Source organism: Filifactor alocis ATCC 35896, assembly GCF_000163895.2.
In the GTDB taxonomy this organism is placed as follows: domain Bacteria; phylum Bacillota; class Clostridia; order Peptostreptococcales; family Filifactoraceae; genus Filifactor; species Filifactor alocis.
The window spans coordinates 1,845,491-1,903,161 of the sequence record NC_016630.1; the positions used below are offsets into that span (position 1 = coordinate 1,845,491).

Annotated in this window: 56 protein-coding genes and 1 other RNA gene (2 of these 57 running past the window's edge); 27 read left to right on the forward strand and 30 right to left on the reverse strand. The window is 37.7% G+C overall.

The window, feature by feature from the left end; translation table 11 throughout:
• Nucleotides 1-291: the 5' portion of a DUF4418 family protein gene (locus HMPREF0389_RS08260; RefSeq protein ID WP_014263171.1), read on the reverse strand. It extends 114 nt beyond the left edge of the window; 291 of the gene's 405 nt are visible here — the first part of the coding sequence; its start codon is at nucleotides 289-291; its stop codon lies beyond the left edge, outside the window.
• A gap of 520 nt (nucleotides 292-811) precedes the next feature.
• Here HMPREF0389_RS08260 and HMPREF0389_RS08270 point away from each other — a divergent pair.
• Genes HMPREF0389_RS08270 through HMPREF0389_RS08280 form a run of 3 tightly spaced genes read left to right on the forward strand, consistent with a single transcriptional unit; the run spans nucleotide 812 to nucleotide 3,162 of the window.
• Nucleotides 812-1,825, forward strand: a complete 1,014-nt coding sequence (locus HMPREF0389_RS08270) for an ABC transporter substrate-binding protein (RefSeq protein ID WP_014263172.1) — start codon at nucleotides 812-814, stop codon at nucleotides 1,823-1,825.
• Nucleotides 1,815-2,588, forward strand: coding sequence for an ABC transporter permease (locus HMPREF0389_RS08275; RefSeq protein WP_014263173.1), 774 nt, complete (start codon nucleotides 1,815-1,817; stop codon nucleotides 2,586-2,588). The genes HMPREF0389_RS08270 and HMPREF0389_RS08275 overlap by 11 nt, the downstream gene beginning before the upstream one ends.
• Nucleotides 2,569-3,162, forward strand: a complete 594-nt coding sequence (locus HMPREF0389_RS08280) for an ATP-binding cassette domain-containing protein (protein ID WP_014263174.1) — start codon at nucleotides 2,569-2,571, stop codon at nucleotides 3,160-3,162. The genes HMPREF0389_RS08275 and HMPREF0389_RS08280 overlap by 20 nt, the downstream gene beginning before the upstream one ends.
• A gap of 350 nt (nucleotides 3,163-3,512) precedes the next feature.
• On the opposite strand, the gene HMPREF0389_RS08285 is transcribed toward HMPREF0389_RS08280, so the two are convergent.
• From HMPREF0389_RS08285 to HMPREF0389_RS08340, 13 genes are all read right to left on the reverse strand, one after another.
• Complete coding sequence (locus tag HMPREF0389_RS08285) at nucleotides 3,513-4,043, reverse strand: transcription repressor NadR (RefSeq protein WP_014263175.1); 531 nt, start codon at nucleotides 4,041-4,043, stop codon at nucleotides 3,513-3,515.
• Between the two features lie 22 nt (nucleotides 4,044-4,065).
• Complete coding sequence (gene tsaE, locus HMPREF0389_RS08290; protein WP_041250867.1) at nucleotides 4,066-4,527, reverse strand: tRNA (adenosine(37)-N6)-threonylcarbamoyltransferase complex ATPase subunit type 1 TsaE; 462 nt, start codon at nucleotides 4,525-4,527, stop codon at nucleotides 4,066-4,068.
• A gap of 36 nt (nucleotides 4,528-4,563) precedes the next feature.
• Nucleotides 4,564-7,278 carry a cation-translocating P-type ATPase gene (locus tag HMPREF0389_RS08295; protein WP_014263177.1) on the reverse strand — a complete coding sequence of 905 codons (2,715 nt, stop codon included), beginning with the start codon at nucleotides 7,276-7,278 and terminating at the stop codon, nucleotides 4,564-4,566.
• A 154-nt stretch (nucleotides 7,279-7,432) separates the two neighbouring features.
• Nucleotides 7,433-8,410 (reverse strand): peptidase T, encoded by a 978-nt coding sequence (pepT, locus tag HMPREF0389_RS08300; protein WP_330360496.1) that lies wholly within the window; start codon nucleotides 8,408-8,410, stop codon nucleotides 7,433-7,435.
• Nucleotides 8,367-8,657: a hypothetical protein gene (locus tag HMPREF0389_RS09415; RefSeq protein WP_330360497.1), complete on the reverse strand. Its 291-nt coding sequence runs from the start codon at nucleotides 8,655-8,657 to the stop codon at nucleotides 8,367-8,369. Before HMPREF0389_RS09415 ends, pepT begins: the two co-directional genes overlap by 44 nt.
• Before the next feature lie 16 nt (nucleotides 8,658-8,673).
• Entirely contained in the window at nucleotides 8,674-8,940 is a 267-nt protein-coding gene (locus tag HMPREF0389_RS08305; RefSeq protein ID WP_014263178.1) for an HPr family phosphocarrier protein, read from the reverse strand.
• A 9-nt stretch (nucleotides 8,941-8,949) separates the two neighbouring features.
• Complete coding sequence (whiA, locus tag HMPREF0389_RS08310) at nucleotides 8,950-9,903, reverse strand: DNA-binding protein WhiA (protein WP_014263179.1); 954 nt, start codon at nucleotides 9,901-9,903, stop codon at nucleotides 8,950-8,952.
• A complete protein-coding gene (locus tag HMPREF0389_RS08315; protein WP_041250868.1) occupies nucleotides 9,882-10,325 on the reverse strand; it encodes an NUDIX hydrolase in 444 nt (147 codons plus the stop codon). Before HMPREF0389_RS08315 ends, whiA begins: the two co-directional genes overlap by 22 nt.
• 59 nt (nucleotides 10,326-10,384) lie before the next feature.
• Nucleotides 10,385-11,371, reverse strand: a complete 987-nt coding sequence (locus HMPREF0389_RS08320; RefSeq protein ID WP_014263181.1) for a gluconeogenesis factor YvcK family protein — start codon at nucleotides 11,369-11,371, stop codon at nucleotides 10,385-10,387.
• Between the two features lie 378 nt (nucleotides 11,372-11,749).
• On the reverse strand, nucleotides 11,750-12,610 hold the full coding sequence (rapZ, locus tag HMPREF0389_RS08325; protein ID WP_014263182.1) for an RNase adapter RapZ: 861 nt from the start codon (nucleotides 12,608-12,610) through the stop codon (nucleotides 11,750-11,752).
• A 36-nt stretch (nucleotides 12,611-12,646) separates the two neighbouring features.
• Entirely contained in the window at nucleotides 12,647-13,381 is a 735-nt protein-coding gene (locus tag HMPREF0389_RS08330) for a PHP domain-containing protein (RefSeq protein WP_041250869.1), read from the reverse strand.
• Nucleotides 13,368-14,303 (reverse strand): UDP-N-acetylmuramate dehydrogenase, encoded by a 936-nt coding sequence (murB, locus tag HMPREF0389_RS08335; RefSeq protein WP_014263184.1) that lies wholly within the window; start codon nucleotides 14,301-14,303, stop codon nucleotides 13,368-13,370. The genes HMPREF0389_RS08330 and murB overlap by 14 nt, the downstream gene beginning before the upstream one ends.
• Nucleotides 14,304-14,387: 84 nt before the next feature.
• Complete coding sequence (locus tag HMPREF0389_RS08340; RefSeq protein WP_014263185.1) at nucleotides 14,388-17,174, reverse strand: UPF0182 family membrane protein; 2,787 nt, start codon at nucleotides 17,172-17,174, stop codon at nucleotides 14,388-14,390.
• 913 nt (nucleotides 17,175-18,087) lie between these two features.
• Between HMPREF0389_RS08340 and HMPREF0389_RS08350 the strand changes: the two genes are divergently transcribed.
• Entirely contained in the window at nucleotides 18,088-18,480 is a 393-nt protein-coding gene (locus HMPREF0389_RS08350) for a hypothetical protein (RefSeq protein ID WP_014263186.1), read from the forward strand.
• A gap of 348 nt (nucleotides 18,481-18,828) precedes the next feature.
• On the opposite strand, the gene HMPREF0389_RS08355 is transcribed toward HMPREF0389_RS08350, so the two are convergent.
• A complete protein-coding gene (locus HMPREF0389_RS08355; protein WP_014263187.1) occupies nucleotides 18,829-19,572 on the reverse strand; it encodes a peptidylprolyl isomerase in 744 nt (247 codons plus the stop codon).
• Between the two features lie 497 nt (nucleotides 19,573-20,069).
• Here HMPREF0389_RS08355 and HMPREF0389_RS08360 point away from each other — a divergent pair, with 497 nt between their 5' ends.
• Nucleotides 20,070-20,732: a helix-hairpin-helix domain-containing protein gene (locus tag HMPREF0389_RS08360; protein ID WP_014263188.1), complete on the forward strand. Its 663-nt coding sequence runs from the start codon at nucleotides 20,070-20,072 to the stop codon at nucleotides 20,730-20,732.
• Nucleotides 20,733-20,849: 117 nt separating this feature from the next.
• Nucleotides 20,850-21,203: a transfer-messenger RNA gene (gene ssrA, locus HMPREF0389_RS08975) on the forward strand.
• A gap of 16 nt (nucleotides 21,204-21,219) precedes the next feature.
• Here the strand turns inward: ssrA and HMPREF0389_RS08365 are convergent.
• The 3 genes from HMPREF0389_RS08365 to HMPREF0389_RS08375 form a co-directional block, all read right to left on the reverse strand.
• The gene (locus HMPREF0389_RS08365) at nucleotides 21,220-21,474 is read right to left on the reverse strand and encodes a hypothetical protein (RefSeq protein WP_156775269.1); all 255 of its coding nucleotides are present in this window, start codon (nucleotides 21,472-21,474) and stop codon (nucleotides 21,220-21,222) included.
• Between the two features lie 180 nt (nucleotides 21,475-21,654).
• Nucleotides 21,655-23,394 carry a DUF4026 domain-containing protein gene (locus tag HMPREF0389_RS08370; protein WP_041250872.1) on the reverse strand — a complete coding sequence of 580 codons (1,740 nt, stop codon included), beginning with the start codon at nucleotides 23,392-23,394 and terminating at the stop codon, nucleotides 21,655-21,657.
• 107 nt (nucleotides 23,395-23,501) lie between these two features.
• Nucleotides 23,502-24,068 (reverse strand): DMP19 family protein, encoded by a 567-nt coding sequence (locus HMPREF0389_RS08375; protein WP_014263191.1) that lies wholly within the window; start codon nucleotides 24,066-24,068, stop codon nucleotides 23,502-23,504.
• A 218-nt stretch (nucleotides 24,069-24,286) separates the two neighbouring features.
• On the opposite strand from HMPREF0389_RS08375, the gene rpmH reads away from it, so the two are divergent.
• The 9 genes from rpmH (at nucleotide 24,287) to HMPREF0389_RS08420 (ending at nucleotide 31,147) form a co-directional block, all read left to right on the forward strand.
• Nucleotides 24,287-24,421: a 50S ribosomal protein L34 gene (gene rpmH / locus HMPREF0389_RS08380; RefSeq protein ID WP_041250873.1), complete on the forward strand. Its 135-nt coding sequence runs from the start codon at nucleotides 24,287-24,289 to the stop codon at nucleotides 24,419-24,421.
• A 70-nt stretch (nucleotides 24,422-24,491) separates the two neighbouring features.
• Nucleotides 24,492-24,818, forward strand: coding sequence for a ribonuclease P protein component (rnpA, locus tag HMPREF0389_RS08385; RefSeq protein ID WP_041250874.1), 327 nt, complete (start codon nucleotides 24,492-24,494; stop codon nucleotides 24,816-24,818).
• Complete coding sequence (gene yidD / locus HMPREF0389_RS08390) at nucleotides 24,818-25,054, forward strand: membrane protein insertion efficiency factor YidD (protein WP_014263194.1); 237 nt, start codon at nucleotides 24,818-24,820, stop codon at nucleotides 25,052-25,054. Before rnpA ends, yidD begins: the two co-directional genes overlap by 1 nt.
• Nucleotides 25,055-25,066: 12 nt before the next feature.
• Entirely contained in the window at nucleotides 25,067-25,828 is a 762-nt protein-coding gene (locus HMPREF0389_RS08395) for a YidC/Oxa1 family membrane protein insertase (RefSeq protein ID WP_242821715.1), read from the forward strand.
• Nucleotides 25,829-25,830: 2 nt separating this feature from the next.
• Complete coding sequence (gene jag, locus HMPREF0389_RS08400) at nucleotides 25,831-26,499, forward strand: RNA-binding cell elongation regulator Jag/EloR (protein WP_014263196.1); 669 nt, start codon at nucleotides 25,831-25,833, stop codon at nucleotides 26,497-26,499.
• A 217-nt stretch (nucleotides 26,500-26,716) separates the two neighbouring features.
• Entirely contained in the window at nucleotides 26,717-27,211 is a 495-nt protein-coding gene (locus HMPREF0389_RS08405; protein ID WP_014263197.1) for a methylated-DNA--[protein]-cysteine S-methyltransferase, read from the forward strand.
• Nucleotides 27,198-28,571 (forward strand): tRNA uridine-5-carboxymethylaminomethyl(34) synthesis GTPase MnmE, encoded by a 1,374-nt coding sequence (gene mnmE / locus HMPREF0389_RS08410; RefSeq protein WP_014263198.1) that lies wholly within the window; start codon nucleotides 27,198-27,200, stop codon nucleotides 28,569-28,571. Before HMPREF0389_RS08405 ends, mnmE begins: the two co-directional genes overlap by 14 nt.
• A gap of 29 nt (nucleotides 28,572-28,600) precedes the next feature.
• A complete protein-coding gene (locus HMPREF0389_RS08415) occupies nucleotides 28,601-29,491 on the forward strand; it encodes a DegV family protein (protein WP_014263199.1) in 891 nt (296 codons plus the stop codon).
• A gap of 336 nt (nucleotides 29,492-29,827) precedes the next feature.
• Nucleotides 29,828-31,147 carry an MATE family efflux transporter gene (locus HMPREF0389_RS08420; protein ID WP_014263200.1) on the forward strand — a complete coding sequence of 440 codons (1,320 nt, stop codon included), beginning with the start codon at nucleotides 29,828-29,830 and terminating at the stop codon, nucleotides 31,145-31,147.
• Nucleotides 31,148-31,404: 257 nt separating this feature from the next.
• Here HMPREF0389_RS08420 and HMPREF0389_RS08425 read toward each other — a convergent pair whose 3' ends face one another.
• The 3 genes from HMPREF0389_RS08425 to HMPREF0389_RS08430 form a co-directional block, all read right to left on the reverse strand.
• Complete coding sequence (locus HMPREF0389_RS08425; RefSeq protein WP_014263201.1) at nucleotides 31,405-31,995, reverse strand: ECF transporter S component; 591 nt, start codon at nucleotides 31,993-31,995, stop codon at nucleotides 31,405-31,407.
• A gap of 210 nt (nucleotides 31,996-32,205) precedes the next feature.
• Entirely contained in the window at nucleotides 32,206-32,337 is a 132-nt protein-coding gene (locus HMPREF0389_RS09245) for a hypothetical protein (protein WP_278214556.1), read from the reverse strand.
• 200 nt (nucleotides 32,338-32,537) lie between these two features.
• Nucleotides 32,538-33,980, reverse strand: a complete 1,443-nt coding sequence (locus HMPREF0389_RS08430; RefSeq protein WP_014263202.1) for an alanine/glycine:cation symporter family protein — start codon at nucleotides 33,978-33,980, stop codon at nucleotides 32,538-32,540.
• An 825-nt stretch (nucleotides 33,981-34,805) separates the two neighbouring features.
• Here HMPREF0389_RS08430 and HMPREF0389_RS08435 point away from each other — a divergent pair.
• The 6 genes from HMPREF0389_RS08435 (at nucleotide 34,806) to HMPREF0389_RS08460 (ending at nucleotide 37,990) form a co-directional block, all read left to right on the forward strand.
• Nucleotides 34,806-35,570: a hypothetical protein gene (locus HMPREF0389_RS08435; RefSeq protein WP_041250876.1), complete on the forward strand. Its 765-nt coding sequence runs from the start codon at nucleotides 34,806-34,808 to the stop codon at nucleotides 35,568-35,570.
• 222 nt (nucleotides 35,571-35,792) lie between these two features.
• Entirely contained in the window at nucleotides 35,793-36,080 is a 288-nt protein-coding gene (gene rpsF / locus HMPREF0389_RS08440) for a 30S ribosomal protein S6 (RefSeq protein ID WP_014263204.1), read from the forward strand.
• Nucleotides 36,081-36,107: 27 nt separating this feature from the next.
• Nucleotides 36,108-36,617 carry a single-stranded DNA-binding protein gene (locus HMPREF0389_RS08445; RefSeq protein ID WP_014263205.1) on the forward strand — a complete coding sequence of 170 codons (510 nt, stop codon included), beginning with the start codon at nucleotides 36,108-36,110 and terminating at the stop codon, nucleotides 36,615-36,617.
• A gap of 19 nt (nucleotides 36,618-36,636) precedes the next feature.
• Nucleotides 36,637-36,870: a 30S ribosomal protein S18 gene (gene rpsR, locus HMPREF0389_RS08450; RefSeq protein WP_014263206.1), complete on the forward strand. Its 234-nt coding sequence runs from the start codon at nucleotides 36,637-36,639 to the stop codon at nucleotides 36,868-36,870.
• A gap of 313 nt (nucleotides 36,871-37,183) precedes the next feature.
• Nucleotides 37,184-37,384, forward strand: coding sequence for a PspC domain-containing protein (locus tag HMPREF0389_RS08455; RefSeq protein ID WP_014263207.1), 201 nt, complete (start codon nucleotides 37,184-37,186; stop codon nucleotides 37,382-37,384).
• A 210-nt stretch (nucleotides 37,385-37,594) separates the two neighbouring features.
• On the forward strand, nucleotides 37,595-37,990 hold the full coding sequence (locus HMPREF0389_RS08460; protein ID WP_014263208.1) for a hypothetical protein: 396 nt from the start codon (nucleotides 37,595-37,597) through the stop codon (nucleotides 37,988-37,990).
• Between the two features lie 879 nt (nucleotides 37,991-38,869).
• On the opposite strand, the gene HMPREF0389_RS08465 is transcribed toward HMPREF0389_RS08460, so the two are convergent.
• Nucleotides 38,870-39,343, reverse strand: a complete 474-nt coding sequence (locus HMPREF0389_RS08465; RefSeq protein WP_041250877.1) for a glutathione peroxidase — start codon at nucleotides 39,341-39,343, stop codon at nucleotides 38,870-38,872.
• A 340-nt stretch (nucleotides 39,344-39,683) separates the two neighbouring features.
• On the opposite strand from HMPREF0389_RS08465, the gene HMPREF0389_RS08470 reads away from it, so the two are divergent.
• The 4 genes from HMPREF0389_RS08470 (at nucleotide 39,684) to glmS (ending at nucleotide 45,225) form a co-directional block, all read left to right on the forward strand.
• Nucleotides 39,684-40,991: an NCS2 family permease gene (locus tag HMPREF0389_RS08470; RefSeq protein ID WP_014263210.1), complete on the forward strand. Its 1,308-nt coding sequence runs from the start codon at nucleotides 39,684-39,686 to the stop codon at nucleotides 40,989-40,991.
• Between the two features lie 302 nt (nucleotides 40,992-41,293).
• The gene (locus HMPREF0389_RS08475) at nucleotides 41,294-42,040 is read left to right on the forward strand and encodes an IclR family transcriptional regulator (RefSeq protein ID WP_014263211.1); all 747 of its coding nucleotides are present in this window, start codon (nucleotides 41,294-41,296) and stop codon (nucleotides 42,038-42,040) included.
• A 147-nt stretch (nucleotides 42,041-42,187) separates the two neighbouring features.
• On the forward strand, nucleotides 42,188-42,781 hold the full coding sequence (locus tag HMPREF0389_RS08480) for a leucine-rich repeat domain-containing protein (protein ID WP_014263212.1): 594 nt from the start codon (nucleotides 42,188-42,190) through the stop codon (nucleotides 42,779-42,781).
• A gap of 617 nt (nucleotides 42,782-43,398) precedes the next feature.
• Entirely contained in the window at nucleotides 43,399-45,225 is a 1,827-nt protein-coding gene (gene glmS / locus HMPREF0389_RS08485; protein ID WP_014263213.1) for a glutamine--fructose-6-phosphate transaminase (isomerizing), read from the forward strand.
• Nucleotides 45,226-45,426: 201 nt separating this feature from the next.
• On the opposite strand, the gene HMPREF0389_RS08490 is transcribed toward glmS, so the two are convergent.
• The 4 genes from HMPREF0389_RS08490 to HMPREF0389_RS08505 all read right to left on the reverse strand — a co-directional run bounded on the left by HMPREF0389_RS08490 (nucleotide 45,427) and on the right by HMPREF0389_RS08505 (nucleotide 51,064).
• The gene (locus tag HMPREF0389_RS08490; RefSeq protein WP_014263214.1) at nucleotides 45,427-46,362 is read right to left on the reverse strand and encodes an RloB family protein; all 936 of its coding nucleotides are present in this window, start codon (nucleotides 46,360-46,362) and stop codon (nucleotides 45,427-45,429) included.
• Complete coding sequence (locus HMPREF0389_RS08495) at nucleotides 46,363-47,754, reverse strand: AAA family ATPase (RefSeq protein ID WP_041250878.1); 1,392 nt, start codon at nucleotides 47,752-47,754, stop codon at nucleotides 46,363-46,365. It lies immediately after the preceding gene.
• A gap of 104 nt (nucleotides 47,755-47,858) precedes the next feature.
• A complete protein-coding gene (locus HMPREF0389_RS08500) occupies nucleotides 47,859-48,560 on the reverse strand; it encodes an MmcQ/YjbR family DNA-binding protein (protein WP_049770218.1) in 702 nt (233 codons plus the stop codon).
• Nucleotides 48,561-48,865: 305 nt separating this feature from the next.
• The gene (locus HMPREF0389_RS08505) at nucleotides 48,866-51,064 is read right to left on the reverse strand and encodes a copper amine oxidase N-terminal domain-containing protein (RefSeq protein ID WP_014263217.1); all 2,199 of its coding nucleotides are present in this window, start codon (nucleotides 51,062-51,064) and stop codon (nucleotides 48,866-48,868) included.
• A gap of 266 nt (nucleotides 51,065-51,330) precedes the next feature.
• Between HMPREF0389_RS08505 and HMPREF0389_RS09060 the strand changes: the two genes are divergently transcribed.
• Both HMPREF0389_RS09060 and HMPREF0389_RS08510 read left to right on the forward strand, forming a co-directional pair.
• The gene (locus HMPREF0389_RS09060) at nucleotides 51,331-51,519 is read left to right on the forward strand and encodes a hypothetical protein (RefSeq protein ID WP_156775270.1); all 189 of its coding nucleotides are present in this window, start codon (nucleotides 51,331-51,333) and stop codon (nucleotides 51,517-51,519) included.
• Nucleotides 51,520-52,380: 861 nt separating this feature from the next.
• The gene (locus tag HMPREF0389_RS08510) at nucleotides 52,381-53,658 is read left to right on the forward strand and encodes a hypothetical protein (RefSeq protein WP_014263218.1); all 1,278 of its coding nucleotides are present in this window, start codon (nucleotides 52,381-52,383) and stop codon (nucleotides 53,656-53,658) included.
• 188 nt (nucleotides 53,659-53,846) lie between these two features.
• Here HMPREF0389_RS08510 and HMPREF0389_RS08515 read toward each other — a convergent pair whose 3' ends face one another.
• The 4 genes from HMPREF0389_RS08515 to trkA all read right to left on the reverse strand — a co-directional run.
• Nucleotides 53,847-54,326, reverse strand: a complete 480-nt coding sequence (locus HMPREF0389_RS08515) for a MarR family winged helix-turn-helix transcriptional regulator (protein WP_242821716.1) — start codon at nucleotides 54,324-54,326, stop codon at nucleotides 53,847-53,849.
• Nucleotides 54,327-54,793: 467 nt separating this feature from the next.
• Nucleotides 54,794-55,915 (reverse strand): amidohydrolase family protein, encoded by a 1,122-nt coding sequence (locus tag HMPREF0389_RS08520; RefSeq protein WP_014263220.1) that lies wholly within the window; start codon nucleotides 55,913-55,915, stop codon nucleotides 54,794-54,796.
• Between the two features lie 234 nt (nucleotides 55,916-56,149).
• A complete protein-coding gene (locus HMPREF0389_RS08525; RefSeq protein ID WP_014263221.1) occupies nucleotides 56,150-57,592 on the reverse strand; it encodes a TrkH family potassium uptake protein in 1,443 nt (480 codons plus the stop codon).
• Nucleotides 57,582-57,671: the end of a Trk system potassium transporter TrkA gene (gene trkA, locus HMPREF0389_RS08530; RefSeq protein WP_014263222.1), read on the reverse strand. The gene runs 1,284 nt beyond the window's last position; the window shows 90 of its 1,374 coding nt (coding positions 1,285-1,374); the start codon falls outside the window, past its right edge; it ends in the stop codon at nucleotides 57,582-57,584. Before trkA ends, HMPREF0389_RS08525 begins: the two co-directional genes overlap by 11 nt.

Below are 57,671 nucleotides of genomic sequence, written 5' to 3' on the forward strand. Positions count from 1 at the left end.
TTTCATACATCCGCCAATCAAAACGGTTGTAATCAATATTGCAAGAATTCCCAGCAACACATTTGATATCGCCAAACCTACCTTTGCACTTTTTTTCTTCACAAAAAGCATCATAACGCCAATCCCTGTTTCAACTCCACCAATCCCTATAACAGCCTGTCCCATCCAATGGCATTTCATAAATTTACCATCCGGCATCGGTCCGCAAGTCGGTGCTATCATTGTCGGTGTCAACATCAAAACAACTCCCAAAACCAAAATAATCACTTCAAATATTATATTTTTTTTCATATCACTTCACCTTATTACACCTTTCACATCATATTTTATTTTACATACTACATTCAAAAATAAGTTGTGACTCAATTTGCCATATTTTGTTTTTTTAATTTTTTATCTCAATTACTTTATGTTCACTCAATGTGGTTTTTATAAACTAATTGCATTTAATTCTTTTTATCATTTAGTTAGACAATATTGATTTAATCACAAAATATCATTTCTGTCAATGTAAATCAGACAATGTGGCAACTGAATTTGCAGGTTTATCAAAGATGTGTGAGGCACATGTAATTTATGGGTTTCGAAATCTTGTTATCTCTTGCGAAAATACAAATTATTCGCTATAATCTTAGAGGAAAAAGAGAACTCTTATCGATACAATCGAAGATGTTTTTCTTGGATGTTTTATTAAAAATTCGATTCAAAAGAAATTGTCGGAGCCTTTCTTCCATCGTAGCAGCTACTGTTATAGGAAGAAACTTGAAATGACAATTTTTCACTCAATGATTTTATATGAAGGAGGATTTCTATGAAAAAGAAATTATCGGTATTACTCGCAACTTTGCTTATGGTCGGAGGTTTGACAGCTTGCAACAACACAACTTCAAACGAGGTGCAAACACCGCCTGCAGCGGAACAGGCAACCATTAAAATTGCAGCATTAAAAGGCCCTACTTCTATGGGGATGGCAAAAATGATTCATGACCAAAAAGATTTGGAAACAAAAGCTTACGATATTGAAGTTTTGAATGCAGTCGATGAAGTGATTCCGAAAGTAGCAACAGGAGAGGTTGATATTGCAGCTGTTCCATCCAATGTATCTTCTGCTTTGTATAACAAAACAGAGGGAAAAATCGTGACTCTTGCAATTAACACACTCGGTGTATTGTATGTAGTGGAAAACGGAGATACAGTTCAAAGCGTTGCCGACTTGAAAGGCAAAACAATCTACTCCAGCGGAAAAGGTGCTACTCCGGAATACGCACTGAACTACATCCTAAAAGGAAACGGAATTGATCCGGAAAAAGATGTAACAATAGAATACAAATCCGAACACGCAGAATGTCTTGCAGCGTTAACGAATGACAAAAACGGAATCGCAGTGCTTCCTCAACCTTTTGTAACGGTTGCACAAACAAAGAATGATGCTCTTCGTGTAGCGTTGGATTTGACAAAAGAATGGAATGCCGTAACCGAATTGCGTTCCGACATCAAAAACGGAACTTTGATTACCGGTGTCATCGTAGCACAAAAAGAATTTGTAGAACAAAATCCTGAGTTGGTCAAAACATTCTTAGAAGATTACAAAAACTCAATTGAATTTACCAACAGCAATGTGGATGAAGCTGCCGCTTTTATCGGAGAGGCGGATATTGTACCGGAACCGGTTGCAAAAAAAGCAATTCCTGAGTGCAATATCACTTATATTGATGGTGCGGAAATGAAAGAACTGTTGAGCGGATACTTGAATGTTCTTTTTGAAGCAAATCCTAAATCAATCGGAGGAACATTACCGGGTGAAGAATTCTACTATGCGCAATAACAAAAAACAAACTTATTTGGTCGCTCTTATCTTTTGGCTGATTGTTTGGGAACTCACAAGTAGAATCATTGGACAGGAGATACTTCTGGTATCTCCTGTTTCTGCTTTTCAAAGACTTTTTGTTCTCAGTTTGGAACTTGATTTTTGGAAAACAGTTCTGTTGTCTTCCGCAAAAATCAGCTTTGGATTTTTCTTAGGAATTGTTTTGGGAATGATACTTGCGATTGTGTCATCCTTAAATCGGACTGTTCGCATCCTACTTGAACCAATCATTACGACTGTACAGGCAACCCCTGTCGTCTCTTTTATCATTTTGTGCTTGATTTGGTTATCTTCCAAGAATCTTTCCATCTTCATTTCTTTTTTGATGGTCATTCCGATTATCTATCGCAATGTGTTGAGCGGAATTGACAACATCCCAAAAGGTCTCTTGGAAATGGCTACTGTATTTCGGGTTGATAAAAAAAGATTGGTTCGTATCATCTATGTTTCTGAAGTGTTTCCGTATTTTCGTTCTGCATGCAATATTTCTTGTGCGCTTGCGTGGAAATCCGGAATTGCAGCGGAAGTAATCGGAATCCCGAAATATTCTATCGGCGAACAGCTCTACACTTCCAAGGTCTATTTGCTGACAGCGGATTTGTTTGCTTGGACCATCGTGATTCTGCTACTCAGCGTTATCTTCAAGTATCTTGTGTTAGCAATTTTTGACAGATTGGTTATTTATTTGGAAGGAGGAAACAATGGACATCACGATTCATAACTTATCAAAATCTTACGGGACTTCCTCTGTTTTACAAAATATCAATTTCTGTTTCAAAGAAGGAGAAATTACTTTTTTGCAAGGCGCTTCCGGAATCGGAAAAACAACGCTGATTCGTATTCTGATGCAATTGGAATCTTCTGATACGGGAACTGTCACCGGACTTGAAGATAAAACAATAAGCGCCGTATTTCAAGATAATCTCTTGTGTGAATCGGTGAATGTCAAACAGAATTTACTGTTAATCAATCCGAATCTTTCTTATGACACGATGACAGAATCTATGGATAAAATGCATCTTCACGATTGTCTGAATAAAAAAGTTTCTTCCCTAAGCGGAGGTATGAAACGAAGGGTTGCGATTCTAAGAGCCTTGTTGTATGAATTCGATGTGTTGATTATGGATGAACCGTTCAAGGAACTGGATTTTGCAACAAAAAAACAGGTGATGGACTTTGTGATAGAGTGCACCGGAGACAAGACCGTAATCATTGTCACACACGATACAAGTGAGTATGCGTATTTTGTTTCACAGATTCCTTGTAGAGTGAATCTCTTAAGTCTATCCAAATAAGTCATATCAAAACAAACCTTATCAAAATAAACTGTATCAAGATAAAGCAAAACAATCTTGGATAAAATACTAAAACGAAACAGTATGATTGCATGATTTCCTGAAATAATGTAATCTTTCAGATACTTGAAAAATCAATGAACCAACCCTTGTGAAACGGCAAGTCAATGTTGGAAACAATTAGAGTATCGTTTGTAAAGATTGGATTGATTCAATCGTTTCATTAAGTTTCGGTATCAAAGAAAACCAAACGAATATCAAAACGATATTGAGAGAAAGTACACCAAAAGAAACAATATAGAATACAAAAAAAAACCGGAAACAATATTCCGACTTTTTTTGTATTCTGACTATTCTTCTATCAAATCAACATAGAATCCTCGTTCTTTCAAACTCTCTTCTATTCTGTCCAAATCCTCTTCCGTTTCTGCGGTTACGGTATGAAAGTGCAATCCGTCGGTCAAGGAAGTCAGCAGAACGGATTTTGTTTCATCAAGTTGTTTCATAAATTCTTTTACATCTCGACGATTTTTCAAAAACATTTCTACGGTAATCTGTCCATAAAGATCATGCTCTACGGTTGTATTGAGCACATGACCGCCCTCATCCACAATCAGATTCAATTCGTCAAGCGTCTCTTCTCGTGTATGCTTCACACAAAATGTACGATGCGGTCTGCTCTCCTGTTGTCCGAAGATATAGCCTCTGTTGGTAGAAATAATAGGGTGATTTTCTGCACGCAAGATTGCAATATCCTGAACAATGACTTGTCTGGAAATATCAAATATCTTTGCCAAATCCGTTCCGTTCAACGGTTTGTCCGTTTCTATCAATCTTCTTAGAATATCTTCTCTTCTCTCTTTTCCTTGCAAAACAATCACTCCTTTTATTTCTAAAATTCATTTAGTTTTTTGCCATGGTTTCTACCAATGTTTGTGCAGCTTCTCCAACCGGATTCAAACAAATTTCCCTCATTCCGTCTTCTGTATAATCCAGTCTAATCTCTAATCTATCTTTTGGCAAGATGGATTCGATTTTGTCCGACCATTCGATAATCACAACCGCATTTTTGGAAAGGTAATCGTCAAATCCGATAAAATACAGTTCTTCGGTGTCATCAATGCGATAGACATCGAAGTGATAGAGAGGGAGTCTCCCCTCATATTCTTCTACCAAAATGAAGGTCGGACTGGTAATATCATCCATAATGCCCAACCCTTTTGCAATTCCTTTCGTGATACAGGTTTTTCCTGCACCGAGGTCGCCGTTCAAACAAATCAACAGCTTTTGTGTGATGGCACTTCCAATCTTCTCTCCGAACAATTTTGTTTCGTCTTCATTTTTCAGTAATATCCTATTCTTCATTCCAAACTGTCCTTTCGTCACTTTGCACAACAACTGTTATACCTGTGTTCGGTTTGTTGATTTATGGAATAACTTATAAGTTTCGCCTACAATAAACGGAATCAACGCAAACGGTATGATTCTGCTCCATTCCTCCGCTCCGAGGAATACGGTGTGGAACAAGGTTCTCATAAACGGAATATAGACTACAATCAGTGTCATGAAAAGAGAAAATACTGTTCCAAGTGTCAATGCCCTGTTTGAGAACATTCCGATAGACATTACGGTATGACTCTCACTTCTTGCCGAGTACGATCTCAACAGTTCTGCCAAAATCAAGGTAACAAATGCAATGGTTCTTGCTCCTTCCAAAGAATGTTCCGTGAAGTGATGCAAACCGTATTGATAAGCGCCTATCGTTGCTATCGTGATGGCAATACTTTGTACTGTAATCCGAATGGAAGTTTTCTTGTCCAAAATCGGTTCCTGCGGATCTCGAGGAGGTTGATTCATAATATCTTCGTCACCTTTTTCGACTCCAAGCGCCAATGCAGGGAAACTGTCCGTCACCAAGTTGAGCCACAACAGTTGAATCGGTAACAACGGAACAGGAAGTTTCATCAAAATACTTACCAAGACAATCAAAATTTCTCCAATGTTGCAGGATAATAAGAAGGAAACAAACTTTTTGATATTGGAATAGATGATTCGTCCTTCTTGTACCGCATCGACAATTGATGCAAAATTGTCATCGGTCAAAATCACTTCTGCGGTATTTTTTGCAACATCTGTTCCCGTAATTCCCATCGCAATTCCGATATCCGCTTTTTTGATAGCAAGCGCATCGTTCACACCGTCTCCGGTCATAGCAACAATGTTTCCGTTTTCTTTCAATGCTGTCACAATTTTCACTTTATGTTCAGGAGATACTCTGGCATAGACACGTTTATCTTTTACAATTTCTCTCATCTGTTCTGCGTTGTACTGCTCCAATTCCGTTCCCATCATTGCTTGAGAAATATCCTCTACCATTCCAAGCTGTTGTCCTATTGCAAAGGCTGTTTCTTTATAGTCCCCTGTAATCATCACCGGTATAATTCCGGCATGTTTACAAAGTTTGATGGCTTCTTTCGCTTCTGCACGAGCCGGATCAATCATGCCGACCAATCCGACAAAAATCATTTCTTTCTCAATCTCATCTACGGTAATCTCTTCCGGCATCTTTTCGAACGAATGATATGCCAACGCAAGCACTCTAAGAGCATTTTTAGAAAATTTTTGATTCACTTTCGAAATCTTCTCTCTCAGTTCTTCATTCAATTCAACAATTTCATTGTTTTTTCCCCAGTAGGAACAGCGAGACAACACCACATCCGGTGCTCCTTTTGTAAAGGAAACAACAGGATTTTTTCCGATATTTTCATGGAATGTTGTCATCATCTTTCTATCTGAATCGAACGGAAGTTCATTTTTTCGAGGGTGTGCTTCTTCATAGTCTTTAGAATACATATCCCATTTGTTTGCCAAGGTAATGAGCGCTCCTTCTGTCGGATCACCCATTACTCCTAATTTTCCATTTTCTAATCGTTTCAATTTTGCGTCATTGGCAAGCAGTGTTATTTCAAGCAATCTCTCTAAGGTCGGTACTGTTTCAACATCAACCTCTTCTTTTTCATGACAAATTCTTCCGTCCGCCTCGTACCCTTCTCCTTCTACATCAAGGATATGTTCATCTACAAACACTTTGACTACTGTCATTTCGTTTTGTGTCAAGGTTCCTGTTTTGTCGGAACAGATGACAGTCGTTGTTCCAAGTGTTTCTACTGCCGGTAATTTCTTCACGATGGCGTGTTTGGATGCCATCTTACCCATTCCCAAGGAAAGCACAACCGTAACGATAGCAGGAAGCCCTTCGGGAATTGCTGCAACTGCCAAACTCACAGAGGTCATAAACATATCCAACATAGGAAGATTCTGTAAGATTCCTATCACAAACACCACAACGCAGACTGCCAATACGATAATTCCAAGTTGTTTTCCCAAACGAGCAAGTTTTTTTTGCAAAGGAGTGGACTCTTCTTCATAGCCTTGAATGACCTCTGCAATTTTTCCGATTTCTGTATCATGTCCTGTTGAAACAACGACACCTTTTCCTCTTCCGTAGGTCAAAATGGTGGAGGCGTACGCCATATTCTTTCTATCCGCCAACGAAACATCTTCTTCACAAATATCTTCTGCACGCTTTTCACTTGCAACGGATTCTCCTGTCAAAGAAGCTTCTTCAATTTGAAGGTTATAACTTTCCACCAATCTCAAATCCGCAGGAACAATGTCTCCCGTCTCCAAAACAACTACATCCCCGGGTACCAACTGTTCTGCCGGAACAGAAATCGGCACTCCGTTTCGAATTACATTTGCATTCGGTGCTGCTAATTTCTGTAATGCCTCTATCGCTTTTTCCGCTTTTCCTTCTTGATACAACCCCAACATCGCATTGATGATAACGATGGCAACAATAATCATCGCATCGGTTTTTTCTCCGATACTGAATGATACCACACTGGCTACCAACAATATCAGAATCAAAAAATCTTTGAATTGATCTGCCACTTTCGAAAGGAATGTCTTTTTATTTGCCTCTTTTAACTGATTCCATCCATATTTTTTTTGATTTTCACTTACCTGCTCCGTATTCAATCCCGCATCGAGACTGATTCGAAACTCTTGTAACACATCCTGAACGGAACGCCTGTCCCATCTTATTTTTTCCATCATCATGCCCCCTTTCTTGCTTATATACCCTTAAAATCAGAAAAGGACCTCTATCTAAACGAGAATTGTTTAAACAAAGGTCTCTTTCTTAGAGCAATATCGTAAGCAAATGATTTCTTTATTGTGCAAACTGTTTTTACCCTAAGAAAGCAATTTATTTTACTTTTGAAATCGTTCTGAATTCATCAATAATAGACAGTACAATCTCCTTACATTTTTCCATGGATTCCAACGGAACAAGCTCTAATTTTCCGTGATAATTATGTCCTCCGGTAAAGATATTCGGTGTCGGAAGTCCCATATAAGAGAGCCTTGAACCGTCTGTCCCTCCGCGAATCGGTTGAATTTTAGGTTCTACCTCATTTTTTAAGAATGCTTTTTTTGCAATCTCAATCAACTCCATATGATCTTTGATAATTTCTCCCATGTTATAGTATTGATCTTTGACTTCCAAATCAATCGTTACATTTTTTTCTTTTGCGAAGTTCTCTACTGTTGTTTGAACAAACTGTTTTCTCTCCTCAAAATGTTGTCTGTCAAAATCACGAATGATATATCTCAACGTTGTGCCTTCCACACTTCCTTGAATGTCATTTAAGTGATAAAATCCTTCATATCCTTCTGTATGTTGCGGAGTTTCTTGAACAGGAAAACGCAATGCCAACTCGTTTGCAAGCAAAATAGAGTTTACCATCACATCTTTTGCAGTACCGGGATGCACATTTTTGCCATGAACGGTAATCTTTGCAGATGCGGCATTGAAACTTTCGTATTCCAACTCTCCGATTTCTCCTCCGTCTATCGTATAAGCAACATCGGCACCGAATTTTTGAACATCAAAAAAATCTGCTCCTCGTCCAATCTCTTCATCCGGTGTAAAGGCTACACAAATTGTCCCGTGAGGAATCTCCGGATGGGTTACCAAGTGGTGCAACGCCTCCATAATCACAGTGACACCTGCTTTATCATCTGCTCCGAGCAATGTCGTGCCATCCGTTGTGATAACGGTTTGTCCGATATAATTTTGTAAAACCGGATTTTCTTTCTTGGAAATCACAACTCCCGACGGCAATAGGATATCTTCTCCGTCATAGTTTTTGTGTAACATCGGCTTGACATCTTTCCCGCTCATATCCGGACTGGTATCCCATGTGTGCAATCAATCCCAAAGAAACGGAATCTTCTTTTTGGTTAGACGGTAACTTTGCCATCACATAACAATGTTCGTCCAATGACACATCTTGCAACCCCATTTCAATCAGCTCTTGCTCTAACTTTCTCGCCAAATCAAATTGTTTTTTCGTGCTCGGTACTCCCTCTGCACTTTCATCTGACTGTGTATCAATTTTTACATAACTTAAAAATCGTTCTAACAACATTGCAACACCCCGTCTTCTATTTCTCTTTCATCTTTTCTTCAAAGAATTGTTCTATCGTTTCCAATGCTTCTGCTTCATCGGAACCGTCAATCATCAACTCTATCTCGTCTCCGTCTGCTACTCCCAATCCCATCACACCGATGATTGATTTTGCATTGACTGTTGCACAATCTCTCTTTAGGATGATTTCCGAGTCAAAACGATTGCATGTTTGGACAAACAACGCTGCCGGTCTGGCATGCAATCCCACATCTAATTTTATCTGAAACTGTCTTGTCAACATAAGGACTCCCTACTTTTCTTCTAACTCTTTTATTTTTTCAGCAAATTGCTGTATCTTTTTCAACCGATGATTTACCGCAGATCTTCCGAGCGGAATTTCGAGTTGTTCCCCTAACTCTCTCAAACTGGCATAGGGATATTCTAACCGCAACTTGGCAATCTGCTGCAATTCCTCCGACAACTCCGACAAACCGACCGTATCTTGAATATAGCGAATACTCTCAATCTGCTTTCCCGCAGAGTTAACCGTCTTATTTATATTCGCCGTTTCACAATTGACAATTCGATTGATTTGATTTCTGACTTGTTTTTCTATCTTTACACTTTCCATATGACAGGTGTTTTCAAAATCGCCCATCAGTGCCAACAACAGAGCGATATGACTGCTGTCTTTCACATACACCACATTGTTCGTCTTCCTTTTTGTCACATTGGCATGCAAATCATGTTCATTCAACATATTCTTGAAATGCTCCGCAAACTCGTCATCACTTGTCACAAATTCCATATGATAAGATTTCGCCGGATCCCCAACGGAACCTCCTCCTAAAAAAACGCCTCGAATATAAGCATTTCTGTTTTCTTCTATGCTCAACATATGATTCGGAATTTTACTTGTTAAAGAATAAAACTCTTCATTTTTGACCAAAATTCCCGTTTCTATCAGAATCATGTTTGCTTTTTCATCCTCAGGTATCGAAATCGTATAAAATCTCTTTTTCAAGTTCTCGTTCTTCTTGACACTAATCTCTACCCGAATCCGAAAACATTGTTTGATAATCTTTACAATTTTGCGACAAACAGCGGGGTTTTCAATTGTAATCACAAATGACAACAATCCCCTTCCGACAAAACGCAACGTGGCACCCACACGAATCATTCCGGAAAGTTCACTGATTTGTTCTTCTTTCGTGTCGGGAATAATTCGAGCTAAATTATTTTTTACCTCTGTTGAAAATGACATCCTATTTTTTTCCCCGTTATTTTTTCCAAAGCAACTTTAATAATTGCACCTTCATCATCATAGCGCGCCAACTGAAGCACTTGATTGAAATGAATGAACTTCGCTTCTACAAACCCTTCCTCCTTTTGTGGCAAAGTGTTCATAGCCTTACAATTCATCAGATACCAGTGCACTGTCTTATGAACCAGTCTGTCTTCATCCCAATTTTCTTTGTAGGTGTAGTGAATTTCGCCCAAGTATTGTTGAATCTGCCCTTTTACTCCGCTTTCTTCCGAAACTTCACGCAATGCCGCCTGTTCCAAAGTCTCTCCTTGCTCCACTTTTCCTTTCGGCAAGACCCAGTCTCCGTTGAACTTCCTAAGAAGTAAAATCGCATTATTAAATACGACCACTCCACCCGAACTTATCTCTTCTTTTAACAAAGTCCTCTATCCTTCCTTAAAGATATAATTATTTTATTATATCTCAAAAAATATAATTTTTATATTCCTTTTGTCAAAATACTTAAAATTATTTTTGAAACTTTTTCGCTATCGTGCATAATTGCACCATATTCCGTTTCTACCACAAAGTCTCCGCGAATGGTTTGAATCCCCAAACGATTGATTTTGATAATATCTTCTTCCTGCGCATACAAAAACTGTTTTTCTTCTTTGCGATAGTTGTCTTTTGCTTGTTCAGATATGCTGCGATTGTTTAACAACACATAATCCAATCGACAATCCATTATCTCCTGCAACACTTGAACATGTTGATAGGTGTTTAAGTGATGTGTCTCTCCGTTTTCCGTCATCAGATTGCAGATATATATTTTCGGAACCTTGCTTTCTTTCAGTGCAAGTCGAATTTCCGGAATCAACAGATTCGGAATCAAACTGGTATATAAACTTCCCGGCCCGATGACAATGATATCCGCTTCATGAATTTTTTTGATTGCGATAGGGTTTGCCTCAGGATTTCTCGGAATAATTTCTATCTTTTCAATTTCCGACTGTTGTGTCAAACAAGTCGGTCCTATGGCAGATTCTCCAATCACAACATTTCCGTTTGCTAAGGTAGAAATCAATCGAATCTCTACCAATGTCGCCGGAACTACCTTGCCTTTTACCGCAATCATTTCCGACACTTGATCGATGGCAATTTGAAAATCTCCGAAAATTTCATTCAAGGCGAGCAAAAACAAATTCCCGAAATTTTGATTCTTCAAGCTCCCATATCGAAACCTGTGATTCATCAACTTCTCCATCGTCGGATCCATATTGGACAGCGAAATCAAGCAATTGCGAATATCTCCCGGCGGAAGCATTTTCATCTCTGTTCGAATGGTTCCGGAACCGCCGCCGTCATCCGATACCGCAACAATAGCCGTCAAATCCAACCCTTCTTCCTGTTTTAGTCCTCTCAAAAGATTTCCTTGTCCTGTTCCCCCGCCTAAAACAACAATTTTTTTCTTTCCCATATTCTTCATAGAATTCAAACCTCTCTATTTTATGCTACCCTATGCCTGCTAATCCCCTCTTAGCAAGAGATTGTTCTCTTTCTCAAAAATAAACTCCGTTTCTTTCCGCACAGTATGAAACCTGTTGATAAAGAGCTGTTTTGTCGAACTTTTCCTTTCATTTCCGTTTCCTATCCGTCATCGTAACTGCACACCATCTTCCATTGTACTCATCATCTCAAATTCATCATTTGTGATGCACATCATTCTCTTTCTACTTGTTTTTGTGAGCTACATTATGCTAACACAACAGACAAATTCATTCTGTGCTTTCTGCTTTCCCTTTCAGACATTTTGTTTCGGTATTCCGAAACACACACTTTATGTTGTATTCACAAGGCAATATTCTCATATTTTATCAGCATCCCTGTGATGCCGAAATACTCGATATCCCTTTTGTTCCAAATACTCATACAACTTATTTGCCACTGTAACGGAACGATGCTTTCCTCCTGTGCAACCGATGGAAATTAATAGTTGTGTCTTTCCTTCTTTGATATAGTTCGGAATCAGAAAATCAATCATCTGTTTCAGATAAACCATAAATTGATGACTTTCTTCCGAGTTCATCACATATTCCTGCACTTCCGGTTCGTTTCCCGTCTTTGTTTTGAGTGACTCGACATAGTAGGGATTCGGCAAAAACCTCACATCAAATACCAAATCGGAGTCAATCGGTATTCCGTGTTTGAATCCGAACGAATTGACAATCAAATTGATTTTTTGTTTTTCTTCCGTGTTTTGATACAACTGTATCAGTTTTTCCTTCAACTGTCTTGTGGTAATACTTCCTGTATCAATAATGTGATCGGCTCTTTGACGAAGAGGTTTCATCTTTTTCTTTTCTTCTCTGATTCCCTCCAAAATATTTTGGCTTCTTGCCAAAGGATGACTTCTTCGGGACATCTTGTATCGCCGTACCAAAACTTCTTCTTTCGCTTCCAAAAACAAGATGTCGATATCATCATGTTGAGATGATTCCAGCAATTGTTCAATTGCATGAAAATCTTCAAAAAACCGATATCCGCGAATATCAATCCCAAATGCCACTTTTTCGATATAATCCAAGTTTTGGTTTCCCAATTCTCTGAATTTCATAATTAAGGAGGGCGGCATATTGTCAATACAATAATATCCCATGTCTTCAAATATATTCATTGCCTCACTCTTTCCGGAGCCGGACAATCCCGTTACAATAATTGTCTTCATTAAATCCCCCTATCTGCCAACCGCACCTCTCTATTGCTATCGTTCCTCTAAATTGATAATCTTATCAACAGATACTCCGGATTTCAAAATATTCTGATATGCCTGATCCAATATTCCGATATGTGTCGGATGATGTGCATCTGCTCCAACTGAAAATTTCAAATCCATATCCTTGATTAACTTCAACTGCTCCACACTTAAATTAGGATGATGGGTGTTGATTTCCAAAATGGTATCGGTTTCTCTTGCAACCTTTGCCACTTCTAAGGTATCAATCCTCCCCTTATCACCCGGATGTGTCAAAATAAACAGATTGTTTCTTCTCATTGCATTAACCAATGCTCTTGTATTGTATTCTATCTCCAAATTTTTGAGCGGTTTGATATAATTACAGATGTGATTGCGAAGACCTCTCATTTTTGTAATTGCAGACCCGAAATGATATCCCGCCATCACATAGTCAACATATTGCAGGATAAAATCATCTACATCAATTTCTCCGCTGTCATCCAAAATATTTGCCTCTACTCCCAACAAAATCTCAATATCGGGATATTTTTCTCGCAATCTCAAAATTTCTTCCTTCATTTTAGGATAATCTTTATATTTTACACCAAACCCCATATGACGATATCCATGATCGGAAATTCCTATCGTCTTCAATCCTATCTTTCGTGCCATCTGCACATTTTGTTCCATTGTACCTTTCCCGTCGCTGTAGAATGTATGGGTATGATACTCTGCTGTCTGTACAAATCTATTCTTCTCCAACCAACCTCACCTCTTCTTCTAAAGAGACTTGGAATTTGTCGTATACGGTTTTTTTAATCATATTGATTAACTCCAACACATCTTCACAAGTGGCATCTCCCTTGTTGATTACAAAACCGCAGTGCAACTGAGAAACTTGCGCTCCTCTGTGAGATACGCCACGCAATCCGCTATCCTCAATCAACTTGCCAGCAAAATATCCCTCCGGTCGTTTGAAGGTAGAACCGGCAGACGCCTCCTGTATCGGTTGTTTTGTATTTCTGCGAAGTGCATAGTCGTCCATCTTTTCCTGAATCTCCTGTCGATTTCCCTTTTCTAAAGAAAATGTTGCTCCAAGCACGAGCAATCTCTGTTTTGACAGAATACTGGTACGATATCCGAACTCCATATCTTCCCCTTTCATTTCGAAGATAAGTCCTTTTTCATCCATCACCAATACAGATTTTACAATATCTTTCATTTCTCCGCCGTAAGCACCTGCATTCATCACCATAGCACCGCCTACGGTGCCCGGAATTCCGCTTGCAAATTCAAACCCTGTGAGCTCCTCCTCCAAAATAATTCTGGATAGAGCAGAAAGAGATAATCCCGCTTCCGCAAAAATATCAGTTCCTCGAATTCCATAATTACTGATATTCCTTGCCAACTTGATTACAACCGAACGAATCCCTTTATCTCTTACCAATAAATTTGTTCCGTTTCCCATTACAAAAAACGGAATCTGCTTTTCATTTAACATTCTCATTAACTGTTGCAACTCTGCAATACTGCTTGGAAGTACCAAAAAATCGGCATCTCCTCCGATACGAAACGAGGTGTGTTTTTTCATACTCTCTTTTTCTGAAATTTGGTCTTCCTTCAAAACTGTTTTCAACATTTTTCTGATTTCCTGACGGTTCATCACTTCACCTACTCTCTGCATATTACTTTTTCCATATGAAAAAAATTATCATCTTCTATCATTTCTATTATATCTGTTTTTTTTATTTTTTCAACAAAGGAATTTCTAATGCAATGCCTGTTGTTTTTCCAATTCTTCTATCAAAGCTCCGATTTCATCCACTTTCTGTTGATATACCGAAAGCGAACCGTTGCGAAGCGCTTCCTGTGCCTCTCGATATTTGATGCCCGCTTCTTGAATCTTATCACTCATCGTACCATTCTCTCCTGTGTTCGGCACGGTTTGTGTCGGTGCAACGATTCTTTTGCCGTCCGGCGCAAAAATTTGTTCCAACGCTTTGGAAAGTGTTTCTTCCATTACAATTTGATCCTTGTATCCCACAATGATTCGTTTTACCTCCGGAATGGCATTTTCTCCCGATGCACGAATGTACAGCGGTTCGATATAGAGCAAGCTGTCATCAATCGGAATTGTCAAAATATGACCTCTCAACACTTCCGAACCTCTACTGTTCCACAAGGACAAGTCTTTGGAAATTTTATCGTTGTTACTGAATTTTCCTTCCATCTGTTGCGGTCCGATGATAATTTTATCTTTCGGCATGCGATACAGAATCAATTTGCCGTATTCTTCTCCGTCGTTTCTTGCAATGAGCAATCCGGTCAAATTTTGTTTTGCTTTCGGAGTATATGGAATACTCAACAGAAACTCCGCCTGTTTTTCTCCCGGAATTCGGTAGGTAGAATAGATAGATTCCATCTTACTCTCTTCTCCTCCGTAAAATTCGGAAGGTATGCTCCACTGGTCTTCACGATTATAAAATACTTGAGAATCATTCATATGATAGGTGGAATAAATTTCCGATTGAATATCAAACAACTGCTGAGGATATCTCAAATGCTCTTTGACTCCCTCCGGCATAGTATCGATAGGCTTGAAAAGGTCGGGAAATATTTTTGCATAAGTTTTGACAATCGGATCCGTTTCATCCAAAAGATAGAATGATACATCACCGTCGTAACTGTCTACCACTACCTTGAACGAATTGCGGATATAGTTCATTTTTTCCGTTCCGTTTCTGTTTACGATTGGTTGCGAATACGGAAAATTTTCTGAAACAGTGTACCCGTCAATGAGATACATCACTCTTCCGTTTACCGCAACCGGATAAATATCACTGTCATAACTCAAAAACGGCGCTATCTTTTTGACTCTTCCGAGTACATCACGATAGATGAGAATTTTGCTGTCCGATGTGATGTTTTCCGAAATCAAAATCTTAAAGTCACGTTGACGCATCGCAAACAGCAATCGATTCACAAAATTCAACGGAATCCCGCCATTCCCTTGATATTGCGTCATCTCGTTGGACTCTCCTTTCGGATAGTCAAACTCCAATTCTTTGGTATTCACGATGACATAATCCGCTGCCAATTCACCGAAATAAATTTGCGGTTTTTCCAACTTCAAATTCGGATAATTACTTTGAACCGGCACATTCTTCATCACCATTTCCGGTTGTCCGGACGGAGTCAATTGATTGACAGGTGCCATCGCAAGCCCATATCCATGTGTATACTTCAACTTTGTGTTAATCCAGTTTTGTGCCTTATCCTCCAACTTTGACTTATCCATCTCACGAACGGACAAAAACACCTGTGTCAAATTACCGTCCAACACATATCTGTCAATATCCACATCGCTGAACCGATAGTAACCGCGCAACCCTTGTAATTGGTTGAATGCTTCGTTGGTAGGACGATAGTCGTTCAAACTGATATTCATCACTGTCTCTTGATTTTGCGACAGACCTTCCGCCGTCATATCATTTTTCAAATCAAATTCTCTTGTCTCAATTTTATCCAAACCATATGCCAATTTTGTATACTTGATTGCATTTTCAATATACGGTTTTTCTTTTGACAACTCATTCGGCGCAACAACAAAGTTTTGAACGGTCGTTTCTAAGAAGGTGCTTCCCAAATTGATAACTAAAGTTATCCCAATCAAGGATAACACAAATTTTTTGCTCAATTTTTTTCGAACAAGAAGTACCACGCCTGCAACCGAAGCTAACACCGCATCAATGCGATATACCCAAAGATTGATGGCAACATCGGTATATCCTGCTCCAAACACAGCCCCTCGTTGGGAATACAGCAAAAAGTAAGACAACATCAAGCTTCTTCCTGCAATCAACAGGAAGAACATCGCACCGAAAAAACGAAGGCGTTTTACAAAAAATGTCGACACTTGGTTTTGTAACCGTTTTTCAGGGTGAATGAATCGTATCCCTTCTCTTTCTTCCTCATGTCTGTCCAACAAGGTTGGTGACAGATACAAAATCAACAAAAATCCGAACACGATGGTTGTCAAAAACAACAACACAACCAAACTGGACAAAGCCAGTAATATTTCATTCATAAAAGAAAGCTGAAACACATAAAATCCCAAATCTTTTTGAAAAATAGGGTCATTGATGCCAAAGGAAACACCGTGAATCGCCTTGAGCATATTCATCCAACCCTCCGACACAACCGCCCTGGTAAAACCGAAAGACAGCACAAATGTTACCAAAGCAATTCCCCGTTTCACAGGTTTACGTTGATTTTCCTCTTCCAAAGTATTAAAGTGTACCAAAAAATCCTTGTAGGTCTTGTTGAAAAAAAGATATACCAGTAAGCTGACACCAAAAAAGGTAGGTACTCCAATCATCAAAGAAGCAAATACGCCTCTTAAATAAGTGCTCAAATATCCTATTTGTCGAAACCAAACAATATCCGTTGCAAAAGTAATCAATTGAGTAGAAATCAAAAATAATACAAAAAATATTCCTATCAATATCCACAGTTTTTTCTTTCTAAAATCAATACTCCGCATTTTTTTCGCCATAGATGTTTCTTCCTTTCTTACTATCGGTCATCCTATCCGTTATCTTAAAACAGACGGTTCTGTGTTCTTGCTCTATCCGACTTATCTGTATGTTTACCTTTTATAATATGCACTTATTCTATCATATTATTCTGTTTTTTTCATGGAATATATTTTTCATATCCCCTTCTATCTCAAATGTAGAACAAAGCTCTCTTTCGATGAAAAATACTGTCTTATATTTTTATCTGTGCTATAATGGGAATCATATGAAAAGCAAATCACATTGTCATCCGTTCCATGTTAAAAATATCTCTTAGCTTTTTTTCTTATCCAAAGTTAAAGAACTAATACCAAAATCCGATTGAACTGTTGAACGAACCGAATCTCTGCAAGTTCTATTTTTGACTGTTTCATGAATCAGTTGATTGACACTTTCACAAAGTCTGACCATAACTTTTTCAAGTGTGTAAAATGTTTTGTTTTACAAGAAATAATAGAATCATTCTATTGAGTTTTGATATAAGTATGTCATTACTTAATGTGAACAAGAACGGAAATGATAACCTGTAATTTAAAGTAACAGTTATATGAGCAATTCAAAGTAAGAAGCTTATCATTTATCAAATTTTCAAATCCTGCAATCGCAAGACAATCAAATTCTCATTTTGAAAGGAGAATGCACCATGCTCGACAAAAAAATTATCAATCAATTGTTTAACCTCAGCTCAATGCTCTTTTTTTGTTCCATCCTCTATAAACAAAATGTGTTTCTGCCTAAAATAGCAAGTGTATTTGTCATCATCTCATCTATTTTAGGAATTCTATACAATCATCAAAATAACAAAAAATTCATTACCTACTTAGGATATGCTCTGCTGCTATGCATTGCCTTATATATTATCTTTTTAGAATAAAAACAGAGGTGGTTACTATGTTAAACAAAAAAAATATCCAAATTTTACTGATTACCATGGTTATCTTGATTCTTTGTTCCATGATATTCACAGAATCTGTTCTTCTGCCGAAGATAGCGGTAGCCGGCGTTATCATCTACTCTATCGCAGCAATACTTTATTTCTATACCCATAGAGTAGAGACAATTATCTTACTGAATATCGGAAACATATTTGTATTGCTTTCTCTCGGTTTTGACCGAAATATTTTATTGTTCAAAACAACCGGTGTCATACTAATGATTACAGGTATAGTCGGAGTATTCTATTCCTACCAAAACGAAAAAAAGATACTTTCCTGTCTCCCCTATTTCTTTGAAGCGTGTGTGGGAGGATATCTCTTATACTATCTATCTTGTGTCATAAAATAATAACGCTAACAATCCAATAAAAATCCTTGTTTTGGCACGAAAGTCTGTCAGAGTTACGATAAATTTCCATTTGAAACCCCTTTCTTCAACAGTAACCTAATTGGAAATAACGGAAAAAACACAATCTCGGTTAAATAGAAATCGTAATGTATCATGATGATAGCGATTAAAACATGAGTGAGAATGATATTGTCCAACAAATCATAAACAGAAAAATATGCCATCATCGATACAAATATGACGGAACATGTTACAACTGACAAAACAGTTCTAATAAATTTTCGCATGATAAAAGCCCTAAAAAAGATACCGTTCTTTTTCAGGGCTTTATTTTTTCAATAAGTTTTGTTATTTTAATTTTTGTACCACATATTTTTTATGCAATTCTTCGATTGTTTTGACATATTGTTCATGTTGCTTTTTCTCAAGAAGCGTTGCTTCAATCTCCGGTTCAATCAAATCAAATGCAATCTGTTGTTGCGGATATTTTTTATCCACTCTGATGACATGATATCCGAACTGTGTTTTTACCGGTACGGAAACCTCATTTTCTTCCAAAGCAAACGCTACACTTTCAAATTCAGGAACCATTTGTCCGCGACCGAATTTTCCCAAACTTCCTCCACTTGATTTTGACGGACAACTTGAATGTTTTTCCGCCAATTCTTCAAAAGGAATCCCTTTGTCAATCTTGATATAAATTTCTCTTGCCAACGCCTCGTTATCTACCAGAATGTGGGAAGCTTCCACTTCTCCGCTTTGTACAAAAACATTCTTATGTTCTTCATAGAATGCTCTTTTTTCCTCGTCTGTAATCGGTTCCACTTCCACAATTTTATTGACACCGAATTGAATCAACAAGTTTTCTTTCAAGATTTCCAATTGTTTTTGGAATTCTTCCGTTTCATCCAACTTCTTTTCTTTTGCATCGAAATAAATCATTTTTTGGTTAATCATTTCATCCAACAATCCATCTTCCGCATTATCTCCTTGCAATTTTTTTAAGATTTCTTTCCCTAAGGACCGTTTCATGATTTCAAACTCTTCTCTTGTAATATCTATGCCATTTACTTTCGCTAATACTTCAGACATATTTTATTCCTCCCCATTTTTTGATTCACACTGTGACTATTCTATCACAAATTTCTCATAATCAAAAGAAAAAGCGTTTTTCTTACCGATTCTTTGCATATAATATGAAAAACGAATTTATCTACTATCGATTTATCTTTTGAAAAGATACTCTCTTCCACAGAGAACGCAGTGCAATATTCACTTATGTAGACGTACAACGAAAACGAATCACAATAATGAGAATCTTCTTAGTTCTTCGGATAAAAACTCCTTGTATTTCAAAACAAAACATACTACAATAAAGCTGTATACTATATTTCTATTCACCGAGATATTTTCGGTTCGCCAACTGTTTTAGATGAAAAATCCAAATAAAAACCGAGTGCATCTCTATTTATTGTTTTTACGGACATTAAAAACACCGGTTATGAAATCACACATATCGTTTGTCAATCGGTCTGTTTTTACTATGATAATCGGTTAAAGATAAGTTCTCAAGAAAAGGAGGTATTCCCTTGACTTCAAAATTCTCAAAAAACAAAAAATACCTTTTTTACATAGCGATTCCCATTATAATCTATGCTTTGTTTCAACAGGCAAAACAGTTTTATCTTCCCAAAACCTATCCGATTCCTATCGAACAACAGGGCTCGTCTGTCACATCGGACTCCGACACTGATGAGGAGCAACAGACAGATACTCTTGATTCTCTTGCAACCTCCAATCCGACTCCCGTTGTCATCTATGTAACAGGCGCTGTCAAAAATCCGGGAGTGGTAGAGCTGAATTCGAGCCAAAGATTGAAAGATGCGATTGAACTGGTGGGAGGATTTACGGAAGATGCCGATATCGGCAGTATCAACTTGGCTGAATTCGTCAAAGACGAACAGCATTATGTCGTTACCAAAATAGGCGAAACTCCTTCGCCTCAAACTGTTTCATCCAATACAGGTACAACAACTCCAAACACAGCGAATAACAACGCTCTTATCAATATCAATACGGCAACAAAGGAAGAATTGAAGTCATTAAACGGAATTGGTGACGCGTTATCCCAAAGAATCATTGATTTCAGAGAACAGAACGGTGCTTTTTCCGATATTGAATCTATCAAGAGCGTATCCGGTATCGGAGAGAAAAAATTTGAAGGAATCAAAGATTATATTACAGTTCAATGATATTTTGTGCCTTGCTATTGAGAAACAGAAACAAGTATGGTATCATCAATACACCTAAAAAAGGAATCTGTTATTATTTTCGGGTTTTGCAAAAACACTTTTATCAACTACAACCTTGGGGGCGTAATGGTTTCGACGGGGCTTTGAAGGTTTGAGTAGCGAGTCGTGCGAATTCTCAGAACACGTTAATCTATGAGAAACTAAATATAAACGCAAACGAAAATAATTTATTAGCTGCCTAAGCGCGGCTATGTTCCCTCTATGTCCTCCTGCCGACTAGAGCTGAACATCAACTATGCAGGGAACTGTATTGTGGATATCCGGACACAGTACGGAACAATTCGGAAGTAGTGAAACTTTAGCTTGTTATTTGGGCGATTGCGACACGAATTTCAAAACAAATAACTACACTCGTAGAAGCTTAGGCTGAATTGGTTTCGGACATGGGTTCGACTCCCATCGTCTCCACCAATATGAATATGACGTTTTATAAAACCTCTGTAACAGTAATGATTACAGAGGTTTCTTTTTTGAAAATATGTTGTTGTTCGTTCGTTACGTCTTCAACTCTAAGGAATATCGGATTTCCATATATACAAGCACCAATAAAATACATCGTTCCACAAGGGCGAGTTTTCAGGTAGTGGAATATCGTATCATTCTGCTCGGCATAAAATACATCTTCTGCATCTTTCAACAAACATTCTTTGCAAATTATTCCACAACCTTTGTTCTCTCCCACTCTATTCCATTTCAAATAGCGAAACAATACCGATGATAAGAGCCTATCTGACTTCTCATCATTCCATAACATTTCACAAAAAAAGGAACTGTTGCATCATCAAACAACAGTTCCTTATCTGTATCTTATCGAACAAACTGTCCGTTTCTTCTTTACTTCCCGTCGTACTCCCTTTCTCTCCTACAGTTCTTCATTCTGTAGAATATCGAGCAAGTAAGCAACTCTCGAATCAATAGAAACCCCTTTGAAACTGATACTCCAGTCTGTCAACTGAGACAGAGGATACGTTCCTCTATCGCCCGGAACAATACCGCCATTACCAAACAGTTCTTGCAGCAGGATTCCGGAGATTTCTTTCTCTGTGATTCTGTCAATCGTAAACCATACATGTTCAACAGCCTCTTCCCCTTCATCGGTCATCACATCAACTGCAATTTTTGCAATAACACGAATGTCCTCATCTTGAGATTTTTGTTGAAGTTGTAATGCTCTTTGGGGATAGGATACTCTCTCCCTTGCCATCGCTGCCATAATCTCCGTTGTCTTTGTTCCAAACATAAATAGGGGATTTTCTCCGATTTTTTCGGCAAAAGAAGCAGGCTTTGTCAAGATTTCGTTATGGAAGTCTTCTTCATTTCTGTATAGAAAAATCAGACTTGTATAGGTGTTGTGAGAACTTTGGCGATCCTCTTCCAAACCCTGTACACCATCTTCTTCATATTCTTTTATTCCTGACATCCAAGGTACGACAGTTGTCACAATCGGATCTCCGTCCGAGCAATTTCCAACAAAAAAGATAACGGGTTTCTCATCATCCTCATTGTAACAACCTTCAATCGGCTCTCCGTTTGAACAATTTCCCACAAAAAAACTAACAGCTTTCTCCCCATCGTCCTTATAACAATCTTCAATCATCTGAGATGCTACAGAATTGATTAAACTGAACATGGAATCAACACTGTCTTTGTCAGCACCCAAGATTTCAAGTTCTGTAATCCCAAGAGGCATCAGACCGTGAGTATGAAGCCATACATCTCCGTTCGGTCCTTCAACCGCCTGTACACGATAGAGATCCATGGGACGAAGTCCCGCTTTGGATTGAGCAACCATGGCAATCTCTCTTTTGTTGAGCATACACTCCTGACTTTCCGCATAGATTGCAAGCATATCCGGAACCAAAGCATACAGTAATTTTATCTGAAGATGAATGGTTTCCAACGGATTTTTTTGCACCTCCGTATACAAAACCAGTGCCGTATCTGACGAGGAGATTTCTCTTTCATCCTCTTTTGTAAAATATTTTCTTTGTAACTCAAAAATGATATCCGAATCAAATCCGTCCATAAACATATCGAAATCATACTCATTATCCTGATAAACAACTTTGAATGCAACAGAGTTCTCTTCTTCTGAATACTCGAATGCAACACACTTGACATCATCCAAAGAATCCAATCTCTCTCTTAAGTTCTCTTTAGAAAAATCTTCTTTCCCTTTTGGGTAAACACCTCTCATAATCGAAAATCTTTCCCATGGTTCCAAAGAGATACCACCCATCATCCTGTCACAAAGTTCAATCATCGCTATCGTATCTTCATCATCCGGCAAAAGCTCCAAAGCCTTTTCAAAATGTGCTTTTGCAGGTTGATATTGCTGAAGACCTTCGTACGCCATTCCCATTCTGTACTGATAATTATGATTGTCTGACAAATCCTGTTCCAACGGTTTCAGTATTTCAATTGCTCTGTTACAACACTCCTCTTCAATCATGCTATCAGCAGAACGATAAATCCAAACTCTGCCCAACTCACTTAAAAGCTCCGGTGTTCTCTCCTCTTCGGAAAGGCTCATTACCACTTCCTCAATCTTGTCAACTTCCCCTTCCTTAAACCATTTTTGGCATTGTTCCAATAATGTCATAGCATATCCTCCTTTTTCTCTATCATTAATGAAAGAAATCTCCCTTTCAAAAATATCTTCCTTTTGTACTTCATGCAGTGTATTCACCGATTCCAAAAAACTGCTTATCAGCTCATTTCATAGTATCCGTCAAACACAAATTTTTCCGGATGCGTTCTCACATACTCATCCTCATATACTCCCTCATAGTCATATACAAAGCTGTCCGCATCTTCAAATAAGTCCTCTATTTTTTCATCCTGCATCCATTCTTGCAACCTGTCACAACGCATATCTCTATCGTAAGGAATTCTGCCGCCGAAACAATCCGCAATTTTTTGTAAATTTGCTGCAAGTTCATTCATCCCGAACAACTGAAAGCCGTTCAATGTATCTTCCCAAACAATACCCGTGGAATTTTCAAGAAACTGCCAATGTCCTCCGTTGTTCACTTCCAAAAAATACCATGTCGTTGCCAAAAGATATCTCTGCTCCAATGTGAACGCCTCCGCCGATTTCAAATACTCTTCATAAGAACCGTAGATATCGACTCTCCAATACATCGGCTGTGTTATGTCCCAAGTATCATCTATGTTTTTCAAATCATCGACAGTAATTTTTTTGTAAACTTGTTCCATGTGCAATTCCAACCCCTTATCGCTTTCATCTCCTGATTTTATTCTTCCCGTATCCAAACACTTCTATTATTTCTTATTGAATATTTTACTATTATTCGATACAAAAATAAATATGTATGAAAAGATTGATATCTGTTCCGGACAAAAATTTAAAATATAAACAATAAATTCTTGACATATTTTGATGATATCCGTATAATGATACCATAATGTAAAAATGCGGAAATTGTCTGTACTTATGATATTCTGCATAATAAAGGAAGGTGGTGGATAAAATGAAGAGAACTTATCAACCTAAAAGAAGACAAAGAAAGAAAGTACATGGATTTAGAAAAAGAATGCAATCTGCAACCGGTAGAAATGTATTGAGAAGAAGAAGAGCAAAAGGCAGAAAAAGATTATCTGCGTAATAGAAAGGCCGCGTGTTGAGATGTGGCCTTTTTTTATTAGTTTTTATTAGTATTAAACATGAGGTACTGTATGATTTTTTCGAGTTTAAAAAAGAACGAAGACTTTCGAACCGTATACAACAGAGGCAAATCCTTTGCGAACAGACAGCTTGTATTCTACTATATGCCAAACAAATTGTCCGAGAACAGAGTCGGATTTTCTATTTCAAAAAAGTTTGGAAAAGCGGTGTATCGTAACAAGGCGCGCCGAAGATTGAAAGAAATCTTAAGAGCTTCCTCTTGTAAAAAACAAGGATACGACATGATTTTTATTGTTCGTCCCGGTGCAAAAGAGGCGGACTATGCAACTCTTGAAAAATCTGTAACTCATTTATTTCAAAAAACTGAGATGATTTAATGACAAAACTACTAAAAAAGATTATAATAGCATTGATTCGTTTTTACCAACTGGCTCTATCACCTCTAAAACAACCTACTTGTCAGTTTTCGCCGACTTGTTCTCAATACAGCATAGAAGCCATTGAACGTTTCGGAGTGATAAAAGGCACTTATCTTTCCGTTCGAAGAATTTTGAAATGCCATCCGTTTCATGAGGGTGGATATGACCCCGTGCCTGAAAAATGGAAATCTTAGGAGGATTATCAGTTGACAACACCAATTGCAAAAGTACTCGGTATGCTTTTAAAGATGATTTATACCGTCACCCAAAACTACGGACTTGCCATCATATTTTTTACGATTATCGTAAAGCTGGCAATGTTACCGCTTACCCTATCTCAAAATAAATCAATGATGGAGATGAACAAAATCCAACCATTGATTCAGGATATTCAAAAGAAATATCCGAAGGATAAACAAAAGCAGGCAGAACTCACAACACAGCTTTACAAAGAGCACGGTGTCAATCCGATGATGGGTTGCTTACCGTTGCTTGTACAAATGCCTATTTTATTTGCTTTATTTCGTGCATTGCGTAATCCCGTAGAATACGTATTCGGCTCTGAAACATTATTTCAAGTTGCCGATACCAGTTTCTTGTGGCTCAAGAATTTGAGCAGTCCCGACATTATTACCATCGGCGGTTTTGCGTTTCCTTTCATTTTTCCGATTGTTGCCGCAGCAGCAACTTTTATTGACACCAAGATGACAATGTTAAAAAATGACAAGAAAAAGGAAAAACAAAAAGACGGAAAACAAAATCAACCGGAAAATCCGGGAGAAAGCATGCAAAAAACAATGTTATATATGATGCCATTGATGATTTTTTGGTGGGGACGTTCTTTCCCTGCAGGTCTTTCTATCTACTGGGCAGTATCAACACTGTTTTCTATCGCACAACGCAAAATTGTAGAGCGTATCAGTCTGTCAAAAGAAAAGGGTACTCAAGCTATCGAAAGGAGAAAATAAGTATGAGAACAATTGACGTACTTGCAAAAACGAAAGAAGAAGCAATTGCGAAAGCAATGGCGGAATTGAATGTTCCGATGGAACGCCTCGAAGTTGAAGTAATCGAAGAAGCAACCAAAGGCTTTTTGGGATTGATAGGAAAAAAAGAATGCCATATCCGTGTGACGGAGTTAGATGATACTCGTGCAGAAGAATTTGCAACAGAATTTTTGAACGGACTGTTCGAAGTGACTAATACCGATTGTTCCTTTACTTGCGAAAAAGATGAAGATGGCATTTTGCATATCAATGTGGAAGGAGAAGAATCTTCCCTATTCATCGGTCGTCGCGGTGACACATTGGACGCATTGCAAATGTTGACTACTTTGGTGGTAAACAGACAATTGGAAGACTACCAAAAAATTATGATTGACATTGAAGATTATCGTGAAAAGAGAGAAGAATCGCTCACAAACTATGTAAAGAAAATGGCTCGACAAGTTGCAAAATACAAACGCAGTGTAAAATTGGATCCGATGAATCCTTACGATAGAAGAATCGCACATTCCGTATTGCAAGGCGATCCGTATGTAACGACCTACAGTGAAGGAAAAGACCCTTATCGCAGAGTTGTTATCTCACTGAAGAAAGAAAAAAGAGTTCCTCAAATTGCCGAAGATCCGGAAGAATAAAAACAACATCCAAGGTTATTGTCCGCTAAAGGGCAATAACCTTTTTTATACTTATTCGGTCACAAATTTTTGAAGTTGTTATTGTTTCGTACAATATCATTCCAAAAAACACCTCTCTGTCGAATCCTTATTCCTATTTTGCAAAAAGAGTATTCTATGGTAAGATGAAAACAAATCTTTTGGAACATATTTTTAGACATGATAAAAAGGAGAATCCATGAAGTATTATCAGATTTACACATTTGATATCATCGGTACAATCACAGCAATTGCAACAGAAGACTACATTACACATCTTTCTTTCGCAGATCGTTCCTCTTTCTTCCATCCTTCTTCCGAGAAATTGGAACAAAGAGAAACCGCTCTGTTGAAACAACTGAACCGGCAACTTTGGGAATATGTCCGCAAAGAAAGAACCGTCTTTACCGTTCCGTTTTCTGCAAAAGGCACTCCGTTTCAAGAAAAAGTATGGCATCAGCTTTGCCAAATTCCATACGGATGCACCGAAACATACAAAGAAATTGCCGTTGCTATCGGAAATCAGCAAGCATCTCGCGCAGTCGGAATGGCGAACAATAAGAATCCCATCAGCATCCTGATTCCATGTCACAGAGTCATCGGCAGCAATGGAAGTCCTGTAGGATATGCCGGAGGATTGGATAAAAAAATACAATTATTATATTTGGAAGGGAATAACTATGTTTATAGATGATACAATCGCAGCAATTGCTACCGCAACAGGCGAAGGCGGAATCGGAATCATCCGAATCAGCGGTATGCACTCCTTGGAAATTGCAAAAAAAGTCTTTCGCTCTATCTCAAACAAACAGCCGGAAGAGTATCCGCGCACACTGTGTTACGGTCACATTGTCAAAGACAACACCGTTCTTGATGAAGTGCTGACAGTCTATATGCCGGCTCCTCACACCTACACCAAAGAAGACATTGTTGAAATTCAATGTCACGGCGGAATGATTGCAACCAAAATGATTTTGGAATGGGTACTGGAAAACGGCGCAAGAATGGCGGAACACGGGGAATTTACCAAAAGAGCCTTCTTAAACGGTAGAATTGACTTGTCACAGGCAGAAGCAATCAAAGACATCATTTCCGCACAGACGGCAAAAAGCTTTCTTGTTGCCCAAAACCAGTTGCAAGGCAGCATTTCCAACAAAATAAAATCCATTCGAAACAAAGTGACGGAAGATGTTGCAAAAATTACCGTTGCTGTTGATTTTCCGGAAGAAGATACCCCGGAAGTCACCTATGAAGAATTAAAAGAGAGTATGCTTCTTTGCCAAACGGAAATGAAACAACTTCTTGAAACCTTTGAAACAGGACGATTGCTGAAAGAAGGGCTGAAAACCGCCATCATCGGAAAACCGAATGTCGGCAAATCTTCCCTTCTGAATGAAATTTTGCAAGAACAGCGTGCCATTGTGACCGATATCGAAGGAACCACACGCGATGTCATTGAAGAAATGATTACCATTGACGGCGTCCCTCTTCGCATCATCGACACTGCCGGTATCCGCGATACAGAAGACATTGTAGAACAAATCGGCGTAAGTCGTTCCAAAGAAATCATGCAACAAGCTGATTTAGTTCTTGTGCTTCTCGATTTAAGTCGTCCTCTCACGGAAGAAGACCATATTATTTTAGAACAGAGCAAAGAGAAAAAAAGAATTCTTCTGCTTAACAAAACAGATTTGCCTTCCGTTTGGAATCCGAACGAAGAGCCGTCCATTGCAGGAGAGATGGTCATTCAGACCTCCATGTCACAAAAAATCGGAATCGAGACCTTGAAAGAACAAATCAAAGAACTGGTATTTCAAGGACAAGTCATTATCTCAAACGATGGAATGTTAAACAATGTCCGTCACAAAAACTCATTAATTCATGCCATCAAGAGCAGTGAAGATGCCCTCGACTCCATCGAACAGGCACTTCCTCTTGATATCTTGGAAACAGATTTCAAAAACTGTTGGACCTATCTTGGAGAAATCACAGGAGAAACCGTATCAGAAGAGTTGTTGGACACCATCTTCAAAAACTTCTGTATCGGAAAATAAAACCATACTATAAATGAAGGAGATTATCTATGAAAGAAATGTTTGAAATTCTGACAGACTCCACCTTTGACCTTATGCCGAAACAAGTTGATGAATTGAATATATCCGTTGTTCCGATGAGCTTTCAAATGGAAGGTGTCAACTACCTGCATTACCATGATTTTCGACAAATGTCATTAGATGAATTCTATACCAAATTGAAGAAGAACAACTCAGTCAGCACAAGTCAAACAACCCCACATCAATTCTATGAACAATTCCTTCCTTTTGCAAAAGAAGGAAAAAATTTCTTATATATCAGCTTTTCAAGTGGATTGAGTGGAACTTATGATTCGTCCATCCTTGCATTGGATCAACTTCGCACGGAATTTCCGAATGTAACAATGCACGCAGTAGATTCTCTCAGTGCATCCGGTGGGGAAGGACTTGTCGTTTACCTTGCTTGCAAAATGAGAAAGAACGGAGCAACCTTGGAAGAAACAAAACGATGGGTAGAACAAAAAGCATCCAAACACATCGTTCACTGGGTCAGTATCGACAATCTGACACAGTTGTCACGGGGAGGTCGAATCAATCCCGTTCTTGCTTCTGTCGGCAATCTTCTCCATGTCAAACCTCTCCTCTGTGTAACAGAAAAAGGAACCTTGGATTTGAAAGAAAAATGCAGAGGTAACAAAGCCAAATACAAAAATGCTGTCGACACCCTCACTCAAAAATGGCTTCCTAACGAACATAGTGAAATCATTATCTTTCATGCGAATGCGAAAGAAGACGCATTGAAACTCAAAACACTTTTGGAAGAACAAGAGATTGTAAAACAGTACCAACCACATATCATGCTCTCCCAAATAGGACCGGTCATTGCATCACACACCGGACAAGGTGCTGTATGTATGGCATTCTACGGAACCGAAAGATAGGATACGACATAGGATAGCAATTCCAATCATTTGCATCAAAGTGATTGGAATTGCTGTTTTTATAAAAAACAACACTCTTACAAGCGTCCACTCCATCTTCTCCCATTTCTATCCTCTGTTCCAGTTTCATTTTTGAAATATTCATCGTATCCGGACATATCAGAAGAGTCATTCCAACGCAAAATTGATATATTTTTTATTCTGTGCTATGATGAACAATATGGTAAGAGATTATCAATCAAAAGTTCTGTAGTAAGAGGTAATCTCCTCTTACAAAAGAGCCTTTCTACATAGAACAAGCGGAATGGAGGTTTTACTATCAGCGCGCAAAAAAAATTGTTTTTACGATATGTCATTCCATCTATTGCAGCGATGTGGGTTTTTTCAATCTACACCATGGTAGACGGGTTTTTCGTTGCAAAATTTGTCGGAGAACAAACTCTCTCCGCTATCAATGTCGTTCTTCCGTTCATCAACGGAATTTTTTCAATCGCGATTTTATTTTCTACCGGAACAGCTACTTTGGTGGGAATTTCACTTGGAGAAAACAATCACAAAAAAGCAAACGCACTCTTTACGTTCACCACGGTTGTAGAATTACTGTTCTCCATCTTGTTATATGTTGTATGTCGATTGAATATCATACACCTTGCAAGTTTCTTAGGTGCCACACCGTCTATTGTCAGTGATGTTACCACCTATCTGAAAATCATTCTGTTATTTAACAGCTTCTTTATTATTTCTTACAATTTGGAAGTGCTTGTGAAAACTGACGGATTCCCTGCACTTGCAACAATCGGAGTGTTGCTGAGTGCATTCACCAACATCTTCTTGGACTATCTTTTTGTCGGAGTATTTCACTGGGGCATTTCAGGAGCTGCTTGGGCAACCGGTATCGCTCAAGTATTTTCCACAGCGTTATTTATGACTCACTTTCTTTCAAAACGCTCTGTGTTAAAATTTCGTAGCTTTGAATGGGATTTTAAGATTTATGCCAAAATTTTATTTATCGGATTCGGAAGCTTTATCTCGGAAATTTCTACCGGTGTCATCATTTTCTTATATAACAATCATATTGTAAAAGTGATTGGAGAAACAGGCTTGATTTCATACACCGTACTCTCGTATATCAATCTGTTTGTCAGTATGTCCATGATTGGTCTCACACAGGGAATGCAACCGCTCGTAAGTTATTACTACGGCAAAAAAGATCCGGACTCCTACCATAAATTTCTCAAATTTTCTTTCATCGGAATTTTAGGATTATCCGCGACCTTCTATGTCATCACTCTATTATTCCGTCAACAGCTGACCGGCATCTTCATTCGTGCGGAGCATGCAGAGTTGTTCGCATATACACAAAGAGCGCTGTTCTACTTTGCACCGTCCTTCTTATTGATTGGATTTAATTTATTGATTTCCGGATATTTTGCATCCATCGGATACGCAAAACACTCCCTTATCATTGCCATTGCAAGAGGGTTCCTCTTTATTTGGATAGCACTTTCGGTAGCAACCTATTTACAAAAAGATACCTTGTTGTGGTTATCTTCGTTCTTCTCAGAACTCATCACACTACTGGTATCCATCTTACTGATACTATCCATCATGAAAAAGAAAAACCTCTCTTCTATAAACGAAGAGCAGACATCTTAACATTTTGAAAGAAATGCTCTGTTTCACCTTCTCATCATGAAAGTAAGTGAAATAGAGTAGTGGAGTAAACCATGAATCGTAACTTAACATGATAACAAAGGTCAGGTAAGTATCCGTACTCAGAGTATAGCGGACCATAAAATAAGTGAAACAAATCATAGTATCACATATTTTCATACTATAAAAAATAGCATTAGGATGATTCCTAATGCTATTTCTATCTAAACTTCATTTCTATCAAATTTATGTTCTATCCATTAAGCTCTTTTTGTTTTCAAAACCGCTTTACAGATTCCTACCGTAATAACTACCGACAGAATTGCTTCGGGGATTCCGTTATGAATCGCAACTCCCGTAAACAATGTTGCCACAGCTGATGTGCTCATATCAAGTTTTTCAGCCAATTTCCCGCTATATAACAAATATCCCAAGCCCAATACTCCGACCGTATTTGTCAATGTTCCCAAGAATGCCGCAACAGACATTGCAACAGAATCATTTTTCACACGAGTTGAAATCGCACGGTACACAAAGTATGTGACCAAACCGATTAACATTCTCGGCAAAATGGAAATCAACGGATTCCAAAAAATAAATGATGTCGGCAAAGGTACCAGAAACGCTCTTACCATAGATACGATTCCGAACAACAATCCTACCATCATCCCAATCATAGGTCCTTCCAAAATCGCTCCGACAATAACAGGAATGTGCATTGTGGTAACCGAAATTGCACCTACTGTGATAAAACCTAATGGCGTAAAGCCCAATACTGCTGAAATTGCCCCAAGCATCCCGACTACTGTCAGTTGGCGAGTGGACATTCCTTTTTTTGATACTTCTTGCATCGTTTTTTCTCCTTTCGTTCCAGTTCTTAACCAAGATACCGGACTATTCAGTTTTTTATTACCGAAAAGTATTATACGCCTCTCTTGTTGAAAAATCAATCCTTTCTATCTCAAAATGTTATATTTCTATTTCAAAAATCAATCCTCTCTCTCATTAATTTGATAATTCACTCCAAAACGTTGTCCACCCTCAACCTTCTTTAAAAAACATTAAACCACTACACACATTGTTTTTCCAATATATATAGCGGTTTTTATCAACACTTTTTGTCCTATAGGTCTCTTAATCACTTCCGTGTTGAGCAGATAGCGTTCATTATACTGATATCTATTAAAACTCACATTGCTACTCCAATCTCTATCAGCAATACTTCTAATCCTGTCATCCTCTATCTTCATTCATTACAGGATATGTCATTTATCTACTATCCGGTAGGTTTTCATATTAAACCCTACTGTATCATACAGTTTGCACTATACAAAAAGAAAAAGCGGAAAGAAATCTCTCCGCTTTTTCTGCTTCTATTTTATTTAATATCTTGTTATTTTTGTTTTTTTGCTGCTACATCTGCCAAATAATATTTACCTGGTGTATTGAAATATTCTTTGGCAAGTTCTCTTACTTTTGGTGCCAATGCGATTACTGCAATCATGTTAGGGATAATAATCAATGCCAAGAATACGTCAGTGATGTCGAACAATGTTCCCAAGTCAGGATAAAGTCCTCCTACGATTGCTACAATATACACAAATTTCCAATATTTAGCAAATTTTGTTCCGAATAAGAATTCTGCTTGTTTTTCTCCATAGAATGTAATTACGATGATAGTTGATAATACGAATAAAATAACACAAATTGTTACAAGAGCATCTCCAGCAGAGCCGTATACTGCTCTAAATGCCATAGAAGGCATTCCTCCTGCATTAGCAGGTTCAACAGCTGTCCAAGCTCCGGATACCAATACGGTCAATGCTGTTACAGTACATACAATCAATGTATCCACAACTACTTCAAAGATAGCCCATAACCCTTGTCTTACAGGGTGATCTACTGTTGCGGTAGAGTGGGCGATAGGTGCAGTACCCATACCTGCTTCATTGGAGTATACTCCACGAGCAGCTCCCCAACGAAGAGCCAATTTAACAGTAGTCCCGGCAAATGCTCCTGTTGCTGCATGTCCGGTAAATGCTCCCGCAAAAATATTTCCTAATACCACAGGAATATTTGCAATATTAAGTGCTATAATTCCTAATGCCGCTACGATATAGATACCCGCCATCAAAGGCACCAATTTATCTGTAACACTTGCAATACGTTTAAATCCACCAACAACTACAAGTAACACTACTATAACCAATGCTGCAATGATTCCGATTTTAAAATTTTGTAATTGAGCAGGATTTTCTTGAATTGATTGTGGTAACAGTGTTACTACATTTTGAACGATAGACGCTCCTTGTGTTGAAATAGATGGAGCAATTTCTATCATAAGTAAAAATGCAAACCAATAACCGAAGAATTTACCGATTCCTCCCAAACCTAATTCTCCAAGCCCCTTCGCACAATAGTAAAAAGGTCCTCCGGAATGTTCTCCTTTTTCATTTGTTTCACGGTAATGAACCCCTAGAACGATTTCCACAAACTTTGTAGCACAACCTAAGATTGCAAGAATCCACATCCAAAAAACTGCTCCCGGACCACCATATGCAATCGCAACAGGTACTCCGATAATGTTAGATGCACCGATACTTGATGCAAGTGCCGCAACCGCAGCTGAGAATGGTGATACTGCGTTTGGATCATCCGTTTTCGGTTTAGAGAACATCTTACCGAATGTTTGAGAACAAACATAAGGGAATCTTGTGAGTTGCAATGCTTTCAATTGCAATGTACACCAAATTCCACCACCACCGATTAAGATTAGTATTGGGGGACCCCAAAACCAACCTGCAAATGATACCATAATTTTCATAATAGATTCCATAATGCCCTCCTTAACGTTTCTATAACTTGAATACCAAAATAGAAGCGACCATTTCCCTACAGTATGTAAGAAAGAGACATATCCTTGTAACGGACACACCTCAAGCATTTTAATCACTTAGACTAAAATGCCGATGGTTTTTTAAGATATTAATTCTTGCTCTAAGTATAACAATATTCTAAGAAGTAAGCAATCTATTTTTTATAAAATTTGTTTTTTATTTTCTGAATTTTCTTATCACAACTTTTTATTTTGAATACATCATTCTCTTTATTCTGTTTTTTTGATACAATTTTTGATTTTCTTCAAAACAGCACCGTGCATCCATTTATTTCAAACAAAATTATTTTGCATTCTTCTTAATTCATTTTGTTTGAAATGAATATGATAATAAACGATACAAACAAACACTATGACTATACAAATCATCTTAAACAACCTATCTTAAACATAGGGCAACAGATATCGTTCGAATCAATTTCAACAAAGAAAAGGATACTCTTCTCCCGAGATGATCTGTTTTGATTCTTCTTTATCATAAACTGAATACCACAATCCGTTCCATTTGCCTTCTATAATAATTTAATATCGTTATGCATCATTCCACGACTCCAATCTCTGTATTCAACTTACTTTCATCTCTCTATTCACTTTCTTTTATAAAAATCATGTGAAATAGAAGCGTTTCAAATTCAAATTTATGACAGCTCGAGTTCCTTTTCGGATAAGAGCCCCCTGAAATTTGATTTAAAACAAATTCATAGTATAATAAATGTAGTGATATGTTTTATAAACATAACCAAACCAAAGAAAGGAAGATGAACGATGAAGAAGTTCAGCATGATGAAAAAATGCATCAGTATCTGTTTGTTGAGTATTTTTGTTTTAGCCGGAGTTGTAGGATGTGGTAGTTCAAATTCAACGAATGACGATGTAGCATGGAAACCCGTTGTCTTAGATGACGAATTGTTAAAATACTATGTCGAGTATAATGAGTTCGGTAAATTTGATAAGAAGGCGGCAATCTACGCTCTGTATTCCTTTACCATAGAAAAGGCTTGGGATTATTCTGAAGAAGAGGATGGACATATCGTTATCAAGGATATCGATGAGAACAATGCGATTGCCAAAGTTTATTATCGGGATGATTCCGTCGACGAAGTTAAAATCACCAAAGACATGGATAAGGGCGGTGTTTGGATTCCGTTGGAATATCGCGAAATACAACCGGCTCAGTTAGAGGAAAAAACCGTGATTCTCAGTTATCACGACGGAAGCTATTACTATGATGAGGCAGAATGGGTAAATGACTTTGATGAAGAAAGAATCAAAGAACTCGAAGAACTCGGAGTGAATGATATGAACTTCGAAAACGGATACTATGTCTATAATGAGAAAGAAGAACAAATTCCTCTTACCGTTGATAAAGATACCAAACTATACCTTCTGAGCCCAACCCTTGAGTATTTTGAAAAAGCGGAAGAAAGTGAATTTCGTAACAGTGTGGAAGAGAATATGTTTTATGGATACCATAATATCTATGTAAAGGACGGAAAGGCATTCAAAATCTTTCAAATCTATGTTCCTTAAACCCTAATTTTTTTCAATTTGATACAGATACCTCAATCCCGTGCAGACAACCAAGACATAATTTTTAAATTTCTGAAGAGTTTGCTTGTGAACAACATCATTTTGTGATACAATGTTTTAGCTTACAATTTTTTGTATCTCATATAGAGATACATTTCTACCGAAATTGTTGCATCTTTCTGCTCGCAAGAGCCGTTAAAGTCCAAAGGGAGGTGACTGAAAGTGAGAAATTACGAACTGATTTATATTTTGAAACCAAATTTAGAAGAAGACGTAAAAGAAGCTGTATTAGCAAAAGTACAAGCTATCGTTGAAGAAGGAAAAGCTGAAATCGAAAAAGTCGATGTATGGGGAAACCGTAAATTAGCTTATGAAATCCAAGATTTCACAGATGGATACTATGTGTTGATTAACTTCAAAGCAGGTGTTGATGTACCGAAAGAAATCGACAGAAATCTTAAAATCAGCGATGCTGTTATCCGTCATATGATTGTAAATATCGAAGACTAATCATTCAAACAGAGAGGAAGGTTTTATATGAATATTGCAGTACTGATAGGAAGACTTACTAGGGATCCGGAGCTTAGATACATTCCATCTACAGGAAAAGCTGTAGCAAATTTTGCAATCGCCGTAGACCGACCGTATACTTCAAAATCCGGAGAACGAATGACAGATTTCTTTAATATCGTTGTTTGGGGAAAACAAGCTGAAAATTGTGCCAATTATCTTGCTAAAGGTAGATTAGTGGGAATCAAAGGTACCATTGAAAACAGAAGTTATGAGAACCAAAACGGAGAAAAACGATATATTACCGAAATCATTGCTGAAAATGTTCAATTCCTTGAATGGGGAGAACGCAATCAAAATAACAGCAGAACAACAGGTGTCCAATCTAATTATCAAGACTATCAGGGAGGAGCTGCTCCGGTGTTTGAACCATCCGGATATGGCGACACCCCGCAATCCGCTCCGAATTCTTATGAACCGAAAGGATTGGATGCGGAAGGATATCGTGAGTTAGAGGACGATGACGTACCATTCTAAAAGAAGGAGGAAAAATATAATGGCATTCCAAAAAGGAAACGTTAGAAAAAGAAAAAAAGTAGATCCGTTTGCCGGAGATAAAATCAATACCATTGATTACAAAGACGTTGCTCTTTTGAAAAAATATATCTCTGAAAGAGGAAAAATTCTTCCAAGAAGAGTAACGGGAACTTCTGCAAAAGCACAAAGAAAATTGACATTAGCAATTAAACGTGCCAGAAACATCGCTTTGCTACCATATACAGTAGACTAAAGATGATAAAAGAACTTGCCTTTGAGTAAGTTCTTTTTTTATCTATCTTTTGATTTACCGAATACCTTTTCATTTTTATACAATCAACAAATATTCGCTTATCTTTGTAAACATATTGCATAATAAGACAAAAAAATGTAGTATATAACGTAACACATCCTACTGAAACCAAAGACAACGGATACTCGATTGATTCATTTTTTCAAACACTTCAAATATACATGATAGAATAGGGCATGTCATTTGCAAATTGCTCTATGAGAGGGTTCAATAGCAACAAAAATATCACGACAACAAAAGGAGGTTGTTTCTCTTGCAAAAAAAATTATATCTATCCCAAACTGACAAAAAAATCTTCGGAGTATGTGGTGGAATTGCCGAATATTTCGACATAGACAGTACCATTATTCGAATCATCTGGGTAATATTGGCATTTTGTTACGGTATCGGAGTTTTCCCATATATTATTATGGCACTGATAATACCGAAAGACAATCAAAGATGCAACAGATAACCGCTTTATCAAACAACAATCCAACGATATCGTTCTTCTGTCAGTATACGATTTTAGACGGCACGAAACTTCTCACAATAGGAAGAACCGCTCCTGCTACAACAGGAACATGATGATCAGCATTGTTGTCGCAAAAGTTATTATCTAACCGTTCGACCGATGACTGTCTTTTCAAATTTTTGATAAATAATCCAAAAAGGAGAGAATATTATGTACCAAACCATTGGAGAAGAAATCATGAACTCCGAAGAAATTGCAAAAAAAATAACCGACAACACACCGTTTCATCTCAAAACAGACCTTACCAAAGCAACAGGCAGAGAAGATGCCATCGGTCTTCGTCTTTCCTGCAAAGTAACTGATATTCCAAGTTGTGAGCAGCTATCTGTTCCGAATGAAGAGCAACTGAACCTTGCCATGGAACAATTGGACGAATTCAGCCATAGCGAAATGAAAAAAATATTCTTCAACCGCTATGCCTTTATGACCTTTGCGTACGGTTATGACGAAGTGAAAAACGAAATTTTATTTACCTTCGTATTGATGAATCGAGAAAAAGAAAAACATAAAATCAAAGACGTCACCAATCGCTTATTGCGTGTATAACAGTGAAACACAAAAACCATCTTATGACAGACGGTTTTTTTCTTGCAGATTGTTTCAAAAAAAGTCGTACCCATAAAATACTATTTTAAAATATAAAAATCGTGTGCGATTAGAAATAAAGAGAATACAATCATATGAAACGCAGATTTTTATGATAACTTAAATCAGACATTAGTATAAATTGCAGGTTATCAATTTTTTCAAATTAAAAGGCTACCGATTTTTTATAACCGATAGCCTCTTAATGTTTTAGTTCTTTTTCCATAATCTCAGACTCTTTCATCTCTATTTGATATAAAATCAAACCCCTTATATTTTGAAGTTTTTGATTGCCATTCCATGATAAAATCTGCTTCATCAGTATTTTTCCGGTGACACAAGAAACCTTTTTCAAATAGTGAAACCTCGGCAAATCTTATAGCTTACACAAAATCTCAACATCAATCGGTTCTTCAAGGTCAGACAATCTCATATTCAGTTGTCTTAAGTGATACGATTATACTTCAGGTGGAATCAACCTCCTACAAATTGCATTTCGACTTCGAAACAACTCCTTACCTCTATGTCAATACCGTCAAAGAAAAAACTTCACTTACAAAACAAATCTTTCTTATAACAGTAGGGATATTAATAAGTTGTTCAAAATCACTTACCTTCCTGGTGGAATCATCTCCCTCATCTCCTTGCTAATATAAAAACAAGTTTCTGTTACCATCTTCTATCTTAATTCCTAGGAAAATAGAAAAGAGTAAGATAATCTTTGTGAATTATCTTATTATTATTATACCATAATTTATCACTTTGTAAACACATTTTGCAAAATTTCTGAAAATATTTTTAGTTTTGCGGTATAAATTATCTGAAAATATTGTCTTTTCCTTAAAGCATCATCTCAATGACCTTTTTGATATCCTTCGGTTGTACACTCGGCGCAAACCTTTTGACCACATTTCCTTCTCTATCAATCAAAAATTTTGTAAAATTCCATTTAATTGCCTTCCCCAACAGTCCGCCCTTTTCATTCTTCAAAAAAGTGTACAGCGGCTCTTCATTTTCCCCGTTCACTTCTATCTTTGACATCATCGGGAATGTCACTCCGTAGTTCAGCTGACAAAAGCTCTTGATTTCATCATTTGTTCCGGGATCCTGTGCCGCAAATTGATTGCAAGGAAATCCGATAATTTCCAACCCTTTCATATGACATTGACGATATAACTCTTCCAACGCTCCGAACTGTGGCGTAAAACCGCATTTGCTCGCTGTATTTACAATCAAAATAATCTTACCTCTACATCGCTGCATATCAAATATATTTCCGTTTGAATCCTTTACCTTAAAATCATAAATTGACATCATAATACCTTTCTTACCGTATCGGTACATACTATTTCACAAAATATCCGGTTCAACAACTTTCATCAACCGTTTTCCTTCTCTTGTGTATGTGTACCCCAAAATAGATTGTATCAATCTGTTCCGTTACAAAACAAATATTATTTTTGAAAAATATTTGCATTTTATTCGGAATGATATCAAAAATATCATTTCTTATTATTCGTAGTATATCGTATTTTAGTATGAAATAGTACTCAAAAATGCAAATATTTTTCTGTTTCCTCTATACAGAATCCAAAAAATTGAGTATCATATAAATGCGTTTTTATTTTTATATTATTTTTTATAGGAGGAGTTTATGGAAAACTTTTTTGAAAAATCCTTTCATCTAAAGGAACATAACACCAACACAAAAACAGAGTTGGTTGCCGGTTTTACCACCTTTATGACAATGGCATATATTTTGGCAATCAATCCGAGCATCTTATCAGAAGCCGGAATGGATGCAGGTGCAGTATTTACCGCAACCGCGATTGCTTCTTTTGTCGGAACGGCAATCATGGCATTTTACGCAAACTATCCTTTCGCACTTGCACCCGGAATGGGACTCAACGCATTCTTTGCCTATTCCGTTGTTTTGGGAAAGGGACATAGTTGGCAATTTGCTTTAACAGCCGTATTTATCGAAGGACTTATTTTCATTTTATTAACTTTCACGAATGTTCGTGAAGCGATTGTAAACGGAATCCCAAAAACCGTAAAACAAGCCATCTCTGTCGGAATCGGTCTGTTTATCGCATTTATCGGATTAAGAGGTGCCAATATTGTTGTTCCCGGAGAGGGAATTCCGTTGGACTTAGGAGATATCACTTCTCCTGAAGCGATTGTTTGTTTCGTCGGACTTACCGTTACTGCCGTACTTCTTGTGAAACAAGTTCGCGGTGCGATTTTACTCGGTATCCTTATCAGTACCGTTGTAGGTATTTTCTTCGGAGTAACTCAATTACCGGCAGGAGCGCCCATTTCAGCACCGCCTTCTATCAAACCGGTGTTTATGCAATTGGAATGGACCAATATTCTATCTGCAGATATGGTAATTATTATGATTACTTTTCTCTTTGTCGATATGTTTGACACAATCGGAACATTGGTCGGTGTTTCCACCAAAGCGGGATTGGTAGACGAAAACGGAAACCTTCCTCATGTAAAAAAAGCCTTGTTTGCCGATGCAATCGGTACCACATTCGGCGCTTTGCTCGGTACCTCTACCGTAACAACTTATGTAGAGAGTGCATCCGGAGTTGCAGAAGGCGGAAGAACAGGACTTACTGCATTGACAACAGGCGTACTGTTCTTAGTTGCATTGTTGCTGTCTCCGATTTTCTTAATGATTCCGTCAGCTGCAACAGCACCGGCGCTTATCACAGTCGGACTTTTTATGATGAGTCCAATCAAAGAGATTGATTTAGATGACTTTACAGAAGCAGTTCCTGCATTCCTAACCATCTTGTTGATGCCGCTTGCTTATTCCATCGCACAAGGAATCGTATTCGGAATCATTTCATACGCATTACTGAAACTGTTGACAGGTCGCTACAAAGAAGCATCCCCAATCCTATACATCCTTGCATTTTTATTCATCCTGAAAATTGCATTCCATGTATAGATCATCAAATTTGACCGTTTCAAAAACTTCTTTCTATAAAAGGAAGAAGTTTTTTATTACAAATATTCTTTACTACCGATATTTTTTATGACAAACGAAGTATCAATGCTATCACTTATCCGTTTCAATCACAATACAACAGATAGTTTCCATATCAAAAATACCGCTTTTTCAAACGACATATATCAAAAATCATAGCTTCCGTTACCCTTCTTTGATTTCAGTAAACGGATTCAATTGCATATTATGGAATTAAATGTTATAATTTATGACGGACAAAGCATAAGAAAAGAGGATGAACGATGATTCAAAGCTTACAACGATCAATGGAACTCTTGGAAACAATGGCAGTACCCGACAAGAGCTTTTCCGTTTCAGAGCTTTCTGAACGACTCAATCTGCCGCCCAGCACAATTCATCGAATTCTGAAAACCTTTTGTGCCATGCAATATGTCACAAAAGACAACGTTGCACACCTTTACAAACTCGGTCCCGCACTTATCCTGCTCGGTAAGGCCGCAACACAGAACATTCGTATGAACGATGCTGCCAAACCGATTTTGAAGACCTTATCGGAACAAACACAGGAAGATGCTTTTTTAATTATTCGAGTGGGGTACAAAGGCGTTGTCTATGACAAAGTCGAAGGACCCAACAATCTGAAAGTGGTAGAGCGGTTCGGTTCCGAAGTAGACCTTCATTGGGGTGCTTTACGCAAAGTTCTGTTAGCATACCAAACAGAAGAGTTTATCCGAGAATATATCGAACACGGACTCACTCCGTCACCGTCATACGAATTCGATAAAAACACACTTTACGAAGAACTTCAACAGATTCGAGAAGACGGCTATGCAGCTTCAAAAGGCAACTATATTGCAAACGGATACGGAGTCGGTGCTCCCGTCTTTGATTATCAAGGACAGGTTGTCGCATCTATCGGAATTATTGCTCCTTCTTCCAAAATGAAAAAAGAAGTCATTAACCAAATGAAGAAAGCTGTATTGGATGCATCAAAAAATCTATCTCGTCAACTCGGATATATAAAGTAATCTCTCGGGTAGAACAAGCAATATCCGAAAATTTCCGCAAAATAGGGAAGAATCAAAATAGAAACAGTTTATGTGTTTTCATTTCGATATAAATATGGTATACTGATATCAGTGTGAAATATTTCAATATTTGGAGGTTGATGAAAAATGAGTAACGTATGGGATTATGATGATTTTATTTTCAAAGGTGACGAATTAAAAGGGATGACAAAACAAGGGAAAGACAAAGTAAAGATAGACGGTCTTACAGATATGGTAATTCCTGAGTTAACTCCTGACGGATTGCCTGTAAAAAGCATCGGAGAAAATGCATTCTACAGACGCAAATTAACTTCAGTTGTAATTCCTGCTACAGTTGAATACATAGGTTACGACGCTTTCGGCGTTTGTAATTTAACAGAAGTAGAGATTCCTGATGCAGTTCATACAATTGACGGATTCGCATTCTATCGTAACAAATTGAAAAAAGTAAAATTAAGCAAAAATGTAAAAACAATTGCACCAAGTGCTTTTGCTTTGAACGAATTGGAAAATATTGATTTACCTGAAGGATTAGAAGTAATCGACACTTCATCTTTCTACAAAAATGCATTGACAGAAGTAAAAATTCCTTCAACTGTGAAAAAAATCAATATGTATGCATTCTTAAAAAACAATATCCATTCTGTAGATGTACCGAAAACAGTAAAAGAATTACACCATGCGGCATTTGAGCCACACACATCTGTTACATTGGTATAATCAGAAAAGATTATTCGTGGAGTGACCTGTTCACTCCACTTTTTTTATGCCGAAAATTCAGATGAATAGAACAACATTGATTCCAAACATTCCATGCGGTTCAATCCGGCTTTTATATGATTTGATACGATACCCCGATGAAACGATTGAGCCAATCACTATGCTTTGGTCAGTATCATTTGTCAATCCAATGCTTTTATGCTATAATTATCGAAATAAAGAAAGAAAAACAAAAAAGCGCCTGAGCCTTTCCGACAAGAAAGGTTGACGAGGAATGGAATGATCGAGATATTCGGCGGATATTCCATAGGTATCACAGCCTTAGAACAACACAAAACACAGGAGTAATCTTGTGAACAAAACTTGTTCCGTGACTTTCTTTATATCACATTAAAAGAGGCAAAGAAGAGCAAAAAACAACAAAAGAAGAATAACCAAAGAAAAGCGACAGATACAAGAGCAAACGACAAAAGAGAGACCAACCAAATACAGACACAAACCAAAAAACTCTCTTGATTCGTGACACCGTCACGAACATACTCTCCGTTCTCAAAGAGAGCGTTGCTTGCTGTCCAAGTTACAGCCCTTTCTTTGCGCAAAATTAAGGAGGTTTTACTATGTGTGGAATCGTGGGATATATCGGAAAATCCGACGGACAAAAATTTGTATTAAACGGGTTGGAAAAATTGGAATATCGTGGGTATGACTCCTCCGGAATCGTAACCGTATCCGACAACCGACTCCATTTGACAAAAAAGAAAGGTCGCTTGCAAGTCCTTCGTGACGAGTTGGAACAACATCCGCTGCGAGGACATCTTGCATTGGGACATACCCGCTGGGCAACCCACGGAGCGCCGTCCGATGTCAATGCACATCCTCATACAGACGAAAAAAGTGAGTTTGCCATTGTGCACAACGGAATCATCGAGAACTATATGGAACTGAAACACGACCTGCAAGAAAAAGGACATCACTTCCTGTCCGATACCGATACCGAAGTCATCGCTCATCTTTTGGCAGAATACGATACGGGAAATCTGTTGGATACCGTATACGAAGTCAAAAAACACCTTCAAGGTGCATATGCGCTCGGCATCGTATCCAAAAACGAACCCGATACCCTTATCGCAGTAAGAAAAGAAAGTCCGTTGATTATCGGAGTCGGAAAAGAAGAAAACTTCATCGCATCCGATATTCCGGCAATCTTAGAACATACCAGAGATGTTTACTTTATCGAAAACGGAGAAGTCGTTGTCCTAACCAAAGACAATGTAACCATCTTCGATGAAAACAGAAACCTTGTAACACGTGAAGTAAAACATATCGACTGGGATATGTCCGCTGCAACCAAAGCAGGCTATCCGCACTTTATGTTGAAAGAAATTCACGAACAGCCACAAGCCATTCGTGATACCGTCAAACACAGACTGCAACAAGACGGAACCGTTTCTCTCGGCGATGTAGCATGGACCAAAGAACTGCTGCAAGACATCCACAAAATCTATATCGTAGCTTGCGGAACCGCATACAATGCCGGCAGAGTCGGGAAAGTCGCATTAGAGCGATTGACAGGAATACCGGTAGAAACAGACCTTGCATCCGAATTCCGTTATCGTGATCCGTTTGTCAACGAACACACCCTGTTGATTTTGGTCAGTCAATCCGGAGAAACCGCAGACACTCTCGCAGCACTTCGTGAAGGAAAACGAAAAGGAGCGCGTATCTTCTCCGTTACCAATGTCATCGGCTCATCCATCGCAAGAGAATCCGACGATGTCTTCTACACATGGGCAGGGCCGGAAATCGCCGTTGCTTCCACCAAAGCATACACCACACAACTTGTTGCATTTTACCTGATTGCAATGAATATGGCACTTCTGCTCGGCAAAATGGAACGCAGCGAATATGACCGACTTCTCACAGAAATCCTTGCTCTATCGGACAAAATCGAATTGATGTTGAAGAAAGAATCTAACATCAAACAAATTGCCGACAGCATCAAAGACAAAAACGCAGTCTTCTACTTGGGAAGAAATATGGACTATAACAGCGCCATGGAAGGTGCTTTGAAACTAAAAGAAATATCCTATATTTTTACCGAAGCATTTGCCGCAGGAGAGTTAAAACACGGTACCATCGCATTGATTGAAGAAGGTACCCCTGTTATCACCATCGCAACACAAACTGCGCTCTTAGACAAAACTTTCTCCAATATGCAAGAAGTCAAAGCAAGAGGTGCGCATTTGATTGCATTCACAAGAGAATCCGCAACCACCATCTGCAACGAAGCAGATGTGACCGTTACCATTCCGGAATGTCCGGATTTGTTGATGCCCGTCGTAAGCATTGTTCCGGCACAGTTGCTTGCATATTACACCTCAGTCCTAAAAGGAAACGATGTGGATAAACCGAGAAACTTGGCAAAATCCGTTACAGTAGAATAGTTTCGTCAAAACAAACCACAAATTATCCAAAGTTTTGCCACGATTATTCACAAAAACTAAAAAGTTATGCACAAAAAAAGAAGACTTGTCCACAAAAACAGTGGATAACTCTTCTTTTTTCTCGTATATTCCAAAAAAATCTTCGATTTTCTTTCGAATGCACTCTATTTTTTCAATTCGTCTATTCTTTCAATCAATTTTTCAAATTTTTCTATCATATAACTCTTCAACCAATAATCCTATATTAGAACCGACCTTATATTCCAGTTCCGATTCATCCTCACAAAATTTCTTTTCATTTTTGATAGCTGTACAAACACAAGGAATCAGTTTTTCTACATTATAGCGATTCTTTTTATATCCCGGAAGTCTTATTTTCAACTCTTGCTCTATATAACTGATTCCCTTAGAAACCTTGGGATTCTCAGATAATTTTTCTAAATCAAGAGCATCAATATCTTCAAAATGCAAAAGCAACCAAAATTCGAAGCACGGATTTGTAACATAAAAATGATATTTTTGTTCCTTGCATACCGTCAGAACATTTTCATATTGAACTTTTGTAAAACTGTTCTTATCCCTATCCACAACAATACACATCTTATCAAAACCCGGCTCAAACGAAATCTTCGACTCTATGATTTCTTCCTTCAACTCCGAAATCGTTGTCTCTATAGAACAACCGCCCAACTCTTCCACAAGCAAGCAACATATTTTTTCAAATTCATTTGTTGTACCGGATAACAAAAAACCGTTCTCTTCTACTGCTCTTTTCAATCTTTTGAATATCATATTTCTAGGTAGAGGAGAAGACAATAACATATTCTTATCTATTAAAAAATCCATCATTTTATTCAAAATCGTTTCATAAGAAAGAAAACCGGTTTTTTCCTCTTGTAAAATACGAACCAAACTATCTACTAACTTTTTTGGATTACTCCAACCGGATTCACCAAAACTTCGCATAATCGGTACCATTTCTATCAAACGATTCTTCTTTCTACATTCATGAAACAACTGATTAAAATAGATAAGTTCCGTCTTCTCTCCTTCACAAACCAAAAAATATTTTTTATTTGGCTCACTGCTTTTGAGCGTCTTCGTTCTTTGTGTAAAATTTGATTTTGATTCACGCATCTACTCATCTCCCTTCAAGGGAAACATCAAATCAAACACAGGAACCCCTCCATACCTACCTTCCAAATATGCCTTATCTAATTTTTTATCAAATCTCTCATTGTACTCATCCAAAGAATACACTTCACTGGCACCATTTTCATCTTTGTTCACAAACCAAACCTCATCTCTTCTAAACAATTCAAAATTTAACAATCTTGATTCATGAGTGGTAAAAATAAGCTGTACATTGCGTTTTTTTGCCAAATCCAAAAATATTTCCATAAAGCGATATGTCAACATTGGATGCAAACATCTGTCCAACTCATCAATAACATATGTCTTGTTCTCATTCACCAGCAAAATTTCCAGCAATTGCAACAAGCGAATCGTTCCATCCGACTCTTCCGGCAAATTAAAAAAAACTCCCTTTGATTCATGCTCAAACCGAATTGTTTGGCATATAATTTCTTGATGTTCCACCTTGAAAATATAAAAATCTCTTCCGGCACGAATAAAAAGACCGCCTTCTATGATTTCGCCTGATTGTAGGATAGAACTTATCCTTTCAATGTTTTCCTTAACATCTTCTTTCATTGGATCCGGCATCACTTCCAAAGCCTTCTCCAGTGGAATATTCTCAACCTTTACATCCCGAATTCCGGTATCGAAATATGAAATCATCTTACATACAGTATCGATATCTTCACTTTTTGCTAAATATGAATAATTCGAAATCGGTTCATCTGGATAATTGATATCCAAACGCTTGTTTACCCAATGATATAACTTCTGAAAAACCAAACTTTTCTTACTCTTAGATTCTTTGACTGAAGCATAAAATCCATCTTTATTTCGATTCATAATTTGCAAAAATAAAATACTATAATCCGATTTGATATCTTCCATATATACAGTTAATTTTTTTATATCCGGACCATCAGTTAAATCCTTACCAAAGTCATACTTTCCCGATGGAATATCACGACTAAAAATTATTTTCTCTTTATCCTTACATAACTCTACAAGCCACTCTGAAACAAATTTACCTTGACTCAAAATAACCTCAAAACCATAAGCATAATATTTGTCATCCAAACAAATTTCCATCTCAAAATAACTGGCTTGATTCTGATTCTCTTTTTTAATCTTGCAATACAACTCCGTATGTCCTTTTGGCAAGCCATACAACATTGTATGCTTCATAAATGACATAGCTTTCACAAAATTTGATTTTCCGGATGCGTTTGCCCCGTAAATAGCAGCTGTCTTTAACAGTTTCAATGTTCCGTCATCAAAAATACGGTCTCTTTTTCTGGAACCTTTTCCGGAAATCATAGAAAATTCTACACTTTTCCCCTCATCTGTTTGAAAAAAAGATAAAAAGTTTCTCACATTAAATCTAATTAACATAACTCTCATCTCCCTTCAACTCAATTATATGTGATATTTTCGTTTTTGTAAACAAAAAAATAAGATTAATTTATCAAAAATAATCATTATATGTGATTTTTTTGTTATTTTATTGTTTCAAGTTTTTTAGGATTCTCCTTTTTCTTTACCAAACGATAGCTCCGATCTATCAGATCAAACAACTCTTTATCCTCCAACGAATCATTCAGACAGATGGTATACCAGTGTTTTTTGTTCATATGATATCCGCCGAAAAAAATCTTATCGTCCCGTCTTTTTTGAATATGTTCCGGCGTATCCTTCAAATCAATGATTTCTATCTTTCCATCTCCGTCCAAGCCCAACTTTCTGCATTCGACAGTCAACATCACAGCAATCCATTTCTTGCTGTCATTTAAACGAAAAGCACAGTTTAGACTGTCTTTCCACAAAAACTCCGGCTCTATTTGATATCGTTCCTTCAGATAAGCAATAACCCTCTGTGTTTGCTCTCCCTTTAACATTGCCGTATCAAAGCAATGTTGCGACAGTGCCGACAACACCTCTTCACATGCCACAGTTACCTCAGCCAAAAATTTCCCTGTTGCACTCGGTACCTTAATCAGCACATATTCTTCATTCGTATCCGCCTCAATCAGTCGATAGTCAATATGACTGTCCTTATCAATCGCAAGTTCCAAACGAAATTGCTCCCCCAATATCAAAAAAGACTTTGTGTACATACCGTCACAGTATACAAAACCGTTTGCCAACAACTTTTCAAAATTTGCTTTTTTATATCGAAATATCATTTCTACATCAAGCAATATTTATCACACCCCTTCCGTTTATTATGTATCATTTATTATGTATTTCTGTACCCGCTCTTATCCTGTAGTTATCGGCTCTTATCATTCATTTCTTATCTCGTTGTCCTAATCTCTTTATGATAAATATCCATCATTTCACGTTATGAAAAATAGCATATATGTAAAAAGAGAGAAGATTGCTCTTCTCTCTTTTGGTTTATCCTGTTTCAGTCTATACTGTTCAGTTTCACCTGTTTCGGTATATACTTCTTCGGTTTGCACCGCCTTAGTATATCCGCTGTTGTATCAAACTAAGCTTTCACTTATTTTGTTTCTTCAGCTTTCTTTTCTTCAGGTTTTACTTCTTCAGCCTTTTTTTCTTCAGCTTTCATAGTTTCTTTTTTAGGATAAATTGTTACTTGTTTTGTAGCTTGACTATAAGTGTAATCATAATCTCTTGTTAATCCGAATGCATCTCCTACAGAAGAAACAGGAATGAACATTCTGTCAGCTGTTACTGTAGCTTTTGTTGCCATTGGATATTGGTTTCCGTTTTTGTAAAGAATTTTTGCATTTTGTGTAACAGATACTACGATGTCTCCATCGATGAATGTAGCTGTTAAGTTTTCTTGGTTCCAAACAACTTCTACTCCCAATGCATCAGCGATTGCTCTAACAGGTAACATTGTGTAGTTATCTTGTGTGAATACAGGTGCATCCAATTTCATAGCTACGCCTTCTACTGTATAGTCAGCAGAACCTAATGTGAAGATTGTTGTCTTTTTCACTTTGCTTACTTTGTCAACTACTTTGATAAAGTTTTCTGCATTGATATCGGACAATTCATATGCTTTTTTAGATTCATACATATAGTTTGTTCCTTTTTTGATATCATCTTTCTTTGTTTCTTCTGTATCAACATTTACAAATGTTAATTTGTGTGTTCCGAACGGTAATGCACGGTTAGATACTACTTGTACATCTTTCAATGTAATCTTAGCAGGAGCATCTTTTTTAGAACGTCCGTTGATTGTGAAGTACAATGTTTTGTCATCTTTATCTAATTTGTAATCTTTGATATTGATTCCTTCTGCTTCAATAGTACCTTTTGTATCAAATTTTGCATCTTCGAATTTCAATCCTGTTAAGCTAACACCAAATCTTGTTCCGGATTTGAATGCTCCGGCTTTTGTTTCTGTAATTACGACATCATTTACAGCAACTTTAGCATCTCCGCCAAGTACTTCTTTTTCTTCCACTTTCATTTGAGCAACAGGAGTTACTTTAAGGATTGTTACTTTTAATCCCTCATAACCTCTTGGTTTTGCAGTAAGAACTACATCTCCCTTTGCATCCCAATCAGGTTTCACTTCCAATTTTACTTTAACTTCTTTCTTTGCAGGAGTAGGATTGTTCCATGTGAATTCATCATCAAAGTCATCTTTAGATTTTCCAGTAAATTCACTGCTACCGGTAACTTTTACATCAGCACCTTCTGATTCAAAATCAATATATTTTGGAAGTGTATCTTTGTCTGTAGTTGTAACTTTTACTTCTACTTTGTAGGTATCTCCGTTAGCTAATTCTTCTTTTAGAGATTTTACCAATTCCATTTTGATTTCATGGTCAACATATTCTCCGACTTTAATAGTGTCTGTCTTGCTACTAATCAGCACATCATCTGCAGTATCGGCAGTCCCTTTTGTGTCCACAATTTCTTTCTTTACATCAAGTTCAATATCTCCTTTAGGAGCATCTTTATCTACAGTAATAATAGGATTGAAGCTTACCTTAGTAGAAGTCATGTTGAATGTAGCTTTTCTTTTATTAAAGGTAATTGCATGATTAGGTGTTACTGTTGTTTTAGTTGCGCCATCCTTATCCCAGCCAAAATCATCAGACGGCAATGTTACTGTAATTCTAGCTTCTTCATTTGCACCAAGTATACGAGGTTGTTTTATTTCAAAAGAAGCTAACACTTGATCTTCCCCGCGTCCTACTTTTTTTGCGGACTCAGTTACTCTTGTAAAGTCTCCATCATTGTCTTTTACCTTTGCGTACACTTTTTCTGTTCTTCCAAGACCGATATCTGATAAGTCGTATTCAACCTTGTAATCTCCATCAGCAGCATTATCAAATTTCACTTTACCTTTGATAGTAATTTTATCTCCTGCAACAGGCGCTGTTGTGAAGTTAGCATATGCTTGAGTTTTTCCGTCAAAATCTGCTGGATTCCAACCTGTGATTGCTCCTGTGCCAACACATTCAATAGAAAGACTTGCTGCAACATCGGTTAATTCAACATCGTCGCCTAATAATCTAACTGCAACTGTTCCTGTTTTTAAACCGGCAACATCTTCGGGCTTTACATCAATAATTGCCTGAAAAGTAGCTGTTCCATCTTCACTATTCTCAACAATTTGCGGACTGCTGTAGTGATCTTCATATGCAAATGCTGAGTTTACCGGTGCTAATGTTAATGCCATTAAACCGGCTACTGCTAAAGAAAGTTTTTTCTTCATAGTAATTCCTCCTAATATAATATAATATAATTTTTGAAAGGAAAATGGTCCTTTCTCCCATGTTCGGTACATTATGCCGAATTACATCTCGTTTATCTCATAATTTCCAACAGTCTCTTCCGGAAAATCTTCTTTATGGAGACCTGCACGCTTTCGTACCGGACTATGAGATTTGAGTTGTCGAAATTGGAACTTCGTGCGATGCACCGATTCTTTATCAACAACCTTATCCTATCATCTCTTATCAAAAAGAGAAACAGTTTGATGTGAAATGTAATACAACTGTAATGCACTCCATCTGCCATCAACGCTCTGCAGAAATCTTGCAACCGACAAACAAGGATTCGAACTCTATATTTGATGGAGAATATAGTATCTTGTCTCTTGTGCCCTGCAGCTTGAGTTCTTACAGAAGTGAAAAGCTAAATCCCATTGAAAACAGCATTGTGAAATAGAATCTGTTATATGATGTGTCGCCGCACGAATCATATATCTTATAATCATATATGATCTTGATGGCATTTGTGCAATGACAATCATACTGATTATATCTGACAATAATCTATCTCCGATGAAATTTATAGCTATATACTACACTATTTTTATCAAATTGTCTATTACAAAATCATTTCAATTTTGTTGTTCCTCTGTTACACAGGTAATGAGATGATAGAGTTGCAAAACGAAAGTCCGGAGTTTGATTCTCTGTTCGCCGATACTATAAAAGGACAGGACAAGGATACAGGATAGAGAAACAACGATTTGCTCTTTTTGTAATAACGATGTTGTTCTTCTGTAATTATGTATTTTGCAACAGTTGTATCATTTGATACAGGTCGGTGTGATATGGTTCATCAGGTGAATTGTCTATGGAGAGCAGGAGGACTTATCCACGGATTTTAGTGATTGAACGATGATTGAGGATGTTGTTTGTTGCGTATTTCGGATAAGGTTTTTATTGATTTTTGATGTATTTTTGATGTGTTTTGCATTTTTCGATGTTTTATGTTTCCACACTTTTTTTACAATTGTGATATGTTGTTGATGATTTATGAATCATGTCTTGATCGTTTGTGAATGATGTTTTTCGGAAGTTTTGTTGTTTCTGTGATATTTTGCATTTTGTGTGGTATAATGGTATCTCACTGAGAGCAGGTGTCGATGATGAATGCTGTCTTCGGATTTGCCTAAATTGCCTTGCTTATTATATTTTTTTGCTTATTATACTATATTATGGAAGCTATATAAGGAAGCTTTGTGTTGAATTTGAATGTGATATAAGATGAAGTTTGTATTGGATATATGGGAGTAGCGGAATGAAGATTGTGAATTTGAATCAGTTGAATCAGCAACAGGAGATTCCTAAAATTACATATCGCCCGTTCAAAACTTATGGGGATTTTATTTATTTGGAGAAGGTTGCTTCTTCTGTGGAACAGGAGTGGACGGAGGGGATTTTTGAATTTTCTCTTGAGTCGCATGAGATGGTTCGTATTGATGTGGGTCCTCAGGTGGACAATCCTTTTTTGTTTGATATGGAGATTCCGTTCACTTTGTCGGATATTGAAAAGATGTCAAAACATAATCGTATCTACTATTCTTTGGTCAGTCAGGTGAATGATGAGGTGATTTTGTCTTTCTATGAGATTGATTTGGAAAGTCGCAAACAACTCTTGGTGGTTTCGTTTTCGTACGGTGTCTCTGAGTTTGATTATCTTGGAATGGAGCTGCTATCGGAGGGATTTTTCTTTTTTCGTTTGGCTGAGACTTCTCGTAACAGTGCCGGCTCGGAGTTGGTCTATTTGGTGGATGTGTCTGAGCAAGCATACTATTCGGTGAAGGATTCGGTTTTGTGTATGACATTCGGAGAGAAGTCGGTGTTTGACAGTGAAAAGGGGCGTTTTTTGCTTGTGGAGGAGTGTTATCTTTCGGAGGAGGAACAGTTTGAGCTGCTGACTTCTCGTGATTTGGAGCTTGCCATTGAGGTTCCGAAGGGTTTGACGGAGGATTTTGTGCATCAAAATTCGATTCTTATCATGGATTTTGAGTTGTTCTTAGATGAGGTGAAGTCGGGTAGGGAGTCTCTTTCGTATCAAACTTTGGACGGTATTTTTATGGACGGTTCGGTTCGTCTTATCGGAGAAAATTCGACGGCTTTTTATTACAGACAGCGGGTGTATGATTTTGTTCTGCAAAGGAAGAATGATTTTATGTCCAGAATGATGATGGGTCATGAGGTGATTGTGGAGTTGAACAAAAAATCGCTGAACACTCGCGTGGTGGCGAAGGAACGGTATCCGAATAAGGTTGTTGTGAATCATCACGGGTTGTTTAAGGTGATACAATCGGAGGGCTGCATTGAGATTGTATCGCTGCTTCGCAACAAGACGCTTGTTCGTTATCAAAAGCATCCGGGATTGTACGATTCGGAGGAGTTTGTGGAGTTGGCGAATGAGATTTTGATTATTCAATGTCAATCGAAGCTTCATCATTTGCAGGAGTATATCAAGTTGGTGGATATCACGAATGAAAATGAGATTATTTCGATTGCAAGGGATTTTTTTGTGTTGGGGGATACTATTTTTACGATTTGATAGGGACGGAGAAGCAAATCGAATAAGTGTCTATTTGTCAATTTGGGGACTGTACGGATAAGCTTGTCGATTTGCAAATTTTTGGCAATAAAATAAAACACTCTGTGATAAACCGGCTCTTATGTGAAATCTCAACTTTCACGATTGGGAGAGGCTTATTCAGAGTGTTTTTTTGTTTTTTGTTTTCTTTAACGATATGGTTCTACACAAGGTTTTCTTTCCAATTGGTCGTTTACCTCGTCCATCAATTCGTTGGAAATAATGTTCAACATTTCTTCCAATTTTTCTACATCTTCTTTTGGGAATCGTTTTGCAATCCGATCGGATACTACTTCCAAATATTCGTAGTTGACTCCGTAGTATTGTTTGAATTTGTCTGTTACTTCCAAATGAATTTTTCTCTTGTCGATTTCAGACGGTATCTTTTTAACGAATCCTTTTTTGACAAGATTTCCTACTTTGTAGGCTACATTCGGTTGAGACACTCCCGTGAACCGAGATACTTCGTTTACTGTAGGATGATCTAATGCATAAATCAACTCTACGAAAAATGTCTCGATTGTGGTCAGTGTGTCTTCTTTCTTCTGTAATGAATAAAATACTTTTCGATAAAAATTTAATTTGAATCGATAATATACTTGACTTAACCCTTCTCCTACCATATTCATTCTCCCCTTTTCTTTACTGTTGTTCTTTTGTTTCAAAATATCCATAAGGAAAGTTAATTTTGTTCACTTGCATCTGTCAGTAGAGGTGAGGTTGTCTTCATCCATTCTCTGCTATCTGTCTTATTGTGACTCAAAACCCCTTACTCATACTATACTACTTTTTGCTTAAAATACAAGTGTGTTCCGATATTTTATATAATATCTTTATTTTTGTGTAATTGGTATGATTTTGCTTGATATTATAGGTGCTATGGCGTTCTTTCCTGTCTGTTCGGTTTGAAAGCTGATTAACGGAAAAGAAATTTCGTTAAGTGCTTGTTTGAAATGATTCTGTAAAAATGACTTTATATGATAAATTTTTTCGGTTTGCACGGATAGTAGGGTTGCTCTCTTATGTTGTCTATTCCATGATGATGCTGTTGTTACTTCCTTACATTACTGTTCTCTTGCTTAATAGATACATTTGTTTATTTTTTCAAGTTCATATTCAAAATAATTTGACCGTTGCTGACGGTCATCACATTGACCGGTATATGGTCTTGTTCTTCTACGACAATGAGATCTGCTGTTTTGCCTTCTGCGATTTCTCCTTTTTGTCTTAGATTCAATGCTTGCGCCGGATTGTAGGTTCCCATGCGCACTGCTTCGACCAATCCGATTTCTTCTGCCATAATAAAGATGGATTCTAACAGGTTTTCCACTTTTTTGTTGGCTGTCACTACGCTGTAGCTTCTTCGTGTGATTCCTGCCGAATAGTCGGTAATTTGTTCCAAATCCCACAGGTTGTTGATATCAATGGTGGCATGTTTGTCGTTTTGTTGAATATAGTCTAATGCTTCTTTTTCGAAGGAATCCAATATAATCGGTATGTTCATACAATATCTTGTTTGGATATCTCTTGAGATTCGATAATCGGTTGTCGCTACAGGTATTTTGGCTCCGTACACGTACTTGAGTCTAAGGCTCAACTCTTCCAATTTAATCTGTCCACGCTGTTTTTCGATACGGTTTAGGATTGCCCATGTAAATGAGTCACTGATTTGAAATTTGTCTTTAATATATTGGAAAAAGTATTTGTCCCGATATCGTTCCTGTCCGTTTTGTGAAACGTAGGTAATCATATCAACAAGGTTTCCGTTGAGCAGCTCCCATATAAAATCGATGTGCTGTACGCTGCCCAGTTGAAATTTGAGGTGGACACAATGATCGATAAGATGATTTTTGCGTTCGACATCTTTCAAAAATTGAAGTTCTTCCAATGCTTCCTGTTCGCTATGTTCTTCCAAAAAGCGATTCATGTTGATGCAGTGGTAGATGGTGGTCACGCCTGAGAACACATTGAGCCGTTCGATTTGGCTGAATGCTTTTCGTTTTGGAAACGGACTGAAGTAGGGACTATATTCTTCTTGTATAAAATCATCATTTTGGATGTTAATCAATCCGGGCATAACGATTTTGCCGGTACAATCAATGTAGTCTGTTTCCGGTTTTTGTCCTATATGAACGGATTGTATGATATCTTCTTTTATCTCTAAATATCCTTCGACGAATCTGTCTTTGAGTACGATTCTGTCACTGTATAGTTTCATAGCGTTCTATTCACTCCAAACTTAGCGTTTCTGCTTATCCACTAACTGTTTGTCTATGTGTTACCATCAATTCGAAATCTTACACTTCATTTTGTTCTTATTATCATTCCTTTTTTTGGAATGATATCACTTAACTCATACTTTGTCTTCGACTTGTCCTTGTTAAGTTACATCATTATATCATATATCTGTTGTTTGTGGCAGTATTTGTGTTTTTTGTTGTTTCTTTACAATTTAATTTTTTCTCCATGTGGTCGGTAGGAAGATAATGACCATTGGGAACAGTTCTAATCTTCCGGCAAGCATATCAAATGACAGGATAAGTTTGCTGATGTTGGTCAAACTGCTGAAATTATCGACCGGTCCAACTACTCCAAGTCCGGGTCCTACGTTGTTCAAACAACAGGAAACCGCTCCGAATGTGCTGAGTAAATCCATTCCCTGTGATAACAACACTAACAGGGAAATAACCATGATGCACAGATACAGGTTGAAATATGCTTGTAGCTCCTGCATAACACCTGTCGGTACGGGGCTGTTTTCGATTTGAATACTAAATACTCTGTTGGGGTGTTGTATTTTTCGGATTCCCATAACGGTATTTTTAATCATAAGGATAATTCGCGATACTTTGATTCCTCCACCTGTGGAGCCTGACATGGCGCCGATATACATCAAGGTAAGCAGGATTCCTTGTGACAGGAACGGCCACTGCTGATAGTCTCTTGTGACAAATCCTGTTGTGGTAATGATGGCTGCTACCTGGAAGGATGAACCGCGAACAGCTTCGCCCCAGCTTCCGGCAACTGCTCTGATATTGAAACTGATTAAAATGATTGCACCCAAAATAATCAGAAGATAGTATCGAAGTTCTTCGCTTCCGAAACAATCTTTGAATTTTTTGAGCAGTAAAAAGTAATAGAGCTGGAAGTTGATTCCGAACAGTATCATAAATACGGTTATGACGGTTTCGATATAGACGCTGTCAAAGTAGGCGATACTTGCGTTATGTGAGGAGAATCCGCCTGTTCCGGCTGTTGAAAATGCGTGTATCCAACAGTCGAAAAAGCTCATGCCTCCCGCATACAAAAATCCTACTTCGATGACGGTCAACAGGATATAAATTCCGTATAAAATTCGTGCTGTGAGGGATATTTTGGAAACGAGTTTTCCGACTTTGTGTCCCGGCACTTCCGCTTTCATAATATACATACTGTTTACACTGCTCTGCGAAAAGATGGCAAAGGCAAATACAAGTACTCCCATTCCTCCAATCCAGTGGGTGAAACTTCGCCAAAAGAGAAGTCCTTTGGACATCACTTCGATATCGGTTAAGATGGTGGACCCTGTGGTGGTGAAACCGGATACCGTTTCAAAAAAGCTGTCTATATAGCTTGGTATCTCTCCGGTTAGATAGAAGGGCAATGCTCCACACAAGGATAGCACGAGCCATGTTGTCGCTACGATAACAAGCCCTTCTTTTGCATAGAACTCTGATTTGTCGGGTTCTTCATAGGATAGAATCGAACCGAGAACAGTCAGTCCGACACATATCTGAAATATCGTTTTGGCAATGGGTTCTCTGTAATAAACAGATACCAGCGTCGGTATCAGGAGTAATAATGCTTCAATCCGAAGCATTTTGCCAATGAGGTATCGTATCATTTTATAGTTCATAGTGGTTTCCTTCCAAAATATCATTTAAGTCACGCAAATATTTTTGTGTTGTTACAACGATTACTCTGTCATGTTCACA

Excerpts from the sequence above, each read along its gene's own strand:
- HMPREF0389_RS08270 (WP_014263172.1), top strand. The coding sequence starts at position 812 with ATGAAAAAGAAATTATCGGTATTACTCGCAACTTTGCTTATGGTCGGA.
- HMPREF0389_RS08275 (WP_014263173.1), top strand. The coding sequence starts at position 1,815 with ATGCGCAATAACAAAAAACAAACTTATTTGGTCGCTCTTATCTTTTGG.
- HMPREF0389_RS08280 (WP_014263174.1), top strand. The coding sequence starts at position 2,569 with ATGGACATCACGATTCATAACTTATCAAAATCTTACGGGACTTCCTCT.
- tsaE (WP_041250867.1), bottom strand. The coding sequence starts at position 4,527 with ATGAAGAATAGGATATTACTGAAAAATGAAGACGAAACAAAATTGTTC.
- HMPREF0389_RS08295 (WP_014263177.1), bottom strand. The coding sequence starts at position 7,278 with ATGGAAAAAATAAGATGGGACAGGCGTTCCGTTCAGGATGTGTTACAA.
- pepT (WP_330360496.1), bottom strand. The coding sequence starts at position 8,410 with ATGAGCGGGAAAGATGTCAAGCCGATGTTACACAAAAACTATGACGGA.
- HMPREF0389_RS09415 (WP_330360497.1), bottom strand. The coding sequence starts at position 8,657 with ATGTTGTTAGAACGATTTTTAAGTTATGTAAAAATTGATACACAGTCA.
- HMPREF0389_RS08305 (WP_014263178.1), bottom strand. The coding sequence starts at position 8,940 with ATGTTGACAAGACAGTTTCAGATAAAATTAGATGTGGGATTGCATGCC.
- whiA (WP_014263179.1), bottom strand. The coding sequence starts at position 9,903 with ATGTCATTTTCAACAGAGGTAAAAAATAATTTAGCTCGAATTATTCCC.
- HMPREF0389_RS08320 (WP_014263181.1), bottom strand. The coding sequence starts at position 11,371 with ATGAAGAATATGGGAAAGAAAAAAATTGTTGTTTTAGGCGGGGGAACA.
- rapZ (WP_014263182.1), bottom strand. The coding sequence starts at position 12,610 with ATGAAGACAATTATTGTAACGGGATTGTCCGGCTCCGGAAAGAGTGAG.
- murB (WP_014263184.1), bottom strand. The coding sequence starts at position 14,303 with ATGCAGAGAGTAGGTGAAGTGATGAACCGTCAGGAAATCAGAAAAATG.
- HMPREF0389_RS08340 (WP_014263185.1), bottom strand. The coding sequence starts at position 17,174 with ATGGCGAAAAAAATGCGGAGTATTGATTTTAGAAAGAAAAAACTGTGG.
- HMPREF0389_RS08350 (WP_014263186.1), top strand. The coding sequence starts at position 18,088 with ATGTTAAACAAAAAAAATATCCAAATTTTACTGATTACCATGGTTATC.
- HMPREF0389_RS08355 (WP_014263187.1), bottom strand. The coding sequence starts at position 19,572 with ATGTCTGAAGTATTAGCGAAAGTAAATGGCATAGATATTACAAGAGAA.
- HMPREF0389_RS08370 (WP_041250872.1), bottom strand. The coding sequence starts at position 23,394 with ATGACATTATTGGAACAATGCCAAAAATGGTTTAAGGAAGGGGAAGTT.
- rpmH (WP_041250873.1), top strand. The coding sequence starts at position 24,287 with ATGAAGAGAACTTATCAACCTAAAAGAAGACAAAGAAAGAAAGTACAT.
- rnpA (WP_041250874.1), top strand. The coding sequence starts at position 24,492 with ATGATTTTTTCGAGTTTAAAAAAGAACGAAGACTTTCGAACCGTATAC.
- yidD (WP_014263194.1), top strand. The coding sequence starts at position 24,818 with ATGACAAAACTACTAAAAAAGATTATAATAGCATTGATTCGTTTTTAC.
- jag (WP_014263196.1), top strand. The coding sequence starts at position 25,831 with ATGAGAACAATTGACGTACTTGCAAAAACGAAAGAAGAAGCAATTGCG.
- HMPREF0389_RS08405 (WP_014263197.1), top strand. The coding sequence starts at position 26,717 with ATGAAGTATTATCAGATTTACACATTTGATATCATCGGTACAATCACA.
- mnmE (WP_014263198.1), top strand. The coding sequence starts at position 27,198 with ATGTTTATAGATGATACAATCGCAGCAATTGCTACCGCAACAGGCGAA.
- HMPREF0389_RS08415 (WP_014263199.1), top strand. The coding sequence starts at position 28,601 with ATGAAAGAAATGTTTGAAATTCTGACAGACTCCACCTTTGACCTTATG.
- HMPREF0389_RS08425 (WP_014263201.1), bottom strand. The coding sequence starts at position 31,995 with ATGCAAGAAGTATCAAAAAAAGGAATGTCCACTCGCCAACTGACAGTA.
- HMPREF0389_RS08430 (WP_014263202.1), bottom strand. The coding sequence starts at position 33,980 with ATGGAATCTATTATGAAAATTATGGTATCATTTGCAGGTTGGTTTTGG.
- HMPREF0389_RS08435 (WP_041250876.1), top strand. The coding sequence starts at position 34,806 with ATGAAGAAGTTCAGCATGATGAAAAAATGCATCAGTATCTGTTTGTTG.
- HMPREF0389_RS08445 (WP_014263205.1), top strand. The coding sequence starts at position 36,108 with ATGAATATTGCAGTACTGATAGGAAGACTTACTAGGGATCCGGAGCTT.
- rpsR (WP_014263206.1), top strand. The coding sequence starts at position 36,637 with ATGGCATTCCAAAAAGGAAACGTTAGAAAAAGAAAAAAAGTAGATCCG.
- HMPREF0389_RS08460 (WP_014263208.1), top strand. The coding sequence starts at position 37,595 with ATGTACCAAACCATTGGAGAAGAAATCATGAACTCCGAAGAAATTGCA.
- HMPREF0389_RS08465 (WP_041250877.1), bottom strand. The coding sequence starts at position 39,343 with ATGTCAATTTATGATTTTAAGGTAAAGGATTCAAACGGAAATATATTT.
- HMPREF0389_RS08470 (WP_014263210.1), top strand. The coding sequence starts at position 39,684 with ATGGAAAACTTTTTTGAAAAATCCTTTCATCTAAAGGAACATAACACC.
- HMPREF0389_RS08475 (WP_014263211.1), top strand. The coding sequence starts at position 41,294 with ATGATTCAAAGCTTACAACGATCAATGGAACTCTTGGAAACAATGGCA.
- HMPREF0389_RS08480 (WP_014263212.1), top strand. The coding sequence starts at position 42,188 with ATGAGTAACGTATGGGATTATGATGATTTTATTTTCAAAGGTGACGAA.
- glmS (WP_014263213.1), top strand. The coding sequence starts at position 43,399 with ATGTGTGGAATCGTGGGATATATCGGAAAATCCGACGGACAAAAATTT.
- HMPREF0389_RS08490 (WP_014263214.1), bottom strand. The coding sequence starts at position 46,362 with ATGCGTGAATCAAAATCAAATTTTACACAAAGAACGAAGACGCTCAAA.
- HMPREF0389_RS08495 (WP_041250878.1), bottom strand. The coding sequence starts at position 47,754 with ATGTTAATTAGATTTAATGTGAGAAACTTTTTATCTTTTTTTCAAACA.
- HMPREF0389_RS08505 (WP_014263217.1), bottom strand. The coding sequence starts at position 51,064 with ATGAAGAAAAAACTTTCTTTAGCAGTAGCCGGTTTAATGGCATTAACA.
- HMPREF0389_RS08510 (WP_014263218.1), top strand. The coding sequence starts at position 52,381 with ATGAAGATTGTGAATTTGAATCAGTTGAATCAGCAACAGGAGATTCCT.
- HMPREF0389_RS08515 (WP_242821716.1), bottom strand. The coding sequence starts at position 54,326 with ATGAATATGGTAGGAGAAGGGTTAAGTCAAGTATATTATCGATTCAAA.
- HMPREF0389_RS08520 (WP_014263220.1), bottom strand. The coding sequence starts at position 55,915 with ATGAAACTATACAGTGACAGAATCGTACTCAAAGACAGATTCGTCGAA.
- HMPREF0389_RS08525 (WP_014263221.1), bottom strand. The coding sequence starts at position 57,592 with ATGAACTATAAAATGATACGATACCTCATTGGCAAAATGCTTCGGATT.